Here is a 57,671-nt window from a genome sequence, read left to right on the forward strand (position 1 = left end):
AACCGCTCGTACGGTTTGATGAGGGAGGACTGGGAAACCAGTCCCCCACTCTACATAAAACTTATAAATGTATGATTATATTGAACTTAGAATTGACATACAAAAAATGGATAAAATAATCGGACTTTAAGAAACAGGGATGGAGTTAGAGTGATTATTAATTTTATTTTCGGCTTTGCTATTCCATGGATATTCGGTAGTTGGCTTTATATAAAGGATTGAAAATTAGTTCTGCATATATTCCCAGTAAGTTCAATGTTGTCATTAGCTTTCTATTTACTTGGTTTTTATTTTTTTTGGGACTTCAAACCAATCTTTTCGAGAGTTCAAACGATTTCAGCTCTTCCATTGAACTTAGGGCTATTTCCGGTATTAGGGTGTTTTATGATTCATTATATCAAGAATACAAAACTGAACGCCTTTATGTTAATCTTCATTTTTTCTACGATCATAACACTCTCAGAATGGATTGGAGTTGAAATTGGCAGGGTTATTTAATTTAATGGTTGGAACATTATTTTTACATTCTTTTCCTATTCAACCTCTTTACTCCTTACCTATTGGTATTATATAAAAATACAAAACGTCTAAAAATGCAGCGAAAGAGGGACGGCGATTTTTTGGTATTAGAGACTTTATTGAACATTCCTGTAGGGACTAAGATTTGGTCTTTGCTAAAAAAGGAGCGCCTCGGTATGATGGGGGTGTGCACAGGGTCAAGCCCTAAAAACCGATCAAGGAGGCGCTCTTACTATGAAGTTTAAACAAACTCATGGTCAAAATCAACGAATAGAAAGAATTATTACTTCCCATCTAGTCATTGGAATCGACATGGCGAAAGAAAGACATGTAGCTCAAGCGACTAACTTTCGTGGCATCGTCCTTAGCAATCGACATCTTACCTTCACGAATGAACAAGAAGGATTTGAAAAATTAGATAGGTGGATGAAAGGATTACAACAAAAACACCGTCTGAATGACCTCATCATCGGTATGGAACCGACCGGACATTACTGGTTTAACCTAGCGAACTGGCTTAAGGAGAAGGGAATCACCGTTGTCCTAGTGAATCCCGCAACAACCAAACGAAACAAGGAGAATCGCGACAATTCTCCTTCCAAGAGTGACCCCAAAGACGCACTCGTAATCGCAGATGTCGTCAGTCGTGGTTATTACTCGGAATATACGCGTCAAGGACATGTGTTTCAAAGACTTAAAACTATTATGAGTGATCGGGAGTTTTGGGTTGCAAATAGTGTTCGATTACAGAATCGGATTATTCGTTGGTTGGATATTCGGTTCCCAGAGTATCCTTCCGTGTTTAAAGAATGGACTTCCCAACGATCCATGGCCACGTTAAAGGAGTTCCCAACACCACAGGATGTTCAGGAGTTAACAGTGGATGAAGTAATTCAGCGTTGGAAAAAGCATATGAAGCGACCCGGTGGTTCAAGTGGCATTCAACGTGCATCAAACCTCATCCATGAAGCGAAACAAAGTGTTGGAGACACAAGAGCACTTGTGGAAGCAAAACAAGATCTACAACGGTTGTTAGAGCAATATGAACGCATCTTAGAAATGCTAAAAAAGATAGAAGAAGATATACTACTCTTACTTGGCGAGATCCCAATGGTTGAGCAGATTAGGTCCATCAAGGGTCTTGGCCCCATCACAACCGCAGCGATTTTGGCTAGTGCCGGCGATCTTAAACAGTATACTCACGGACGCCAATTACTTCGTAAGGCAGGATTAAACTTGGCTGAAAGTACATCTGGAAAAACTAAAGGTCAGATCGTTCTCTCTAAACGTGGAGATGCTACTCTAAGATCCTATGTATGAACAGGCTGCATAAGTAAGCCTAAGATTTATAGTTACTAGGTTCAAGATGAAATAAAAATAGGCTTTGCGTTCTCCTAGTTCACCTTCCCTTTGGTCAGGTTCACTGATATGAACGCGGCTGTCAAGAGGCCCCTTTCGAGGGTGTCAACTAACCCGTTTTTTTTTCTTTTTCATGTTGCTTTATATGGAGTGGCGGGCGTGATACACTGCTGTGATGGTGGATGTGAACATAGATATCCTGTTTCACATATTAATTACGCCCGCAGAGGCTCCATGTCAAGCAACATGAAGGGACTGAAGACACGGCACGAAGGCAAAAAAACTCTTCGACGGTGAGCATACTGATATACGTGGGTTCTCACATTTTATCTCTCCGTCTGGGGAGCTGCCACGAACTACGGGCGCGCGTTTGGTCAAATTGCCTAGCGCAAGTGAACCTCGTGGATTCTCCTTTCCGGATTTTCTCTTTTGCCTTCGAGCCCTATTTTCAACCCTTATCATGTTTCTTTTGAACAAAAAGACAAGTAATAAATTTTTAATAAAATAACAATTTCTCTTATGATGCCAATTCAACTTCGCGCGCTACAGCCCAAATAAAACCGGCCAGCTCTCGAGCTACTGCAGTTACAACCTTCCCACCATTCTTTCCACGCCCCATAAGACGACTATACTTATCATGTAAACGATTTTGTGCTTTCCAAGAGATGGTTTGAAGTTGTGGAGGCTTTCCTTCCAATCTACGACGAAGTTCTCCCTTGATAGCAGGCTTATAACGGTAACTCCAAGAAGCTTCAATTAATACGCGACGAACATGAGAATTTCCGGTTTTCGTGATTGCCCCTTGGTGACGAGTTTCTCCGCTTGAACTTTCATTTGGTACCAACCCTGTATAAGCCATAAATTGTCTTGCACTACCAAATCGAGTGAAGGCCCCTATTTCAGCTACTAGACTGGTAGCTGTAAGTTCAGCTACCCCGCGTAAAGTTTGCAGTGCTTGAATCATGGGTGCGTGAACACTGTCGGTTGCTTGAGTATGAATCTCTGCTTCCAGTCGTTTTAAGCGTTGTTCAATTTCATCTAAATGGTGCAAGTACTCTTGAAACACCAGGCTCATGGAGGAGTACTTAAATTTAAGACCATTAAGCCATTCACGATACTTGACCGTCCATTTTTTTACGCCTGCTGGAGGATTTAAGTCGTGTCGTAAGAGAAATTTAGTCAATCGATGTCATGCTCGAAGCTGATCTTCTTTCGCATCTTCACGAGCACGGACTAAATCACGAAGTGCCTCGTCTTCTTTTGTAGGAACATAGATTGATGTTAGTTCTCCTGCACGAAATAGCTGGGCTAAACGCATGGAATCACGACGATCAGTCTTTACACGCTCTCCTGGTTTTTGCGGGATAAGGGAAGGAGCAACAACCATACATTCGATATTCAAAGTTAATAGCTGCCGATACAGACCATAGCCAGTAGGTCCAGCTTCATAACAAACTCGAAGTTGCTCTGGTTCTCCTAACTTCGCCATTAATTTCTTGACAGACTCCGGAGTATTCGGGATCATTCCCCAGTAACGAGGTGCTTCACGTATTCCAAGGGGGATGATACCTTCAGAAGGGCAGAACGCTTTTTCATCAAATCTGTTTTCTCAGACAGCATTTTTTCTGAATCATCATGTAATTTTCCATAGCATTATGATTTAGCTGTTTGATTGTCTACATAAACATAAAGAAAATAGAGCAAAGATACAGACACTATGAACAATCTTTGAATAGAGTGTATTAAAAAAAAGGGAGATATGATAACTATGGCACTTCTACGAAATTTTCCTGAAAGTTTATTAGTTGAGCATGCAAGGTGGCATAGGAATATGCATACGGATTTGCGTACTGGCGATGGAGTAGAGTTTTTGAGATTTCATAGGTATTATATGAATAGAGCTTTAAGCTGGTATAGGACCCAAGGTCTAAACCCGCGTATGGTAAGACCCTGGTCATCCATCCCTTCTCAAATAAAAAGGCATCCCCGTTGGAATAGAAGACTTCAAGATGCAGAAAACCGGATTATTAACGATCCGGGATCCTTCCGCTCATCGGATGAATTGGGGCTTTTTATCCAAACCTCAAATCTTCATCGTGCCGTTCATTTGTTAGGTTCTTCCGTTTTTGATGAACCCGAGTTTGCTGAAATTGGATTATCGCCGCGTAGCACATATTTCTATAATTGGCACGGATTAATCGATAATTGGTGGAGACAGTTATGAACAATTTACAGGGTACCGCTAAAAAGGTACCCTTTTGGGCGCTTATGTTCGCTTCGGGGGTAGATACCCCTTAAGGTATGGGTCGTACCCCAGTCGAAGAGCTTTTTCAAAGGTATCGGCGAAGGTACGATTATGTTTTAACCGATGAGAGTCAAGATACCTCCTTAGTTCAATATGCTATCATCGAAAAATTAGTTCGAGAACATGGGAACCTATGTGTGGTTGCCGATGACGACCAGTCGATCTATAGTTGGAGAGGTGCGGAACCGTCTTACTTGCTTATTAATAAAATTAAAAAAGTGGTCGGGTTTCTTGCTATTGGTGGGTTCATTTTATTGGGGGTTAACACGATCTATTATTCCTTTAGCGAACGGCTTTTAGTTCAAATATCCCCATTTGGTACGATTCATTTAGCAGGTGATGAAAACAAGATCAATCACGTATTCGTTTCTGATCGGCGAAGCGATTACTGGAACTATGCCATTCTTACGGATAAAAAAGAAGAAATAGAAGCATTATTTAACGATCTAGAGTGGACATGGAATACAAATTTAAAATCGGTTCCGAAAGATGAGGGAACGGAGATCTATAGCGTAATAAACAACAAAAGACGGTTCTTCTTACCTAAATAAGAGAATCGTCTTTTTAATTTCCATAATACGTATTAACGTACGTTTTTTGCGTTTTGTCGACGCTACCCCTTGAAGCTCTTTTAAAGTAGGGTTCCTTTTGAATCTCGGATAAGCTCTGCGTTCTATAGATGCCAATCTAACCTACTCCTTGTATAAGGATTACTGCTTTTTAATATAATGTGGGTCTGGAGATATTCAGGATCTTACAAACATCATCAATTGAATGATTTGAATCATTTAATAAGGAAGTAGCCATTGCTACTTTTTTATCATCCATCACCTTAGGACTTCCACCTTTTCGGGCAACTTTTTGAAGGTCTAAATTCTGATCCTGTGTAGAAAAACGAGCATATCCAACTAACATATAACCACTCCAATTCCCCGAAACTATACCTTGATTGTCTCATAACTCTTAAAATATATCAGTATTGATATTTTGATTTTGATATAAGTTTTGTTATATAAATTGGGGTTCAATTATAGTTTTTTGGTGTAGTACAATCCCATATCAAAAACGACCGTTTAAGAGATAACTAGCTAATACGAACGGGAATTTAGTTTAATAACCTGTGGCAATTTTTCATTGGATATGGATCGAACCATATCTGCTCCAAAAGTTCTAATCTAAATTAATATATTGATATTAAATGTAACCACTATTACAATATGAGATAATGTAACCAATATTACTTTTGTGAGGAGGAATAAAAATGGATGAACCTTTACTGAGAAAAACAGAGTCCCAGGTTCAAACCAATGCCGCAACTTATTCACTTTCAGAAATGATCTTATATTTTTTAAAGTTAGGAACCATTGGCTTTGGGGGACCTGTTGCTTTAACGGGTTACATGTATCGTGATCTTGTTGAAAAGCGAGGATGGATTTCAGAGGAAGATTACAAAGATGGTCTAGCGTTAGCTCAACTTGCCCCAGGTCCCTTAGCTGCTCAATTAGCGATTTATCTTGGATATGTACACTACCGTATTCTTGGTGCCACTCTTGTTGCTATTTCCTTTGTTTTACCTTCTTTTATTATGGTAGTGATTACAGGCTGGGCATATGTCCACTATGGCGGATTGACCTGGATGCAAGCTGTGTTTTATGCTGTGGGTGCTAGCGTGATTGGCATTATTGCGTTTAGTGCTTACAAATTGACCACGAAAACGATTGGAAAGGATAAACTGCTGTGGGGGATTTATTTAGTTGCAGCGGCTATCACGGTGATTACAGAATCCGAGAGTGTTATTCTTTTTATTGGAGCAGGGATTCTATATTGGTTAGTTAAAGCTCCTCCTAAGAAGCTATTTGGAAGAAATACAATGAACAGTTTTATACCGTTCCCTTTTTTCTCTTTAGCAAGTGTAGGGATGCTGACATCTTCATCATCAGGAACACTGTGGAATATTTTCATTTTCTTTGCAAAAGCAGGAGCCTTTGTGTTCGGTAGTGGTTTGGCGATCGTCCCTTTCCTATACGGTGGGGTAGTAAAAGAATATGAATGGCTTAATGTACAACAATTTTTGGATGCGGTAGCGGTTGCGATGATTACACCAGGTCCTGTCGTCATAACTACTGGGTTCATTGGTTACTTAGTAGCAGGATTTTCAGGAGCAAGTATAGCCGCATTCGCAACATTTTTACCTTGTTATTTATTAACCATTATCCCTGCTCCTTTCTTTAAAAAGTACGGTAAATTACCAGGCATTAATGCTTTTGTCAATGGTGTAACGGCTGCTGCGATTGGAGCCATTACAGGAGCCGTTATCGTTCTGGGGCAACGTTCGATTATCGACATCCCAACAGCTTTGTTTGCCGTTATTACATTGGGGTTATTATGGAAGAGTAAAAAGGTTTCAGAACCGATGATTGTCCTTGGAGCAGCCATTATTGGATTAATTGTCTATCCTATGATGCATTAAAGAAGGCGGTGGATTCGTGCAGAATTGGTTACATTTGTTGTATAAACTTCCACGGAACCCAAGTAAAGTTCGTGTATATGTGTGGCGAAAACTAAAACGGTTGGGTGCCGTTCTCCTACACGAATCCGTATGGTGCCTTCCTTCCACATTAAAGACACGAGAACAGTTCCAATGGTTAGTGGTAGAAATTCAGGAACTTGGTGGAGAAGCTTCGCTTTGGGAAACCCGTCTTGTCATAGGAGGACAAGACGAAATGATTATTCAACAGTTTATACAGCAGGTGGATAAAGAGTATAAAGAAATACTTGAAGAGTTGAAGAAGGAAGAATCTGACCTTGTTCTATTATCAAAGAAATATCAGCAGATTAAAATCCAAGATTATTTTCAATCTGAATTAGGGAAACAGGTTCTTGAAGAACTGCAAGCGGCTAGAGGAGGGATAAAAGAATGAAGTGGGTGACATGGGAAAAGGTAGGGGTAGATCGAATGGCGTGTGCTTGGTTAATTAGAAAATGGATTGATTCAGATGCAGAATTCTTGTTTGTACCTGTGGGTCAGAAACCACTCCCAGAAGGTGCTGAACCTTTTGATATTCCTGGTGTGCGCCTGACTCATCGAAGAGGGCACTGTACTTTCCACACCATGTTACGAGAATTTAAAATCGAAGACCCTATTTTAGAACGAATCGCTCGAATTGTGGATGAAGCGGATACGGTACAGGAGGTTATTTTGGAACCAGTAGCTCCAGGTCTCGATTATATTTGTGATGGCATTCGATTAACTAGCCCTGATGATTTAACTGCATTAGAGAGAGGAAGTTTGATTTTTGAAGCTGTATACGCTCAACTGTCCGCAGAACAGAATGAATAAAAGCTTAGCAGCGATTGTTCATGATTTTTTGTTAATGATTTCGAGAATAAAGAGTGATTAAGACAAAGCTGAGTTCCTTAGCGTAGGAAACTCGGCTTTTTGACTTAGCACGTACGTCCGTATGCTGGTGAGACCCCAATATATAATGAAGGAAAAAAACTTAGAATACAATGTGAGCAACAAGGCCAGTAGAAAAAACAGCATAATAAATAAATAAACTTTAAAAAATGGCTAAAAGGATGGTATTACTGAAGAATATAACGGTCTTAGTCATTTTATTAATTTTCTTAGGTTTAGGCTATACAATATTTCAGCAATCAAGGATCATTTCTGAAACTGAAGCTAAAGAAATCGCTTTAGACTATGCACGTAAACACACAAATCATGATTTTATGCCCCTCAAGAGCATCAAACAATTTCATGTCCGGATCCGCTTCAGTACCGAAGTGAGACAAGCGGCGACCAAGAAATGGACACGCCATCTGAAGAACCGGAAGGAACTGATTCTTCAACAGGTACGACAGGGTCATAATTGAAATGAATGGAATACCTTTCCTCCAAGATACAAGCCCATCATGGTCTCACCGTGGTGGGTTTTCCATTCATAACGCAATAACGAGCCGTTATATTCATTTGAGACACTGATCATATATGAACAAAGTATGGTATTTCTAAGGAGGGAATAAACATGTTGTTATATGATATAACTCTTTTTAACAAAAAAGTGGGTTCAATAGACGATATCGAATGGTTGATTTATAGAAAGGAAACGATCAAAAACGCAATAATCGAAGATGTTAGCTGGGAAGTACGTATGATTTTATATAAGCAGGTTCAGTTAATCAATGAAAGAGTTAATGAGTTGGAAGAGGCTATTTCTTAGGAAAAGGTAAGGTGGAAAGAAACAAGCCTGCAATCACATGGCTTGTTTTTGGTTTACAGCCAGCCCCTTCGTCAGTCATGCTTTTCGTGGGATTTCTTCAGTCTTTTAGAACCCCTCGTTCTAACCGGAACGAATCATGATGTAGGAAATCAAATTCCTATTGGATAGAGGAATTTTTTTGTTCATGTAAAATAATGTATGACAGGCAGCAATCAGGACTAGAGACAAACGGAAGTCCGTGAAAAGGAGAACAAGCGATCATTTATCAGGAAACTAGGATTTTTTGAGCGTTAAATCTGGCAAAAGGTGGTTGGACTAATTGATCGTATACGAGAAAGAAAAAGCATTTATATTCATTGCACAGCATGACCATGCTCAAGTGTCCGGTGCTCTTATGTCGTTTTGGAGTGACGAGTGGCTGGTTGGAAACGAGCGCAAACCAGATTTGATTTATGCAGCTTACCAGCACGACAGAGGCTGGATGGATCTCGATAGCTGGCCTTTATGGAACGATGCGGACCATCGGCCTTATTCCTTTCTTGATTTCCCTGCCAAAATTCGTTTTCTTTATTATGCCAAAGGTCTGGACGAAGTCCAACGAGCCAATGAATATGCAGCGTTACTGTGCAGTTTGCTCTATACAACTCTGGCTAATAGGTTCATCAATGACGACTCGAAAAAGTTTATTCAACAGGAATATGAGAGGCAAACAAGACTTCAAAAGAGGTTGAGCGTTCAAGAGGAGCAGCTTCAGCTGCATCTTAAGGCGCTTGTACTTTGTGATGAGCTATCGTTGTTTGTCTGCATGCAGCAGCCCGGTACGCCAAGACAACGGTACGAATGGTTTGCCGACGGCTTCCGGTTTTCGTTTCCAGGTTCCGTTCATACTCGGCTGTATGCAGATTGGAGAGATGAGGAGCATGTACAATTGTTTCCGTTCCCCTTCGATGGCCATGTCCAAACGGTAGTCCCTTATAAAGAAGTGAACAAGGCTGATATCGCAAAATATGGAATTGCAAAAGCATATCATAATGAGCAGATGAAGCAATTCGCGATAAAATTCATAAAATGACCACCGTAGGAATTTCCTGGAATTTTTAGCGACGCAGCTTTTTTTCCTTTATGCAACGCAACTTAGTAAGGCATATTGATATCCATCCAAACCATTTTCATATCCCCAATGGAAATGGTGCGGAAATGAACGAAGAAGCTGTCCGGTATGATCAAGTATTGCGGCAAGCGGGGCCATTCGATCTCCAGATTCTAGGAATCGGTACAAATGGACATTTTGGATTTAATGAACCGGATCAGAAGCTGATTGGCGTACGCATGTAGTGAATTTGACCACCGAAACGAGAGTGGACAATTCAAAAGATTTTGAAAAGCAAGAAGAGGTACCTACCCATGCAATCACGATGGGTGTAAGGGATATCATGCGTTCCAAAAAAATCTTGTTAATGGCCTTAGGGAGAGAAAAAGCCGAAATAGTCAAAATGGCCTTCGAAGGAGACATTACCACATGGTGTCCTGGATCCCTGCTTCAATTGCATCCGGATATCCATGTACTTTTAGATAAAGAAGCAGCTAGTTTATTAACGCGTTGATAAATGAACCTTAACGATCTTGAAATTGTGGAACAAACATAAAAAAGCGAATCACTCCGATTGCGGAGTTCATTCGCTTTTTTGTTATTTTAGTTTCCATTTACCATAAACTTTATTCGATATTCTTTTGGACCTAGTCCCATTGATTTTTTGAACACTCGGCTAAAATAGTTTTGATCCTGATATCCTACTTCCAAAGAGATGATTTTAATATTTTTTGTTCATCTTTCATCAGCTCGATCGGTTAAAAAAATAAAACTCCTATTTATAGGAGTCAAACAAAGGTAAATCCAAATCCCTCTTATCTTTAAGAGGTATCGTCATGGATATTACACGGTACTTATCAAGGTACGGTTTAATGTTAATATTCATCAAATCGAATAAAAATCGTTTTCCAGTTTCTCTATGTTCAATAACAACCATCTTACTTTTATCCATGAACATCACCTCAACAAAAACATATGCCAGGACCTTGTACTAAATGTCAACAAAAGATGTTTTAGGATTTTAGATAAAAAAAGAAACCTTCTCAGAAGGAAGGTTTGTGGAAGGAGTTGCTGAAGCGAAGGCCTACAGCTGATTTCAATATATGTCGATTTGACTAATATTAGTTCAATAAAAAAATAAGAATTCAACATTTTAAGTCAAATAAAACCGCTATAATCTAGCGGTTGAATGAAACACCGTAAAAATCCGAGAGTAACTTTAATTGATCTAATGTAGGGAGTCTCTCTCCACTTTCCAGATAACCATAAGAATGGATGTTAAATCCGATTTTGATACAAAGATCAATTTGCGATAGACAATATTCTTCTCTGAGTGCTTTCAATGCTTCGTGGAACAAAGCGCACCTCCATTTCCTTATTCTATTTAGTATATTCATTAAGGATAAATTTTATTCGAATCTTTAAATTTAAAAAAACCGCTTATCTAGCGGTTCTAATAATCTCATGACTTTTAATTTTTACAAACTGACCTATGTGGGTTCTAACTATAAGGTGATCTTCGTACACGTCTTGAACGGTAGCAGGCGCGTATTTCCTTTAACAAAGGAGCTTACCTCACTTTGCGGCACCAAGTCGAGACAAAAGTCCCGAATTTTAAAAAATACTCCCATATACCTCTGATTTTGTCACGAGTTAGATTGTCAAACGTAAAAAATAGCCCTCAAGGCCTTACCGTTGACTCTATGGGCTATTTTTAATTAGAGAACATCCTCTAAAACGATAAAGGCAGCATGATAGTGAAAGTGTACGTGACTCAATTCAACAATAGGGTTCTTTTTCAGTAATTGATAGGAAATCATGTAAGACACCTCGATTTACTGTGAAGTTCGTGGTCCCTCGGAGGAGGGGGATGGACCTAGGGCGGAAGTATGTAACCATGATAGCGGTTTCCATCCTGTCCTGATGGCAAGGATATCATCCATTGTACTGTCCTGCAAGGGTGACAATTCCTTTCGGGGTTTGTAAAAAAGAGATTAGAAAGGAGGCGAGTGCCACCTTTCTAATCCAAACGTTTTTAAAGGTTAGAATCCGATGTACTCTCGAGCTTCCTCGGGATTGGCAAATAATATCACTTTGTCATCTAAATTAACCATGCGTCCATAGTGGGTGGACATCTCTACCTGAAATAGATAAGCATCAAAATCCCGTCCGAGAGCTTCGCTAATTTCCTGCATATCAAATTCCAATCTTCCAATCCCATCGATACGGATCATAGCCGGATACTCGGTTATGGTCACTCCGGGTTTTTCCCGCATAATATCGGAAATAACCCGTGCCTCTACACTATCGCTAAGCGTGATCCCGCATTTATTATTAAATCCTTTTTCTAATTCTAGTTTATTTCCTTTTTCGCTCATAGTTTTACCCCCTTAGGTAAAGTTAAGTTGAGGTGTGTCATAATCGAATAGAAACGCTCTTTGGCTCGCTGAGAAGCTACAGGGTAGCTTACGACTTTCACCCGTGGCTGTGACCAAATGGGCTGAAGCTGGTTGGCGGCATGGATACACATAGGAACATATTTTTGCAGCCATCCTTCAATCACCTTCTTGTTCGATTCGCCATGCACGGCATCATTCAAGAAGACCCCGAACATTTCTGCTGTGTATTCCAAGTTCCGTTCAAAATCCGCTTCGGCCGTGGATACAAGGGTTGGCGTGACAAAATCACCATGAGAGGCAGCGGATTGCATTAGGAAACCGCTTCGGAACAATTCACCCACTAACGGTTCATAAATTAAGTTGATCGCAAAGATTTGCTCTGCCCAGTCGGTCGAAGCGGTGAAGGTTTCTACCACTTCGCGCATGCCTTGCCAGATGGGATTGTTGAGCCAATTCTCTTTGCCGGCGGCTTCGTTCAGTTGGATCATCCCGGCAATTTCACCCAGATAAATCGCAAGATCCTGAGCATAACGGAGTTTGTCCGCGGAATTGATGAGGATCGAGTTATTGATCATCTGACTCATGCCATCCCGTTGAGCCGTTTGAAAGATCATGCCCAGACCATATTCGGAATGCTTAACAGCTCCTAGATGATCCTGCAGAATTTTTACCCATGTGGGGTCTAAGTTTTGGAATGAATTTTCGGCTTTCGCATTTTGTATCGTGAGAGCGACCTGCTTTTCTATTGCCGATTCACGAATGTAGTGATTCCGCTCCCATTCTCCGTTAGGATCCCGATAAGCGTGCCAATCGGAGCTTTTGATTTGGGTCCATTTCTCTGAATAAGCAGGTGTACCGTCCGCAAAGGAAACGATCCATCCTTGTAGGAGGTACCGGTTGGGATCCGGCTGAACATCAACCGTCACGTCTTCATAAAGCGTAGCTCGTCTTCCCTGTGGTTGATAATAGTTGTATTTGCGGCTGTTACTGCCAGCAAACTTTTTCGAACCCGCTTCAGCCGATTTGTCTACGATTTCATTCATACATTTTACCTCCAGTTCAAATTTAAGTTTAATTGGATGCCGGGACAAATTTGTCAAAGAAGATACGGTCCGTGGTGACCCCTTTATCCCGGAGAATCATAATTGAGGCGTCAATCATCGGCCCAGGGCCACACAAAAAGGCTTCTAAGTCTCTTCGTGCCGCGTTCACGTCAAGATGGCGCTCAATCACATCGGTAATTAATCCCGTTTCACCGTCCCAATGATCATCCGGATGGGGTTCGGATAAGGCGGGTATGAATTGAAATTTGTCTAGACGCTCAGATAACGCCGCGAACTGATCCAGGTAAAACAAGTCTCGTTTGGAACGGGCCCCGTAGAAGAAAGTCACCTTGCGCTTGACCTTTTTCTCCGCCATGTCATTCAAGATCGACCAAAGAGGAGCCATGCCGGATCCGCCACCGATCAGAACGATATCGCCTGTATTTTCTTCCCGGCGGATGCAATTCCCAAAGGGTCCGCGAACCTGTAATTCGTCCCCTGGTTTCAACTGTTCGTCCAATAGAGTAGAGAATTTGCCGCCTTTGAAAATCTTCATCATGAACTCTAAACGATCGGATTGACTCGGTGTATTGGACATGGAATAGGAACGATAAAAGTCTCCATTGGGAGCATACAGATCCACAAATTGTCCGGAGTGGAACTTGATTTCTTCTGGTTCGATTAATTTTAAAGACATCTTTCGAATATCATGGGTCAGGCTTTCAATGCTTTCGATCGCCGCACGGAAGTTTTTGACCGGTACGGAAACCTTCAAGGCATCCTCATCATATTGCATTAATTCAACGGTCAGATCACTGTAAGGAACCGTTTTACAAAGTAATACGTAACCCTCTTCCTTTTCATGATCCGGCAGGGCGAAGGTGGAATAGCGCTCCATGTCAGCATCCCCATCCACGAGAAGGGATTTACAAGTGGAGCATTGCCCTTCCTTACAACCATGCATTAGAGCGATTCCTTGTCGGAACGCAGCTTCTAATACGGTTTCCCCTTCGTCAACCTCCATTTCAACCCCAACGGGCTCTAGTTTCACTTTATAGCTCATACTTTGTTTCCTCCCCAAGATGAGTTATGGTATCACTCAGCCTTGAACATACTTCATCAAGGCTGAGAAGTAGAATCGGTGGTTTGTTTATTTCCAGGAAAATCCTGCTTTGTAGGAGGCAATACTTTTCTTGCGCTCAGCAGGGGACATGGCACGTAAATCTAGGAGTGGACTGCGTAACTCGTACCCTTTGAGCTGATCAATGTTCCACATCTTATCATCTTCGAAGTGAAGGTGAGGCTGTGGAACCAAGGTTTTTCCATCGGAGCGAACGAACCCAAGGTCTTTGACCACGTCTGATAAATCCATACCATGATAGATTTCTTCCCAGTTTCGGCGTCCACTGAATTGACCCATGGCAGGAGTCGGTCTGCCTTTGTAGGTATCTTGGAAGGCCACTTTGTGTGTCCAGCAGCATTGCTCAGAGCAATAGGTGTGAAGTTCTCCGTTCACCTCGTCTACCACCAGATCTTCACGGATGACCACAGGAACTAAGCAACTCCAACAGCGATGCGGATAGACATATCCGGTGTCGGCCCAAAGGTATGGCGTACTGCCTGCCTTAGACAAGTCGCGATAATGTTCCCAACCTTTACCGAATTCGTTATACCAACCCGGATACTTGGATTCGAACCATTCAAAGTCATATTCATCAAGTGGGTCGATCCGCCAGAAGTTCACCGGCCAAGCGGTGGCAAAGAACTGGGCGACTTTGTGAACATAATGCTTCTTGGTCACTCGATCCCAAGCGGCTTCTACGTCGTCATGGTGAATCTTTAGGCCATATTTTTCGAGCGGGAGTAAGTAGCTGCGATAGTAATCTTCATAAATCCATTTATGCCAGAGTTCAGCGTAGGACTCTTTGCTTTTGCGGCGGTCCTTTGTGCCGTATTCAATAATGGTACCTACCGCAGCGTCCACAATGGCATGATTTTGCCAGAAGGCATAACGGATATCGCGCTCCAACAGATCATGGTTATCTGGATCACCCAGGACCATCATCAACGTTCCATATCCATTGTTGATATGACGGGACTCATCCGATTGTACAGATAGGAAAATGGTAGGTAGGGCATAGTCACCGTTGGCCGCCGCCTCGGAAGGCATCGCTACAAATAGAGTATTTGTGAATGCGGTTTCAGCAATGATTTGCAAATAGATATTGGCAGCGGTGATGGTGTCACCTGTAATGAATCCTTCGCCAAATTGGCGTCCAATCGTTGTCGCATAGCATTTTCCGAATGCTTTTTGGGTAATGTCAAAGCCGGCAGGATCAATGTAGTTTTCCATATACCATTTCTTCAAGTTCATCTGAATCGTGGAGTGTCGGAATTCATCAATCATCTGCATCGTATAGCCGTTTTTCAACTCATCATTCGGTACGACATTGGTTAATAAAGCCATGGAACGAGACGCGGAAATTTCGGGAAAAGGAATAATGGCTAAGAACAGCTTCATCCATTCAATCCATCTCGGCTGAGCATTTCGGAACATGTTTCCGCGAAGGGCAGCATCCATGGCTCCATATACCCGGTTGTCCTTTTCTTCTTCCATCGCAAAATAGGAACGTAAAACTTGTTTCATCGTATCCTTCGGTGCTTTGGAAAATTTGTAGTCGGTCGGATACTTGATTGCTTCCTTGGCATAACTGGGGAGCCAGGCTAAATCTTTGACCCTTTTATGAGCCTCGGCGTTGCTCATATTCGGCTGAGCATTGATTTTTGATAGCTTGGTAGCCATTACAAAATCCCTCCTACTTTTAGATATGGTTCATTGCTTTAATAAGGCTTAGGTTAACTCCGTCACCTCGATTCTTTCTAATGCAAGGATGATGCCAACTCTAAATTGACATGAAAATAAATAAATAATCAATTCATTTATTTGAAAATTCCGATGCTCCTATTAAGGAAGGGATAGGGAGGAAGGGGGAGAATCACGCATAAAAATGCCATTTTCTTTTGGTATCTGGTAGGTGTGAGACACTGTCGCAGAAAGTGTGACAGGGTTTGTCGTGTATTACGACGATGTTGCAAACTTCAACAGCAGCTTGATGCAGGAGAAGGCGGTCTTAACAATCCAAATGGGTATGGGACTTACTAGGGTTACCTTATATTAATAGGAACCTTCTACCGAAAATAGCGAATGAACCCCACCCTTTCATAGTTTGGCACGGGACTTGCAGCAGTGATAAGTGAGTTCGATCATTACCTGATTACGAGAATGCAAGGAGGGCTTTGCAGTGAGTAAAAAAGTACTCATTATTACAGGGGATGCTGCAGAGGCGCAAGAGGTCTTGTACCCGCTTCACCGGTTAAAGGAAGAAGAGTATACGGTCCATATCGTAAAAAATTATTAAAGGAGCTGGTCATTATGTTTAAAGCAAGCAATGGAGAAGAAATCTATGTTATTGACTCCCATATTGCCCTATGGGACGGAAGTGTAGAGAATCAGCGAAATCAGCATGGAGCCGAATTTATCAACTGTTTTTACGATTACCATAAAAACTTAAGCCCCAAGGAGAATTTATGGGACTACAATAAGTTTCTGAAGTACAGCGCGGAGGATTTAATTCAAGATGTCTTCGTTAAGGGACATGTTGACATGGCTATTTTTCAGCCCGTGTTCCTGACCGATTTTTATAAAAATGGGTTTGGGGATGTGGAGGAGAATGCCAAATTAATCGAGAAATATCCGAACCGCCTGATCGGCAATGGGACCTTCGATCCGCGAGATGGAGAAAGAGGGTTGGAGTACCTGGAGTATTTAGCCGAAACCCACAAGATTCAAGGGGTGAAATTATATACGGCAGAATGGCGCGGAGACTCTAAGGGATACAAGCTCTATGATCCATGGACTCAAAAATATTTGGAAAAATGTGAACAGTTAGGAATTAAGAATATTCATGTGCACAAAGGCCCTACGATTCTTCCGTTGAATCGAGATGCATTTGATGTAGCCGATATTGATGATGCAGCCACCAGTTTTCCTGGATTGAATTTCATCGTGGAACATTGCGGTCTGCCTCGCTTAGAGGATTTCTGCTGGATTGCTACCCAAGAGAAGAATGTGTATGCGGGCCTTTCCGTGGTCATGCCATTCATCCATACACGGCCTCGTTACTTTGCAGAGATCATCAGTGAACTACTGTACTGGTTGGATGAGAATCGCATTCTATTCGGCAGTGATTACGCCATTTGGGAACCAAACTGGCTGATTGAGAAATTCATGGCGTTTGAATTTCCTGAAGATATCGCCCAAGAGACAGGAACCCAATTAACCCTTTCTGTAAAAAAGAAGATCTTAGGTGAAAATGCAGCACGCTTATATGGCATTGATATCGAGGCACAAAAGGCAAAGCTGCGTGGAGATAAAATTGTCATTAAGTAAAAAAGGGGGGAGCGAGATGGGAAAAAAAAACGAGGTGATGGAGAAACTGGCCATCGTTTACGATCCGGAGCTCGATCAATCGGTTACGGAGATGGGTTTCATTGAAGAGGTGAACATAGAGAACGAAACCGTGACGATCTATTTCCGCTTACCTACGTATTGGTGCTCACCTAATTTTGCCTATATTATGGCAGAGGACATGAGGGATCGAGTGCAAGAATTGCCATGGGTGTCGGAAGTGGTCATCACGTTGAAAGATCATTGTGCGGCAGATGAGGTCAACACTGGGGTAACGAAGGGGAAGTCCTTTAGCGAAGTGTTCTCTCATTTAGCTGGCGGCGATTTGGAACAGTTACGCGAGAAGTTCCGGATCAAGACATTCATGTCCCGACAGGAGCGTTTGCTGCGAAATCTTTTGGATGCAGGAATGGATTCCGCCTCGATCGTGGCGTTGACGATTCGGCAACTCCAGGTCCTTGCAATGAAAGGGAATGACGATATCGCCTTAGTGGATCGCTATCTCGCTAGTCGTACTCCGTTGGGGTTTGATAACGCTCCAGATCAATTAGCCTTTATTCAGTCTACGGGAGAGAACATTGATCCCAACCAGTTCTCCGCGTACTTATTGGATGCGCGCCGGACACGCATGAGTATGGAGTTTAATGCTCATTATTGCCGAGGACTCTTGGAAACACGATACGCATTAGAAAAGACAACCGAATTGGAGGTATCTTAAGCTATGAAAGCAGCCTTTCTATATGAATATAATAAACCACTACGTCTTCAAAACACGGAAGATCCCAGCATCACCGATCCGACTGATGTTATTGTCAAAATCGGAGGAGCGGGCGTCTGTCACACCGATTTGCATCTCATTGAAGGAATGTGGGCAGAAGCTTTAGGACAAGAGTTGCCGTATATTATCGGTCATGAAAATGCCGGTTGGGTCCATGCCGTAGGATCTGCGGTTACCCAATTTAAAGTAGGCGATCCTGTCATTGTTCATCCGGTCATGAGCTGCGGTAAGTGCTTAAGCTGTCGATCTGGGGAAGATATGCACTGCCCCACGCTGAAATTCCCGGGACTCACGGTCAATGGAGGATATGCCGAATACTTAAAGACATCCGAGCGAGCTTTAATCCCGCTGCCAGCGGGAGTGAATCCGGCCGATGTGGCTCCTTTTGCCGACGCCGGCATCACCGCTTATCGGGCCGTGAAAAAAGCGGCTCCATTGGCTAAACCGGGAACCAAAGCTTTAATGATCGGGATGGGGGGGTTAGGTCATATCGGCATTCAAGTCATGCGGGAACTGGGGAATGCGGAGATTATTACCCTTGATCGCAATGACGGAAGGCTCAATATGTCCTTGGAGCTGGGAGCTACCCATGCCGTACGGGCGGACCATGGAGCGATTTCCCAAGTTCGCAGATTGACGAATGAGAATGGCGCGGACATTATCGTGGATTTTGTCGGCACCGATCAGACGCACGCGGATAGTATGAAAATGCTGCGTAAGGGTGGCCATTACTTTGTAGTCGGGTATGGCGGCACGATTAACGTTCCGTCATTAGACCTCATTAATAATGAATTCAGCATTATAGGCAGCCTGGTGGGTAATTACAGCGAGCTCTACGAGTTGATGGTTCTGCACGCAGAAGGCAAGGTGTCGCTCCACTCCAGCAAGTACTCCCTCGTTGAGGCCAATGACGTACTTCAGCTGCTTCATGATGGAAAGATTAACGGACGAGCTGTTTTGGTTCCCTAAAGTTGGTGGACAATATGGCGTCGGGGAATACCTTGACGCCTTTTTTATCCAAGAAGGGAGAATCAAGAATAAAACAAACCTCGAGGGGGGCTATTATGCCAAAGCTGATCAAATTACATGAAGAGGCACGTACCGCATTGGAAAAAGGAGTCGATAAACTGGCCACGATTGTGAAGGCTACTTTGGGACCAAAAGGTCGGAATGTCATTATTGATAGACCCTTTGCGATGCCTATGGTATCGAATGACGGGGTATTTATTGCCAGCGAAATCGAGTTGGAGGACCCTTTTGAAAATATGGGGGCGATGCTGGTCAAGGAAGTAGCCAGCAATACCAATGACATCGCTGGGGATGGGACAACCACCGCGACGGTGTTAGCTCAAGCCATGGTGAAGCAAGGACTGGCCTACGTCCGGGATGGCGCGAATCCGGTCATCGTCAAGAAGGGACTGGATCAGGCCGTTAAGCTCGTGGTCAATGTCTTGAAGGAGTCTGCAGTCCCTTTGGAAGATCATCAATTAATTGCCGAGGTGGCTTCCATTTCTTCGAAAGATAAGGATATTGGGAATTTGATTGCCGATGCCTTTAAAAGAGTAGGAAGAGACGGCGTGATTACGGTCGAAGAATCCAAACTCCCTGTCACTACTTTGGAGATCGTGGAAGGCATGCAGTTTGAACGTGGCTATATTTCTCACCATATGGTTACCAATTATGACAAGATGGAAGCTGTTTTGGATGATCCTTACATATTAATAACGGATCAAAGAATTGAATCCATTCATCAAATCCTTCCTTTAATGAATCAATTAATGAGCGTGAATCGTCCCCTCTTGATCATTGCCGAAGATGTAGGGAATGAGGTTCTGGGAACGCTTAACCTGAATCGACAGAAAGGAACGTTACAAACGGTGGCGGTTCGGGCGCCGGAATTTGGATACAACCGAAAATATATGTTAGAAGATATCGCGGTCATGACCGGGGGTCGGGTCATTTCCGAATCGATGGGTAAAAAGGTAGAACAAGTCACGATGGAGGATTTAGGAAGGGCTCGGCAGGTGATGGTCAATAAAGATCAGACCGCTATTCTTGAGGGACACGGGAACGGAGAGCAGATAAGAGGGAGAAGGGAACAAATTCGCCTACAGCTTGAGGATACGGTTCAAGAGTGGGAGCAAGAAAAGCTGCAAGAGCGTTTATCCAAACTATCCGGGGGAATTGCCGTCATTCTTGCCGGTGGGACAACGGCCGTGGAACGACGGGAAAGGTTATTGCGCATTGAAGATGCCTTGAATGCCACGAGAGCGGCGGTCGAAGAAGGGATTGTAGCTGGAGGTGGAACCGCTTTGTTACAAGCGTTGCCCAGCGTAGAAGATTTCGTAATGACCTTAGATGGGGATGAGCTTCTTGGTGGCCGCGTCGTCATGAATTCGTTAGCCTACCCCTTACAAACGATTGCCGAAAACTGCGGCTTAGATGGTGCGAGAGTCATTGAAAAAGTAACGAATTTGCCTGTGGGACATGGGTTGAATGCCTTAACGGGAGAATATGTGGATTTAGTTGCAGATGGAATTATTGATCCCGTCAAAGTGACCTGCTCCGCGATTCAAAACGCTGCTTCGATCGCCTCCCTGATCATTACGACGGAGTCCTTAATCACAGATAAGCCGGAAATCGGAGTTGATTCGACCAGTGGTCCTTGCCGAGGGGGCGGTGCGGAATTATTAGAGTAGAAGAAAAGAGAGGAGTAAGAGTTAATGGGGATAGGGGAAAGGAACCATCGGGGATGCTCCATGATCGGCTTAGCTGTCAGAAGTAAAGGGATCCGTGCCGATACGAAGGAGGATGAGATCCTTAAAGCCAAGGTGCCGCCTCCTACCAAAACTCGACCTGCGTGTCCGTTGATGGCGATGATCATGACAAGGTAGGAAGATTCACGTTTGGGTTCTAGAGAGTGTTGTAGCTCGTCATGCCTACATCCTCTCTGGGTCATCCCACCTTCTTTTAATCACGGATTCTGCTTATAGCTTTCAATTGTCTGGAAAGATTCTCAAACCAAGCCTGATCTCGACTATCCAGTGCGATATCGATCAGTTGTTTCAGCTGTTCCATTCGCAGAAGTTGATCTGTATGATTCGATCTCGTTTGATATTTATATTGGAGATATTTGATAAAGGAAGGGTTTTGATCCATATAATGAGTGGTATTATATCGTTTGAAGATCAGCTTTAATTCTTCTCGTTGAAATTTGACCACCATCTCATCTTCTTGCATTCTGACTTTCACATGGCCATAAATATCGATGGAAAAAACGGTGCCCATTTGGCTATTATAGTTGCTGTCCTCGTTGCAAACGATGACTTCATCCCCATACTGTAAATGATTCATTTTATCACCTGCCTGGAAATTGTTACCTACCATTATTATTATTATATCTAAGCAAAAGAAATAAACATATGTACTAGAACAGATTATTTTTACAAAAAAAAAAGAAGTACTAATGATTAGTACTTCTGTAAAGGGTTTTTACCTAGTTTACGGTAAATCGTACTGCGATGAATCCCAAGTTTTCTTGCTGTTTCGGTTACATTTCCGTTTAGATCTTTGAGTACCTTCAGGATCATTTGCAACTCATGATCCTTGAGAGACGATTTTTCGGTAGGTTGATGTTGGGTCACCGTGAAATGACTGGATTGAACATCCTTTTCTGAAAACTCTTTCCTTTTCCCGTTTTCCACTATCTCAGGTGGCAGGTTCCTAACGGTTATTTTGTCGCCGACGACTTTGGTTACCATCCGGTAAGCGAAATTTCGCAATTCACGGACATTGCCTGGCCAGTGGTAGGCTTCCAGAATAGGCAAGGCCTCCGGATCCACTGTGAGCGGGGATCGTCCAATATCCATACGGGCACGGTGGAGATGGTGATCCAATAACAGACCGATATCGGTTGGTCTCTCTCGTAGGGAAGGGACCCGAAGGGAAAGAATGTTTAACCGATAGTATAGATCGCGACGAAATTTACCATTCTCAATCGCAGTCAAAAGGTCTTGGTTTGTCGCTGCAATGACCCGTACGTTTAAGCGGATGGATTTACGGCCGCCTAACCGAACCACCTCTCCTTCTTCGAGTACCCTTAACAGAAACGTCTGTAAATCCAACGGCATTTCCCCGATTTCGTCCAAAAAAATGGTACCTCCATGGGCCTGTTGAAACTTACCTGCTCGTCCCCCCTTAGCACCTCCCGTAAACGCTCCTTCCTCGTATCCAAAAAATTCACTTGCGGCAAGTTCTTTCGGTATAGCGCCACAATTCACAGCAACGAAAGGTCCGGAAGCTCGGCTACTTGCAGAATGAATCGATTGGGCCAATAATTCTTTTCCGGTACCGCTTTCCCCTTCAATTAATACAGGCAGATCCGTTTTAGCTGCCAAACGAGCTTCTTCCATCACGGACTGGAACTCAGGAGAATGTCCAATCATGGTAGCAAAGGAATGTTTCGTGGTTGGGTTCGTATCGGTCGGTATCGCCAAACTGGCTCGAGCCGTCCTATTCGGTGGAGAAACGTGTACAATCGCTCCGATGGGTTGATTTTCATGATAATAAGGGACAAGCTCAAAATACCAAGTCCCATTTTTCCCTTTTGATTCCCAAGTTTGTTTGGTTTTTGGGGGAAAGGAGAGATCGGGGCAACCTACTAATCGGTTATTCTTATCCATCCACCCCTCTTGATATAATAGGGAGGACGCTTGAAGCACTTTCCATCCCCGATCAAGGCAAACCATGGGAATGTTAGGTTTCCGTATACTTTCTTCCTTATAATGTTCCATTATTTTAAACTGTTCAAACTGTAGGTGACGATAGAGCTTTTCTTCAATGGCATAGGCAGTAGAAACCACAACGGATAGGGAGTGTGGATGAAAATGACTCCATGGTCCTGTTAGGTCAACAACGGCAATAATTTCTTGAGTTGCTGGGTTACGAATGGGAGCAGCCGAACAGGCCCATTTATGCACGTCTTGGCAGAAATGTTCACCAGCAAATACTTGGATGGGTTTACCCGTGATTAAAGCGGTTCCAATCGCATTCGTACCTGCATGCTGTTCTAACCAGGAGGCACCAGGTAGAAAGTTCATTTCTTGGGCTTGGGTTCGGATGGACACATCGCCATCTAGGGAAAGGATCTCACCGTTCGAATTACTGAAAACAACCATGTGACCTGAATCAATGGCTACATCCTTTAGTTTATTAATTAAAGGGTTTACATCAACAGTGGTAGGAACGGAGTGTTGGGATAAGTAATCTTCTAATACGAAGTTAGGTTTAATTATAGGTGCTTTGCTTTCTATAGGGTGTACTCCTTGAGTCAGGCAGCGTTGCCAGGATTCAAGCATTAAAGGTCGAATCTCCGGTTTTGGATGTTTTCCAGTAATGAATTGCTCCCAAGCGTCTAGTAATTTCGTTTTTTCGATAATAGGTGAAGAAGTTGTATCAAAAGATATGAATGAATTCTTCATCAGAAGACATTTCCTCCCTGCAATCCGATAGATAGTATTACATGACAATGGGTCAATGATGGTTGAAGAAACAACCCTGGGTGGACAACCATAAATAACAACAAGTGGCATCTTTACAGTGAAACTATGAAATGGACGAATGAATTGTAAACGGTTCCAAACTATTATTAAAAATTTTAAATTATATAAAATTATCGAATTATATAATATTATACACAATTAACCATGAGTTTACATTATTTTTTAATATAACTTTCTATTTTTTAGATCGAGACAAACTTCTACGGCAGATTATCCAATCTTTCGATAACATTTCGAATCTCGTCAAACCATGTACGGTCTCCCAAGTCTACAGCTAATAGTTGCAATTGAAGGAGATGGGCTCGATACAAGGACTTGTAAAAATGATAACCTAACCACGGACCGAACTCATGATGGGGGAGCTCTAATTTTTTCTCGTTATCAAAGATAACAAAGTAGGTTTGGTCCTGTATATGTACGGTCATGAGCATTCCATAAAGAGGGCTGTCGGGATTGATGATCCGTACCATGTCTCCATGTCGAAATAACTGATGTATTCTCATAGTTCCTCCATTCATCGAATACATAACCTAAAGACTTTATCCCTTAGTAGGTTCTATTTTCTTTGAAATGAATTTCGGATTTATAAAAGTCGAAAATTAAGCGATCCAATTCACAAGACATTCTGTAAACATGAGGATCACGGATATTTTCAGCTCCTTTAAGATTTAACTCTTGTCTTAACATCTCAATGCTATTGGATAAATCTTTTACGCTTGTATCGGTGTACACTTCTTTTGCTCCCCCCATCTTTTGTTTATTCATTTATTAATGCAAGATTTATACCATGACTACGATTGCAAATTAATTTAATAAAATACGCTATTAATCCCCGTTACTAACGATTACGGTCCTAAAAAATCATCTGCTTGATAGGGCATAGAACAATAACGGAATGCGACAGTGTCGCGTCACGCGACTCATGTTGCAAAAATCTACATACTCTGATTTCAATATTCTTAAACATTTCGATGTTTTTAGGGAAGAGTTAGCTAAAGGGGTTCAAGATCGGGATGAAACTAGAGTTGGCATGATAATTGCAAATAATAAAATTATAAACTAATCAGAAAAGTGGTGCTTAAATGGAAACGGTGGAAAATTTATGGGCGCAATTACCGAAGGAAAAACGTGAAAAAGCGGCTAGCATCATAACGGAGTTTAGTACCATGGCGGTGTCATGGAATGATGAAGAAAGAGATAAAACCTTTCATATTTTTTCGAATTGGATTTCGTCTGCTCAAGAAGAGTTCAAAATCAAACCTCATCAATTAATCGTCATTGCGAAAATGCTTCAAGAAACAGCTTTTGCTGATCTGATTGAATGGTTACCCGAGAATTTTGAAGAATGGGAGGATAAGGATGAACTGATGACTTTATTTTTCTTTGGATCCAATGGATTGGAGCGATATAAAGAAGCTAAGAAAAAAGTCCAGGCCCAATGAGGAATAAAAAGTGGTTTGTCAGCTAAGGAAAAGGGGAGTGACACTTTATGTATTTTATTATGTATAATCAAAAGGAGGAAAGAATTTTTGAAGATTTTGACCAGGTAACCAACTGTCTTGTACAAGGATGGAAACTATATGGTTTCGCGGATAGTGAAAAACAAGCTGATTTCTTACTTAATGAGTGTGGGAATTGCTAGCATTTGGAGAATATTTGATATAGCTAAAGTTAATATCAACTCAACTAGCAGGCTCAATTTATGACGACCATTTCTTCAGAATAAATTTAAACAGCTTTCATTTTCTAACCGAAAACGGAGAATCTCCGTTCACCTTTGACTATGGAACCGACCGAGTAATGTGAAGGAATAGCTAAATCAAATAATCCCCATGTAGTCAAGGTGGGGATTATTTGACGTTTATAATACGCAATGGACTCGTTTCGTCCAGGATGGAGGACAAGGAAATGAGCGTTCCTAAAGATAGACTTTACCAATTAATTGATGCCCTACCAGAGGCTGAGACGGACACAGCAGCAAGTTATCTTGAATTTCTCTTGAATCAGTCCAAAAATCAGCAGCGAGAAGAGTTAAAGCGGTCCCTTGAAGCTGCCCCTTATGATGATCAACCAGTAACGGATGAAGATGCCAAGGATATTGCAGATGCTCGTAAAGAGATTGAAAACGGAGAAACTTTCACTTTAGATGAAGTGAGAAGGAAGCTTGGGCTATGTGGATTGGGAGTTAAATCAAACAGAGAACATTTAAGCATAAGAGAAGGTACGAGACTCATTTTAACATAAAAACATGATACGATTTAATTATAGTAGTCCAAGGTAAATTACAATTGATAAAAAATATAATGGAAGAAAGGGGCGTTAAATCGTCTCTTTTTTATTTATATTCGATAGGGTGCTATAATAAGAGCATGAGTTCTGCAAGGTTTGAACGAAAGGGTACATGGGGTATGAAAGCAAGGGAAGATTTCTTTGTTCGTAAAAGGAATGAAATAGGTGTTTCTTTAAATGAAGTTCAGTTAAAAGCCGTTCGTCAAACGGAAGGACCCTTGCTATTATTGGCAACTCCTGGGTCGGGGAAAACAACAACCATTATCATGCGGATCGGCTATCTTATTGAAGAAAAGGGAGTAAATCCTTCTCGAATGAAGGCCGTTACATTTAGTCGCGCCTCTGCGACAGATATGAAGGAGCGATTCAAGCGTTTCTTTCCGGGCCTTCCGCCGGTCGATTTTTCAACCATACATAGCTTTGCCTTTGAAGTCGTACGAGAGCATTTTCGTGAAAAGAAGATCAATTTTCAGATTATTGAGGGCGAGCTGGATCTGGAAGAACAGGGAACAATTGGTTCGGACAAACTGCTCCTACACAAGAAGCTGATCTTACGGAAGCAATTCCAATCCATCGTGGGTGAAAATATCACGGATGACCAAATGGATGAACTGACGACGTATATTAGCTTTATCAAGAATAAAATGATTCCTTCAGAAAAGTGGTCCCGGGTGAAAGTGGATGTTCCAGAAGCCGAACGGATTCTGCGGGAGTATGAGACATTTAAGAAGTCGGGTTCGAACAAGCTGTTGCTTGATTACGATGATATGCTGACGATAGGAAATGAGGTTTTAGGACGAGACCCGGAGTTACTTCAAAGGTATCGGCGAAGGTACGATTATGTTTTAACCGATGAGAGTCAAGATACCTCCTTAGTTCAATATGCTATCATCGAAAAATTAGTTCGAGAACATGGGAACCTATGTGTGGTTGCCGATGACGACCAGTCGATCTATAGTTGGAGAGGTGCGGAACCGTCTTACTTGCTTAACTTTAAGAAGGTGTATTCAAACGCCGTCATCTTGTTCATGGAGCAGAACTATCGTTCTTCCCAGAACATCGTAGAGGTAGCCAACCAATTCATTCAACGGAACAAAAACCGGTATGAAAAGAAGATGGTTACCAGGAACCCTCCAAATAAGCCGGTCCAAATTAAAAGTTTTGCTGATTATCCGTATCAGGCTAAATACTTGGTACAAGAAATTCAAAAGATCGAAAATCTCTCAGAAGTTGCGGTTTTGTATCGAAACCATTCCTCTTCCATCCCTTTAATTAATGTATTTGATAGAGCAGGAATCCCTTTCTACATGAAGGATGCGGATAATCGCTTTTTTTCTCATTGGGTGGTGGAAGATATCCTGAACTTCATGCGGATGTCTTATACGGATAAGCGACCGGATATTTTGGAGAAAATCCATATGAAATTTAATGGATATATTACGAAGCAGCAGATGGCAGCGCTAAAAGAAATCCATAATAATGAATCGGTATTTGATAACATGCTGAAGTACGTCTCATTGCAGGATTATCAAGTGAAGCCATTGACCGAGTGCAAGGAGACCTTTCAGCAAATGAGAGGGATGCCTCCCCTTCATGCGATCCACGTCATTCGAAAACGATTAGGCTACGAGAAGGCACTGGAAAAGATGTGTGAGCGTTTGGGATTCCGAAAGGAATTTTTATTTGGGATCTTGAACACGCTGGAGGAGATTGCAGATACACTCGAGACCATGGAGGATTTTGCCAAACGTCTGAAGCATTTGGAATCGGTTCTAAAGACCTCAAAATCCAAAAAGGGTCAAAATGTTGTGACCTTCTCTACCTTTCATAATGCAAAGGGTCTGGAGTTTGAGAGAGTCTATATGATTGATCTGATTGATGGGATTATCCCATCCTCGGAGGATTTTAAAGATGATTTGATTCAGAGCAGTAAATTATTAATGGAGGAAGCCACTCGTCTGTTTTATGTCGGTATGACAAGAGCGAAAAAGCACTTGGAACTGATCGTATATAAAGAAAGAGATGGGGAAAAGGTGAATGAGTCCATCTTTGTTTTGGATGTCAGAAATATTGTGAATCCTCCACAACCATTCCGAAAAAGGAATTGAAAAAGACCATGGAGCAAGGTGAGTCTGCCATAGCGATTCCGTATAATCCAAATGCTATTAGAGATAAAGCGGATTTAATCATTGGGAGGGTCGTAAAGCATCGTGTTTTTGGACATGGAACAATCGTTAGAGCCAACGAGGAACAAATTTTTGTTGGTTTCGAAAACAGTGTTAAAACCCTTTCTATTCCCACTTGTTTAGAGATGGGACTACTAGAGCCAGGAGAAAAGGATGAGTAGCAGGAATCGGTTCTAACGAAATATGGGTCTAGAAAGGGATAGGAGTATCTAGTTCGATAAAGTGAGCGGTTATGCAATGTTATCATGCTTTGGTCATGTGAGGAGATGCGATACAATACAAACAAATTGGAAACCTTCTACCGTGACCTAGGAACTTCTACTTATTAATTGAGTGGAGATTATGCCCGATTCAGTCGGTGAGCACAGCGACCTTTTTGTTTCTTCGATAACACATATAGGGATGCTACGGCATCTTTTTTTTGTTGCTGCAATTGTATATCCACAATTTGGATATACAATGTAATTAACCAGTTGGCTTGTTTAAACAGAAAGGATGATTGGCAATGAAGACTTCTCTCAAAGAAAAGGCAGTGATGTTTTTGCAACTGGTGGCGTCGGGGAAAGTGCGCGAAGCATACCGGAGGTACATAGGTCAGGATTTCCGCCACCATAATCCTTTTTTCCGTGGTGACGCTGATTCTCTTATGCTTGCGATGAAGAGAACGCCGTTAAGAATCCTCACAAGATCCTTGAGGTCAAACGTGCCCTCGAAGAGGGTGATATGGTTGTGGTTCACTCTCATGTAAAGCAAAAGCAAGAGGACCTTGGAGGAGCTGTGGTCCATATCTTCCGCTTCCATAACGAACTCATCGTCGAATTCTGGGATGTGGGTCAGCCCATACCGGAGAATTCTCCCAATGAGAATGGCATGTTCTGATGTGGGCCAAGAAATTTTAGATTTATAGAAAATCTAAGAAAAAGTAAGAGGTTGGCGTCTCATACAGCGGAACTTTAGGCGAATTGTACCGTATAAAATGGAAAGATAAGGAAGGTTGGAGGAGGAGGAAGGGATGAAAGCAATCGTATACGAGCGGTACGGACCGCCGAATGTACTTCAGCTGCGGGAGGTCGCCAAGCCGGTACCGAAGGACGACGAGATATTAATTAAGGTCTATGCTGCAACCGCCGCAGCGGGAGATTGGCGCTTACGCAAGGCAGATCCTTTCCTTGTGCGGCTGTTCAACGGTTTTTGGAGACCGAGACGAATTAAGATTCTCGGATTTGAACTGGCGGGCGTGGTAGAATCGACGGGCAGCAGCGTTACTCGATTCAAGCCGGGGGATGCTGTTTATGGCGCCTGTGGATTCGACTTTGGCGCATATGCCGAATACAAATGCCTAAACGAGAACGGCGCTATCGCGCTCAAGCCCGCGAACATGACGTTCGAGGAGGCGGCCGCGGTTCCGGTCGGAGCCTATACTGCCTTGCAATTTCTCCGGAAGGGCAACATCCAGTCCGGCAGGCGCGTGCTTGTCTACGGCGCTTCCGGTAGCGTCGGGACGTATGCAGTGCAGCTCGCCAAGCATTTTGAAGCGGAAGTGACCGGAGTATGCAGTACGTCGAATGTGGAGTTGGTGAGATCGCTGGGCGCCGACCGAGTTATCGACTATACGAAAGAGAAGTTTTCGGATGATGGGCCGGCCTGCGATATCATTTTCGATACGGTTGGAAAAAGTCCATTCAATGCTTGCGTCAAGCGTCTGACACCGCAAGGCTTCTACCTACGAGCAGTCCATATGAGCCCTATGCCTATCGTTCGCGGGTTATGGATCAGCTTGACTAGCAACAAGAAGGTGATCGGCGGAACAATGAAGGAAAGCGCGGAAGACTTGACGCATCTTAAGGAGTTGATCGAGGCCGGTAAGCTGCGTTCGGTCATCGATCGCCGTTATCCTCTGGAGCAAGCTGCGGAGGCCCACCGCTATGTAGAGCAGGGCCATAAAAAAGGTAACGTGGTTTTAACCGTTCGACCAGGCTGATATGATGCGATAGGAATGCATTCAGCTATATAATACGAGTAACCAATAGTGTAGTGAAGTTATAGGTGTCTATAGGTGATGCCTTTTTCTTCTTTACTTATTATGTTTGTTGCTGAAGTTACGGAGATCAATAGTGGAGGAGTGGCTGCAACGGCTACTCCTCCTGTTGATGCCAAACTATCGCGCATGATCAATTGATCATTTAATTACTTTCCATTTTTTCTACGAACCGTTATTGTTTCTCCGGCAATCCCCCAGTTATCCGTATTAACCTCATCGATTACCACAACCGTTGTATTCGGGTTTTTGCCAAGCACATCCACTAGCAATTGTGTTGCTCCTTTAATAAGTAATGCTTTTTTTTCTGGAGTTACATTTTCATTTGTAATTTTGATATTTACATATGGCATAACCATTACTCCTTTTCATTTTTATATATTTTATTGTAATTTGTCGGGGTGCTTTCTTATATTGGGATTCTTCTCAAATTGAATTCCTGTTAAAAGCAAACATGCGCCAACGAATACTACAATTCCTGCTCCGATTAAAGCAGAATTAAAATAATGAGTGCTTGATGATAAAATCCCGGCAATGGTTGGTCCTATCATTTGTCCAATCGCATAAATAGCTGTAAGATAGCCAATGATCCGACTGCTATTTGATGGACTCATTTGGCGTGCTAATGTTGTGGCAAGTGTCGTGATCCCCATAAACGTGGCTCCAAATAATAATGCACTAATGACTAGACCAGTTTGGGACATAAAAAAGACAGGAATCGCAATACCAAGGGATTGTAAAGTCATGGCAAGCACTAAAGATTTAATGAATCCCCATTTTTTAGCTACCGATGACCAGATGATACAGGATGGAGCAGCGGAAAGCCCCACGATCATCCAAACGAAGGTAGCATCCCCACTAAAATTTGGGGTCTTTTCCGCAATGGATACGATAAAGGTACCTGTGACGATGTACCCTAATCCCTCCAATCCGTATGCTGCAATGAGCCAAGGAAGCCATTTGTCTGGAGGTACCTGTGTAAAGATTTTTGGTTTGATCTTCCGATTAAGTATGACGGGGGAATCTTTGAGCCACATCCATACAAAGATAGTAAGGACTCCACTTATGCCAGCCAAACCTACCCAAGAGCCTTCCCACTTAAATGAACGATGTAAAATCGGAATGATCAACCCCGTTAAAAAGATTCCAAGTCCTACCCCTCCGTAGAAAAAGCCTGACCAATTTGTCTTGTCTTTAGCCGAGAGTTGATCTAACACTATGCTTGAAGCGAGGACAAACACGAAAGCGCTGGTAAGTCCAGACAAAAAACGAAGGACAAACCAAAGTACATAAGAGTCAGCTAAACCCATGCATACCGTAGTAAAAATACTGCCAATCAGACTTAATCTCAGAGCAATCGTTCGGTGCTGCTTCAAAGAAATAACGCCTGCTAACATAGCTCCAAGCAAATATCCTGCGTAATTACTTGTGGCAAGGTAACCAGCAACTTCATTTGAAAAAGAGAGATCATTTTGCATAAGTGGAAGAATCGGAGTATAAGCAAACCTTCCAATCCCCATAGCAATGATTAAAGAAAATATCCCTCCTATTAATAGTTTGGTCAAACCCTCATCTCCCTTGAAAAATTGCTTATCTGTATTATATCTCTGTTTAGCTATATGATATAATACGAAAAACAGATAATTGCCATCTGTTATAGAGATGGCAAATACGATGTACACAAAGGGGAGATCCTTATGGATTTGCACGCTTTAAAGGTTTTTCAGTTGGTTGCACAGATGGGGAGTATTTCGAGCGCGGCACGAGAGCTGAATTTCGCCCAATCCAATATCACAACTAAAATTCAACAATTGGAAAATCATCTTCAAACCACTCTGTTTTATAGAAATAATCGTGGCACTACCTTAACACCTAAAGGAAAGATGTTATTGATATACACGGAAAAAATCTTTCAACTAATAGAAGAAACGAGTAAAGTGATGAAAGATGATGAGACCCCAAAAGGACCCTTGATTATCGGCTCTATGGAGACCACTGCTGCCGTTCGCTTACCTTCACTACTTTCAAAATATCATCACAATTATCCCGACGTAGACCTCACTTTAATAACAGGACCAACGGAACAACATATTCAAGGAGTTCTTCAGTACAATCTAGATGGAGCATTTGTGGCAGGACCCGTTGATCATCCAGAACTGATTCAGAAGAAATTAGTAGAAGAGGAATTGGTGCTTATTACAGATAGGCTGCATCCGCCCATGTCATCTATAAAAGAGATTCAGACTCGAACTCTGCTTGTTTTTCGTACGGGGTGCTCTTATAGAGCCAAACTGGAGCAATGGTTGCACCAAGAGGGGATTACTCCAAATAAAATTATGGAGTTTGGTACACTCGAAGCCATTCTCGGCTGTGTATCTGCGGGGCTAGGCATAAGTATGCTCCCTCATGCTGTCATTAAAAAATATGTTCAGGCTGGGTCCCTTAGATATCATTCCATTCCGAATTCATATGGAAAAGTCGAAACGGTATTCATCCACCGAAAAGATACGTTTATGCCTACATCATTAATAAAATTCATAGATATGTTAAGTTCTTAACTAACCGGGGATCGTTAGCACAAGATAATTGTAAAATCTAGATAAAAGTGTTAAAATGATATTAATTTTAATCGAACGGAGGGGTTTACCTATGGCATCCATAAGATTCCGGTTTACTACTTTGTGCTGCTAATTAATTTCATAGCGCTCAAAGGCTCTGCCTGTGTGCAGAGTAATCGGGATTGGTCTGCCTATTATTAAGGTAACCCTATTTAGTCATACGCTAAAAGAGGGAGGGACAAATCTGCCCTCTTTTTTTGTATGTCTCCACAAATATTGAATCTCATATGTGATATAGGAACCGCTATTTCTCTCATGATGGATGGGGTTTTTTAACATTGTTTTTCTATGCTGGGAGGCCCGTTAGGGATTGGTATGTTTTACTCCATCTTTCGTTAGAAAATGTGGGTTCATTCCTATTCATGATGTGGAGGACCAATAGTCCAGCAAGATAAGACCCCTTGTTTTGGTTATACTAAACAAAGAGGTTTTCTCCGCTTTTTTGATGTCCTCTTCCGATTACTGGTAAACACAGGCAGATAGTCTGTGTTTTTTATATTTGTCTCTGAATTTACGGGAGTGATGGAGATCATCCCTAACATCTTCATCAACCAATCCATGAGGAATAGAAAAGGTCGTGAATAAGATGAATTCGGTAAACCATCCTGCAAAGGAAAATTGGAAAAAGAATATTCTTCTCTTTTTGAGCAGTCAGACGATATCTCTATTTGGTTCGTCCTTAGTTCAATATGCGATGATGTGGCACATTACGCTTACGACGAAGTCGGGTGTGATGATGACCCTGTTTATCCTTTGTGGCTTTCTCCCTACCTTCATTTTATCGCCCATTGCAGGGGTATGGGCGGATCGCTATAACCGAAAAATGCTGATTATTTTATCCGATGCCCTGATTGCGATAGCTACAGTAATACTAGCCATTGTATTTATGATGGGATATGATGCGATTTGGCTGTTCTTTGTCATGGCTGCTATTCGCGCGATTGGCACAGGCATTCAAACCCCAGCGGTCGGGGCCATTTTGCCGCAAATCGTGCCAGAGGATCAGCTTACGAAAGTTAATGGAACATACGGAAGTCTTCAGGCGCTCAATATGTTCGTGGCACCTATGGTTAGCGCGGCTCTTTTGACCACGTCGTCTATTGAAGTGATCTTCCTTATCGATGTTGTTACTGCAGTGATTGCTATCCTAACGTTATTTGTATTTTTGAATATTCCGGTGCATGGGAAGGCATCTGAAAAACAAGCCACTAGCTATTTCACCGATTTTAAACAAGGCTTGATATACGTTAAAAATCACGAATTTCTGAAGAGATTCTTTCTGTTTTTTGCCTTTTTCTTTGTCTTGCTGGCCCCTGCTGCCTTCTTGACGCCACTGCAAGTCACGCGAAGCTTCGGTGATGAGGTTTGGCGGTTAACAGCGATCGAAATCACATTTTCGCTAGGCATGATGGCAGGGGGAGGAATCATTGCTTCTTGGGGAGGCTTTCCAAACAAAGTTCATACGATGACATTCGCCAGTCTTATCATGGGAGTTTGTACGTTGGGACTCGGTATCGTTCCTGTCTTTTGGGTTTATTTAATTTTCATGGCTGTATTCGGAGTTGCGATGCCCATTTTTAATACGCCAACGACAGTGTTATTGCAGGAGAAAGTAGAAGAAAATTATTTAGGTAGAGTATTTGGTGTATTTGGGATGATTTCAACGTCGATGATGCCGGTTGGAATGCTCATTTTCGGCCCTATCGCGGATGTGATCAGAATCGAATGGCTACTAATAGGAACGGGGTTACTCATTTTCATACTTGCTGTTTTCTTAGGACGAAACAAAGTATTAATTGAAACGGGAGAGCCAGTGTTGGAGAAAACATCCAATTCATGATTGTTTGATTGCTTCATTAGCTGAAATATGAAAGTCAAGGCCACCGTTTTGAGCGAAAAGCGAACGCAATGTGTTTAATAAAGCGAGAAATGAAGCATTCATTCAAATCATGCTTAATGGCGGTTTACGAATTGAAGAAGTTTCTGAACTCCAGTACGGTTCCATTGAACAAGGGGAATTAGTGATTAGGGAGGATGGGAAAGAAAAACGGCGAGTACCCATCGTATCCGATTTACAAGTGAAACTGTTAGAGTGGCTCTGCTGATCAAGCAATGTATCTTGCCAAAGAACAAGGAAAGTATAACTTCCAATTTTTCTCTTCTTAAGTATCGGGATTCTATAGCTTAAAAACCATACTAAAAACGACCGACAAATATGCTTCTGTCGGTCGTTTCCTCTTCAAATCTGTTCATACAACTTTCCCTGTAGTCGCTTATTTTCTTCTTTTAACCGCTCCCTCAGCACTTCCATCAGGGTATCCTCCTTCCATTCGTTGGACATATTCCGTTTAACGGCTTTTGGAGACTTCACATGCATTTGTTGGCTTCTAAGTGTTTCAATCCTATCTCTGAACCTTTAGTTAAATAACAAATGATAAGATTTCATTTAAGATAAAATTTTGCATAGTCCAAGTTCTAAGAGAAAACACGTAAACGAATATGTAGTTGATGAATTATACATCAGGACTTTTAAAGAGATAATTCTTTAGAAATTGGTTTCTTATTAGACTTTACCGATGTTTCTTGAACAATAATCACAGCACCAATAACTAGAACCATACCAAAGTATTGCCACAGATTTAATTTTTCCTGAAAACCGAGAAAACCCACTAGGGATGCAACTACGGGTTCGATTGTAGCGATGATAGATGCTCGACTTGATTCTACCGTGTGTAATCCTTTGGTATAAAAAATGAAGGGTAGCACGGTTGAAAGAAAGCCAAGCCCAATGATATAAATCCATACTTTAATACCTGAAAATAACGGTATGATGTGCCACAGTCCGCTGAAAGGAGTAATGGCAATGGCTGCGAACAAAAACGTATAAACAGTAACCGTTAGGGAGCTATATTTTCTAAGTGCCATTTTCCCGAATATGCTGTAAAGAGCATAAAAAAGACCAGAACCAAGTCCAAGAACAAGCCCAAATAATGAGATGGTTTCATTCGCATTTGGTAGTATGCCAATTACTAATGAGCAACCGATAAATGTTGTAATTAAAGCCAAAACCTTTCGAGTCGTTAGGGATTCTTTAAAAATGAGTCTCGAAAAAATAGCCACAAATGTTGGTGCGGTATAAAGAAGAATGGATGCAATGGAAATAGATGTTTCTTTAATCGCATGAAACAAGCATAAATTAAAAAGGACAATACTGAAAATTCCAGTTCCAATAAAATATTTGCTATCAGATGCTTTGATTTTTAACAGTTGACGATTCTTGAAAATAACATAAAATAGCAAAAATAAAGTGCTGGTTAAAGCACGAATGGCAACAACCTGTGTTGGTGTAAATCCCATTTCATAAAGGTATTTTACAAATAAAGGGATTATGCCCCATAATGATGCCGCCGTAGCAATTAATAGTAATGCTAATTTATTATTTATTGTTCTCTACCTCCCCTCCTATAATTGATTATACTATATACTAACGGATTTGTTTTGGCGAACGCTGGTAGTGTTAACCCATAAAAGAGGAGGAAATATGAAAAGGTTAAAAAACAATGGTAATAAATTCATTTTCTTTTTTATTATCTTGATATCATTCATCTATATTAATAACAGTTCTCTGCTTACTGAAAGTAGAGATGAAGATCCATTCTTGTTAGCTCATCGAGGAATGTCACAAACATTTCACATGGAAGGCATTACGGCCGATACGTGTACAGCAAAGAGGATTTATGAACCAGAGCATCCTTTTTTAGAAAACACCATAGCTTCAATGGAAGCAGCATTTAAAGCCGGAGCGGATATAGTAGAATTGGATATTCACCCAACCACAGATGGCAAGTTTGCCGTTTTCCATGATTGGACACTGGAGTGCAGAACCAACGGTAAAGGAGTTACCAGGGAGCATACAATGGAAGAACTGAAGCAATTGGATATTGGTTATGGTTATACGGCTGATAATGGAAAAACATACCCTTTTCGCGGCAAAGGAGTAGGACTTATGCCATCTCTTGAAGAGGTTTTAACCCATTTTCCGGAGCAGTCCTTTTTAATCCACATGAAAAGCAATGACCCAAAAGAAGGAGAACAACTCGCTGAATTTCTTGCGAAATTACCAAAAAATCGTTTAGGTCAGTTTACTGTATATGGGGGAGATGAACCCATTATTACTTTAAAAGAAGGTTTACCAGAAATTCGAGTGATGTCAAAATTAACCATGAAAAATTGCTTAATTCCTTACATTGCCGTAGGGTGGACAGGATATGTTCCAGCATCTTGCGAAAATACACAATTACATATCCCTGAAAGCATTGCTCCGTGGTTGTGGGGGTTTCCAAGTAAATTTCTAAATCGCATGGCGGATTCCAATACACGAGTAATACTTGTTGCAGGCGGCGGTGGATTTTCAGAGGGGTTTGATAAAAAAGAAGATTTAGAACGCGTCCCCATCAATTATTTTGGAGGGATTTGGACAAATCGTATTGTTATGATTGCTCCTATTTTAAAAGAATAAACTGGGGATTCTATTGCTTAAGAAGCTGCCAGGGTGTCTTCTTTTGATTTTACTGAAGTGAAGGGCATACATTGAATACATAAGGTATCAAATATGATCAATTTAAAAAAATCATGGTGGGTGAAATGATGTCTAATACCATAAGACTCAGAAGAATAATTTTAGACTTAGCCGTTACTTTAGATGGATTTATTGAAGGGCAAAAAGGAGAAATTGATTGGTGCATCATGGACTCTGAAATGGGGTTCACCCATTTCTTGAATCAAATTGATACGATTTTATATGGAAGAAAGAGCTACGATTTATGGGGACAATATACTCCTGGAACGGAAGAATCGGATACCGAAAAAGAAATGTGGAAATTGGTTCATAGCAAAGAAAAATATGTGTTTTCCAGAACGCAAAAAAGGACGGATCATGGTGCCATTTTTATCAATGATCATCTTCTTGAAGAAGTAAAAAAATTGAAGAATAAGCCTGGTAAAGACATCTGGCTATATGGCGGAGCAAGTCTTATTACAACTTTTATAAATTTAGGACTTGTTGATGAATTAAGATTATCTGTTCACCCTGTTATTTTGGGAAGTGGAAAACCTTTATTTATTGACATAAAACAGAGATTAAATCTAAAGCTGGTTCATACAAGAACTTTTTCCTCTGGCGTTGTTCAACTATGCTATCATCTTGATGAAAGTAATAAAATTTAAAAAGCATCTTGTTCAACCGATTTGCGTCCTGCATCTTGACGCTGTTCCTTAATAAAAATCACTCCAATCAAGCCAATGATGGAGAAGATGACTGGAGTGATGAAACCGTAGTAGTATCCATCACCTATACTGCCTAAAGTACTCTGAAAATGATCCAATACATTTCCAAAAATACTGGGCAGCAATACAGCGCTTAGAAATCCACCCGTATTGGCAAACCCAGAGACCATGCCAGATTCTACTATAGGGAAAGATTGACGAACGAGAGCAAAGGTTAAGGCACTTGCCCCATATCCAAAGCCAATGATAAAGAAAAGCATAATGAGCATGAACAATGGCGGATTCCCATGAAATAAAAGGAAGGAAGACCAACTCAATAAAATCGTAATATGAACAACAACATAAGGGCGTTTAATGGTTTCTAACCTACTTGAAATCCAACCCGTTAGAGGAGCACCCATAAGTGCCCCGATAAGACCAATCATAATGAGCTGACTCGCGTCTGAACGTGTCATTCCATACACATCCATCCCATAGGGAACGGCCCACGAACTGATAAATCCTACATAAGCGCCTACAACCCCAAAGTGACAAAAGAATAAAGCCCATGCCTGCGGATTCGAAAATATTCTTTGTAGTAAGACCAACGTTTTTTCGCGTTGCAGCTCATTATTTACAGATGCCGATTCGTTAAGATGGAGTTGTTTTGGCTTTTTTAAGAGTACAAAATAAAGGAGAATGCTACATAGACATAGTAGTATTCCTGCTGAAAAAAATGCTGCCCTCCAACCAAGTAGGACAATCCATGCAGAGAAAGGGACTGTCGCCAAAAGGAACCCAAGACTTCCTGTCATTCCCGCCAGACCAATTAATCGAACAAATTCCTTTACATTAAACCATTGGCTCAAGATTAACACCATATTGACCCAGATGGTCGCATCCCCGGTCCCCGTCAGTATTCTGGCAAAGAACAGGACAAGTTCATGTGTACCAAGACTATAAATGATGGTACCTAAACCTGTAAGTGCTGCACCTATAATGAGAAAAAGATTGGGACCAAAACGATCAGCCAAAATACCCATCGGAATTTGTAAACCCGTGTAGACGAAAAATTGTATACTCGTCAGTAACCCAATCGTTGATGCTGTTACATGAAAATCCCTCATCACTTGGTCTGTAATCAATCCCGGAGCGGTTCGTTGGCTCGCCATTAATAAATAAGTCAACATGACAGAAGCAAATACAACCCATCTATATCTGCTGTTTTGTTTGTCCAAATATCCCCACTCCTGATCGCTTTTATCCTTATATATATGGATTCCTGTAACGGTACAAACCAGTTTTTTCATGGAAACAAAATGAAGATGATTTGGGATGTTAAAATTCGTCGCATTAAATCACCATCTAAGAAGGTTAAATTAAGACTGGATACCTTGAACAATGAGCTCGATTTGTTCCTTAGCTCCTAATGCACTAATCCCCTGTGATAACAAATAACATATTCAATATCATAATATAGGAATTTAACTATGATATAAGTGAATTCCTAAAATTGATGAAGTAAACAATTATCCTGCTGTCCATGTGATTGCAGGATTTTTTTCTACCTTGTCTTATTTATGTGAGCAATACCTAAACGACTATATCCAGACATTGCACACCAGTACAATACAACCGCCAGTCGTGTCGAACGAGCCAAACGACACGCCATTGAGATGTGCTGGACACGTGGAAGCAAGGAAATCCAATACTCTATTTTTCCAGCCTACCAGCATAATGCACATAAGCCGACCAATTCGGAATTCATTTTTACACTAGCTTTTCATGTAAGCCAACATCTAATGGACCAAGAAAATCAATAGGTTTGATAAACTCAGTACATGGTCTTCAACGGAAAAAGGAAAGGTAATTCATTATAACGAGTTCCGTTACGGGGCTCAAAATTACAATTTACAAGTCATTTCGAGCGTCGATTCGCATATGAAATCACGCTTTTCTTTTTGTTGTTTTACTTGGCAAAAATATGACCATGTATCGAGACTTTTACCGAAAAACAACAACGGATGGAAATAACGAAAAAATAACTGAAGTTCTATTTGGGAGTATCAATAACAGTGACATCCAAACGGTTGAAGTATCTAAGGATGGAAACCGATTTACCCTAACAGGCAGGTATTATTTTAAAGTAGGGGATTATAGAATTGTCAGGGGATTAAATAACAGGGGAAAAGTGATTGACCGACAGGGTGGATAAAATATAAATATTCAGATAAATGTTTCTGGGTATTCTTATAAAACGAACAGAGATAGATAGCAGGGGACGGGATCGCGGCATCCCTCCCCTGCGTTTTTTGCTAAGCTAAAGGGAGTTTAGTGACATAAACGGTTTTAATTTTATTGTAATTTCGAACCTAAAACCATTTATTTTTCGTATTATTTATATAACTTAACTTAAAGCGTGGGGAATCTTATGAAAAATATTAAGTTTGGGTTGTTAACCACTGTTTTCATTTTTATTTTTCTGGTTGTTCTATCGTATATCTTCACTTCAACATTAGATAAAGAGTTTATCTCCAAATGGGGAATAGGTATTGGGATTTTAATGATTATTTCAATTCTGCCTTTACATCGTTTTTTGTTTTTTGGCAGTCTTCCATCTGCACCTAATTGGGTTCCAACGGATGAATCAAAAATTTACCGTAGAATTATCAAGGATTATGAGGATGAGAAAGGAAAGGTCGAACATCCGTATAGATGGGTTCTGGTTATCTCTGGAATGCTGATTATATTGATTTCAATAATTATGACAAGAATTTAAAGAAAACAATGGCTATTACCGCTCAACTATCGTGGATCCATAGTTCAAATACAGTTGCTTAAAGGCTTTAGGTGGTGGGTGAAATTTTGTTAATTGGAATCGGAAGTACAATACTTGGTCTAATATCGTTTTATTTTTCAAGGTTTTTGTGGAAGAAAGGTAATCCAGAAGAAGCACACGAACACTTAATAAATGCATTAATTGACGCTATTTTCAATTCATTGCGATTAACTGCATGGTTCCTCCCTTCCTTCGAGAGTTATCGAAGTTGGGCTATATTATTGTGGGTCGCGGGGGTGCTGTTGTTGTTATATGGGATTCCTTTAATAATACTGAGTTTTCCTTCTTGAACTAACGGAGATCAAGAGCGTCATTGTGCTTTCATCCTTTTTTATTTAGTCAAGTAAGTAACAGGTAGTATAGTCTAACTGATTTTATGGTTTTTTACGGTAAACGGTAAACTTTATATTTAGGAGAGTGATGAAAAGATGAGGAGACGGGGAACTGGTATTGCATTTATAGCTATATCTGCTTTTTTGATTTCAACTAAATATATAAGTGCTGCTATTTTTGGTTCGGGAGTTGCTAGTTGGAATGAGCAATTGTTTAACGCAATGCTAAATGATGTTGGAAATACACTTAGTAATTTCAGTTTATGGACGTTAATTATAGGAAGTATATATAGCTCGGGCAGAATTTGACGAATTAAAAATTAAGAACAAGTTGGATGAATAAATATTTATTCTAACGGAGATCGTTTGTTGAGGAACTAGTTGGCTAGATTAACATGGGTTTTGAATTTTTGGGGGTTTAAGAGTAGAATACCTTTTATAACAGAAATCTCATCTTCTAGAATGGAGAAAAAGGAGAAATGTATAGCGGTAGTGAGCAAAATGGACAACGTAAAATACGGAAAGGACAGGAATGAAGATGATCAGTAAAAAGCCGGTGAAGTTGGATGACCTAGTGGGAGAAATTGAAATACAAATAAATGGTACGTTTACATACATCAACACCCAAACAGGAGAGGTGATCACATTATCGGAAGAAGAGATCCGTGCGGTAGAACATGAGAAGCCAATCGAGAACTTTCCTGATTGGCAAAAAGAGAATATTGAAAAAGCAATAGAAATATTAGAGGATGAGGACGGGATCTACCTCGATTTCACATTAAGGAACGAGTACCATGAGTATGAAATTATGGAAGAATTTATTGGGACAGTTATTGAAGAAGAGATTCGAGAAGCCTTGTATGAAGCCATTCAAGGAAGAGGGGCATTTCGAAGATTTAAAGATGGGATCATAGAGCATGGTGTCGAAAAAGAATGGTATGAATACAAGGATAAGAAGATAAAGGAATTAGTCATTGAATGGTGTAAAGAGCATGACATTTCATTAGAGGAATGAAGATCTATCCTTCGATCCTTGCATCATGATCTGGATAATCAATTGAATCAGAAAGCCATCAATTCCCTCTAAATGCCAGTAGATGAAATGGGAGCGACGGAATCAACGCCATCGCTCCTTTTTTGGTTTCCTTTCTGAACAAACGGGCAGCATTCCTTAATTAGTGGTTACACAAAAAATACCAATTGAGTTGATATGATCCATAATTTGGATAGTATAATGGAATTAGGTTTGTTATATGAAGAGTTCATACTAAAACCTGCTTCACACAAACGGACCGAAAGGTCTACTCACTTCGGATTAAAAAGCTAGTTAGATTAATTTCACTATGGACAACCCTTATACAGAAAGGATGAATTGTAATGAAGACTTCTCACAAAGAGAAGGCGGTGTCGTTTTTGCAACAGGTTGTGTCGGGGAAAGTGCGCGAAGCATACCAGAGCTTCAATAGGTCCTGATTTCCGCCACCACAATCCCTATTTCCGTGGTGATGCTGATTCGCTTATGCTCGCGATGGAAGAGAACGCGGCCAAGAATCCTCACAAGATTCTTGAGGTAAAACGTTCCATCGAAGAGGGAGATATCGTTGCGGTTCACTCCCATGTCAAGCAAAATCAAGAGGATCTTGGAGGGGCAGTGGTCCATATCTTCCGCTTCCATAACGATCTCATCGTAGAATTTGGGGATTTGGGTCAGCCTATACCGGAGAATTCTCCCAATGAGAATGGCATGTTCTAATGCGGGATAAGAACTTATGGTGCTCAACAGGAGGATTTACGATTGTTCCATGTGGGTTAAATGCACTTCTTTAGCACGGCATTATCTTAAATCTCGTATCGGATAAGGTTGTTTCACGTTTAGATTTAAGAACTAGAGGTATCTATATGAAGTGTATTCGCTAGGATTTTGGTCAGATTTTGAAAATAAAGGGAGGAATAACTATGACAAATACAAATCAAAGAATCGTTCCGCATTTATGGTATGACAAGGAGGCAAAAGAAGCAGCCGAGTTTTACGCTTCCATTTTCCCGGACTCAAAAATTACGAATGTAACAACACTCCACAACACACCATCAGGCGACAGCGATGTGGTCTCTTTTGAGTTATGGGGGGAGAAGTTCATGGCAATCAGCGCAGGGCCTTTGTTCAAGTTCAATCCGTCGGTGTCTTTCATAGTTAATTTTGACCCATCGCGAGAAAAAAACGCGAGAGAAAAAATAAATGAGGTTTGGAATAAATTGTCCGAAGGTGGCACAGCGTTAATGCCGCTTGATAAGTATCCGTTCAGTGAGAGGTATGGCTGGATTCAGGATAAGTATGGTTTGTCGTGGCAGTTAATCCTTACCAATCCAGAAGGTGAAGAGCGGCCTACGATCGTGCCGTCGCTTTTGTTTGTCGGCGATAAATGCGGCAAAGGGGAAGAGGCGATTCATTTTTATCTCTCAGTATTTAAGAACTCAAAGCAGGGACTTATTGCCCGCTACCCTGATGGTATGGAACCTGACAAAAAAGGAACAATAATGTTCTCTGATTTCATGCTTGAAAATCAGTGGTTTGCAGCAATGGACAGCGCGCGGGAGCATAAATTCTGTTTCAACGAGGCAATCTCATTTATTGTGTACTGCGACACACAAGAAGAGATTGATTACTACTGGGAAAAGCTGTCTGCGGTTCCTGAAGCCGAGCAATGCGGCTGGCTGAAAGATATGTACGGTGTATCTTGGCAGATTGTGCCAAGAGAGATGGACGAGATGATGAGCAAGGGCACACCGGAGCAAATTACTTGCTTAACTCAGGCATTTCTTAAAATGAAGAAATTTGATCTTGCGGAATTAGAGAAAGCCTTCAATGAATAATGAGAGTATAGCCCCCAACTTGATCGGTTAAATAACGGCTGCTTGCGCAAGCAGCCGTCTTTTTTTTATGATTGGGGTAGTTTTTGTGGAGTTAGCTGTTTTACCTGTTTAATTATACTATATATTAGATTGTGTTTTTTAGTAAGGGTATACATCGATGGATGTAACTGCCATTTTTTATTAACCGAAACGATTAAAAAGGCCTTGTAATGATGGGGTACATCAAAATATGCGCGAGTTAGGCCGAGATATGTAGCAATTATGCGTGACCGCTAAGATGATAATTTGTTCCTGTTGGTTATTGAACGATTGGTCAGGATAGTTTTAAGAAACGTAATATCAAATATTGCAACTTATTGGGGTAATATGATAGAAAAACGGCCTCTTTTAAAGAGACTCTCAGCAAGTATTTTAATTATTGGATTCCTTAAAAAAATGGTTACTGCCATGATTATACTTATCCATAAGCATCCCGCTTTTACCTACCTGCAATAGCGCCACGCTTTCTTGAATATGTATAATCCAAAGAAAAGAAAAGCTAGGAAGCCGATCTGTAACTTCAGGTAGCATTCCGATGGATACAGAATTACTTAGTGAATACAAATCAGGTCCCAAAAAGGAAGCTGCTTTATATCTCTGTGTAGATTATTGGAACAGTTCGTTTAATTTCACTCATTGCATACCTTCAAACTTAAACGTTACGACACCAATTAAACAATGAGCCAAGAGAAGCGCCGATCACTAATCGTTTATAAAGTTTGAACATACTCACTCCTCCTTCTTTATATTGGTAGTCTTTTTAATAGACGGATGAATCCAGGCAATGTTGCGTATTTTACATATGGTAGTTCATGTCAACGGGGTCATACTCCCAGGAGATCGGCCGTTCTTCCCCGGCTACCGTAAAAATAAAAACCTAAAATGAAAAAAATCAACCAGAAAAAACTGGCTGACCTCATAATACGAGGGGGATCGAATGTTGAGGCAGTGTGTTATCGCTGCTCCCTTTTCTTATTAAAGTATTGGGGGAGGTTAGTTTAATAAGAGCTTGATATCTCATATTAATACAAGGTGTTTTGGGGGAAATAAACAGATTAAATGGAAAAAAGTTGGTTTTAACCATATTCATTGTGGGCTAAAAGGTATTTTTTTAAAAATTGAACTCTTCCTAATTTAATTATAGCATATAAAAAATGGTAAATATAGACTATTTATTCTCATCTACTACTGCTAAAATGCAATAGAACTTTAATGAGATTTGTTGGAGGGATAAATATGTCAAGATCTGTTACACAAACTTCAAATCGTATTACAAGTAAAAGAAGGTGCACTCGCAACAGTCTTGTTAACAATGTCCTTTTCTTCCATGGATAAAACAGTAATATCTACTGCAATGCCTACCATTATTGGTGATTTACATGGATTTAATTTATATGCTTGGGTTTTTACTTCCTATATGATGGCAGCCGCAATTACTGTTCCTAATTACGGTAAATTATCCGATGTATTTGGTCGTAAACCGTTCTATTTATTTGGTCTGATTATGTGAAAAACGAGTGAAGCGTAGTAATATACAATTCATAGAAAACGAAATCATTCATCTTCGGCAGATGATCGGTGAATGGGTCGAGCAAAAAGAGCTGCGAGGCGTGTGCGAAAAAGGAATTGTAATGGTTAGGAGAGATATAGAATGAGTTCTTTGATTCTCGGTTTTCAGGAAATGGAAAAAACACAGCTTTTGCTCGTTGGCGGAAAAGGGTTAAATTTAGGGGAATTATCAAAAATTCAAGGAATACAAGTACCAGAAGGATTTTGTGTTACAACAGTGGGATATCAAAAAGCCATCGAACAAAACGAAACGTTTCAAGCATTGTTGGATCAACTAACACTGCTAAAAGTAGAGGATCGAGATCAAATTGGTGAAATCAGCAGGAAGATTCGAGAAATCATTATGGAAGTAGAAATTCCTTCCGATGTTGTGAAAGCAGTTGCTCACTATCTCTCCCAGTTTGGCGATGAACATGCTTATGCAGTGCGTTCTAGTGCGACTGCTGAAGATTTACCACATGCCTCTTTTGCTGGTCAACATGACACCTATTTAAATATTATCGGAAAAGAAGCAATCTTGCAGCATATCAGCAAATGTTGGGCTTCCTTATTTACGGATCGTGCGGTAATCTACCGAATGCAAAACAGATTTGACCACAGCCAAGTTTACTTATCCGTTATTGTTCAAAGGATGGTTTTCCCACAGGCTTCAGGGATTTTATTTACCGCTGATCCGATTACTTCTAACCGAAAGCTGCTATCAATCGATGCCAGTTTTGGACTTGGAGAAGCACTGGTCTCTGGCTTGGTATCTGCCGATTGTTATAAAGTACAGGAAGAGGAAATCGTCGATAAGATGATAGCAACCAAAAAATTGGCTATCTATGGACGAAAAGAAGGCGGAACAGAGACACAGCAGATCGATCCTGATCAGCAAAAGACTCAAACCCTTACTGAACAACAAATTTTACAACTAGCACGCATAGGAAGACAGATCGAAGCTTATTTTGGTTGCCCACAAGATATCGAATGGTGTTTGGTTGATGATACATTTTATATGGTCCAGAGTCGGCCCATCACTAAATTATACCCCATCCCTGAAGCGAATGATCAAGAAAATCACGTCTATGTATCTGTCGGTCACCAACAAATGATGACCGACCCCATGAAACCATTGGGATTGTCTTTTTTCCTGTTAACGACTAATGCACCCATGCGAAAAGCTGGTGGAAGGTTGTTTGTGGATGTCACACATATGCTGGCTTCGCCTGTCAGCAGAAAAACGATAATAGATACCTTGGGAAAATCCGATCCGCTCATAAAAGACGCACTTATGACCATAATAGAGCGAGGAGATTTTATAAAATCGTTACCAAATGATAAAAAAGAACAGAGTCCCGGTAACAATAAAGGTGTGTCGTCTGCGGGTTTTCAAGCACAAATCGAAAACGATCCGACAATCGTTTCTGATTTGATTAAGAGTAGTCAAACATCGATAGAAGAGTTAAAGCATAACATCCAAACGAAATCAGGACCGGATTTATTTGATTTTATTCTAGAAGATATCCAGCAATTAAAGAAGATTTTATTTGATCCACAAAACTTGGGTGTGATTACGGCTGCTATAGATGCTTCATCATGGATCAATGAAAAAATGAACAAGTGGTTGGGTGAAAAAAACATAGCAGACACGCTTTCTCAATCTGTGCCAAACAATATTACTTCGGAAATGGGGCTGGCGCTATTGGATGTCGCCGATGTGATTCGCCCTTATCCGGAAGTAATTGCTTATTTACAACATGTAAAAGATGATAACTTTTTGGATGAACTGGTTAAGTTTGATGGTGGACAGGAAACCCAAGACGCGATCTATGCTTATCTTATCAAATACGGAATGCGATGTGTCGGAGAAATCGATATTACTAAAACCCGTTGGAGCGAAAAACCAACGACACTTGTCCCCATGATTCTTAGTAATATCAAAAACTTTGAACCTAATGCCAGCAATCGGAAATTTGAGCAAGGGCGACAGGAAGCTTTAAAAAAAGAACAAGAGTTATTAGATCGATTGAAGCAATTACCAGATGGTGAACAAAAAGCCAAAGAAACAAAACGAATGATCGACCTAATCCGGAATTTCATCGGTTATCGTGAATATCCAAAATACGGCATGATTAATCGCTACTTCGTTTATAAGCAGGCTTTACTGAAAGAATCCGAACAACTCGTACAAGCCAACGTTATTCATGAAAAAGAAGATATATACTATCTCACTTTTGAAGAACTTCGCGAAGTCGTACGCACAAATAAACTGGATTACCAGATCATCAGCAAACGAAAAGACGAGTACAAATTATATGAAAAACTAACTCCCCCACGTGTCATCACGTCTGATGGTGAAATCATTGCAGGTGAGTACAAACGAGAAAATCTCCCAGCCGAAGCTATTGTAGGTCTGCCTGTTTCTTCCGGAGTTATAGAGGGACGAGCACGTGTCATCTTAAACATGGAAGATGCTGATCTAGAAGATGGAGATATATTAGTCACCTCCTTTACTGACCCTAGCTGGACACCATTGTTTGTATCAATAAAAGGCCTAGTCACCGAAGTTGGTGGACTGATGACCCATGGAGCAGTTATCGCACGTGAATATGGCTTACCAGCAATTGTCGGAGTGGAAAATGCTACTAAACTGATAAAAGATGGGCAACGAATTCGCGTGCATGGAACAGAAGGGTATATAGAAATACTATAATTCATTACCTTTAAATCATAAAAGAAGAGCATTCGAATTAGGAGAATCATTGACATCATGGTGCTTTGCGGTCTATGGTAAGAACCCTGTCACTAGGACATATAAGGGGGCAGTAACTGAAGATCGATATTAATGTCTGTTAAGATTATCTTGAAATCGAGTCTTCTGTTAAAGGGCGCGATTGTTGAATAATTAAATCCCAATTTCTCATTTATATCACTGAAAGATTGGGATTTTTAATAGTGGAATATCCTTAACGTTGTAAATCCGCGTTTTGCTAAAGGTACCCCTTAATGGATGAAAAGCTTCCGAACGGTATACTTCATCTATTTGGCCCTCAGATGAAATCGCGGAAATTTGGAAAAAACCGTCGGTTCTTCGTATCGCAAGTAAGCTATGCGGTTTCCGTCCGGCGACCAGCTCATAGGGGTGGCAAAGCAATCGGAGACCGCAAGCGTGCTTTTTTGTAGACCGGTCCGATTATCGGTTTGGATGAGAGAATAATACTTGTTTTGGGGCGCTGTAGGTGATAAAGGAAGAATCGGGCGACCATTCCGGAAAGTAGTTTTTAGCCTGCGGTCCGCCTTCCAGGGAATATGTTTTGCCTGTGGCCAGATTAACGGTCGAGATGATGGATATGCTGACCCCGGGTGAAGTGTAGAGTGCGAAGCTGCCGTCGGGTGAAAGCCTGACGTTATGAAGCATGCCCTTCTTTTTGGGTCAGTTGCCGTTTGTTCCATCAGCATTTATTTTATAGAGTTGGCTGATCCCTGCTGGGTCTGGGGCGGCAAAAAAAGCTCTCTCCCTGAAGGAAACCATTGGGCATTGAAAGCTCCTTCTTGCAAGATCGAGCTGCTGGAATGGGATATGATATCGTAAATCCCAATGCGTCCGTTTTTTACATAACACAGGAACCGGCTGTCCGCCGACCAATAAGGAACCGAATATTCCTCTCCCAATCCTCGAGTGAGCGGATAGTTAAGAGCCGTCATAGGTCGGTTAAGCCAAATATCGAAGGTTCCTCCGCGATCCGACGTATAAGCGATGGCTCCAGCGCCGTCAAGTCGTATCATCTCAAAATGCTGTATAAGCAAATCCTCCCCCATAAACCTTCTTTACACTTCCTTCCTGTTTATTCGGGATAAAGTCATAGGCGCTAGTACCAATGGTTTATTATCATAGTGAAGGAAAGAATACATATAAATTTAAAGATTATAGCCCAGATCAGAGAACTGGCAAAGGAGTGGGGGAATGGTTCGGGCGTTAGGGTTTGGTGATGCATTTGAATTTGCCAAAGATCTGATTTAGCCTCATTTCAGCGCGTTCCAAGTAGGAAGGTATGCCGCACAAATGGTGGAGGAAACTGCTGAATGAATTTCCGACTAATCCCCTCTCAATACCGCTTAAACCCTTCCCCCAGTATTTCATTCGCCTCAGTCACAATAACACACGCACCCGGGTCGGTTTCTTGAACTAGATTTTTTAAGTGATTAATCAAGCCGCTCTTTTTCCGTAAATCCGCCGTACCCCGGTATGCGGGTAACTCCCCGATCCATATCATATGGAAAAGATGTTGAAGTAATAGATGAAGAGGGTGTCAAAAAGTCAACTTTTGAGACACCCTCCTGGAGTTCTTCACTACTTTAACTTTCCAGCCCCCGCTTTTGCTTTCACCAAGGCTGGTACGCTTTGAGTGGGGTCAATCCGATCGCATAGTTCAGGGACCCATCCCACATTTTCATCAAACTTCTTGGCGGGGTCACTTGTTGCTTCGTTGTGGGCTGCGACAAGATCGACCTTATGATGTTCACTGGCGCCATTAATCAGGGTACCGTCTTCGTAGATGGATGTTCCTTTCCAATTCTTAAGAATCTTGGACGGATCGACGTCATACCCGAAATCAAAATAATTATTTTCTGCATAAATCTTGGATTCAATGCCTACCCCTAAGGCGTATTCGAACTTATATTCGGACTCATTGTTGAACTCATAGTAGTTGTTAAAGACGTGGACTTCACCGAAACGAACGCGCGGAAGGCGCTGACTCAAATTTTTATAATGATTGTGGTGAAAGGTCACCTTTAATTTTCCGCGGTCATCCTTTCTACTGTCGCTCGAACCCACGATGGTCACTTTATCATGGTCTTCAAACACATTGTAAGACGCTGTGACATAGCTTGCTCCATTTTTAACATCCAACAATCCATCGTGCTGTTGATACTCACGACCGTAATATTTACCGGAAGCGCTGTCAGGATATTCGCCGTCACTGAACGTGTTATGATCGATCCAAATATGGTGAGCATCGTTCAGGATAGATACATTATCATATTCGGAGTTCCAATTTCCTTCCGCTCCGTCTGTCGGATCCCATTGGGGGAAATAATCGATGGGTGCTTCGAATTCGATATTTCGGATAATCACGTTGGATTCGTTATCGATCAGTAAGCCTCCACCAATGATCCGAGCGTCATCACCTTGACCGATAATACTGGTGTTGGAACCGATCTTAACCATGATTTGTTGGGATTGTTTTTGCTGTGCTGCGGCACGGGCTGCCTCCTGGGGCCCAAAAACCTCATCTTTCATTCCCCATACCTTCGGGTCGTATGCAGCTAGATATTGCTCAAAGTCATACCCGGTTCCTTCGCTGTACTCTTCAGCTGTCAATTCTTGATTATTTTCGTCCACATTCATCAGGATTGTGCCTTTGATATAAATGATTTTAGGCGTGTCATTGTCTTCCGTTTTTGCTTTGTCTCCTTTTAAGGCTTGAATCAATTCGCTTCGATTCGTCACCGTGTAGACATGATTGGAATCAGCAGCAGCACCTCCCGTCGTTCCCTCCAAGTTCGCGGTCTTGGCAGCCGCCCAGCCATCTTTGGGACCCAGTACCTCACGGCCTAGTTCATTTGAGGCAGCATAGGTTGAAGAAAAGGTGACAGCCATCAGGGATGTAGCAAGAAGTGTGGTCCAAATTTTTTTCATTGATTTCACCTCGTTGTTTTTTAAACCGCTTACAGGGATTCGGTAAGAGGTTAGATGGTTCAGTTCCTAAGTTTAGAGTAAATGCTCAAAAATGATAATTTAATATTTTTAGAATATTGTTTGAAATATTAAGTTCTTGTTTAAAGATTTAGAAATGATAAAAAAACAAAACATTTTTCTTAATATTTTATATGTTTTATCAATATCAAATTCTGTATAATCTGAAACTGAAACCCAATGAAAGAGGTGAAAAATTATGAAAAGGAATAGGGTCAGGAAAAGGATGTTTATTTCTTCACTTACCCTTGTTACCCTAATGTCCGTGTCCCAGTGGCCGGCAGATAGGGGAATTCATGCGGCAGGTGCAGAAAGCACCATCATCTATGAAGCGGAGCAAGCGGTCTTGAGCGGTGCGATTGTCGATACGAAGCATACCGGATTCTCCGGCACTGGTTTTGTTGACTACTATCCGAATACAGCAGGAGGATCTATTGAATGGACGGTTGAGGTGCCGACAGCGGGTGAATACACGTTAGCGTTTCGTTATGCAAACGGAGGCGTGGAGGATCGGCCTGTTACCATTTCCATTAATGGTACGGTCTTACAAGAACTGGCTTTGGAATCGACCGTGGAGTGGACGAACTGGCAAACAACGTATGTAAAAGTAGCCTTACAGGCTGGCCAAAATGTGATTCGAGCCACGGCATCGGGAATGACGGGCGGGGCCAACATCGACTACCTAGGGGTAGGCCAGCCAAGTGACGAACAGAACCAGCCTCCTGTCGAGAGTGAGGTAGAGGTAACGGATTTAAATCATTTGATAAATGGATTACTGAAGAAGAAATTGCAAACGCTCGGTGTCCTCGCCAAGGAAGGACAAGCTTCTGAAACGAGTAGGAACTTTCCAGTCAAAGATGTAAAGATCGAACATGTACATTTAGTAGGAAAGAATCTTGTTGCCGTGACCTTGGACAGCAAGTTTGAGTCCTTCGATTTCCGTGACATTGCTTTAGATCACAGGGCAACCGGGCAGCTAAAGGTTCAAAGAGCCGCGGTAGGAACGAATCCCCAAGGGAACACGGTTCTGATGCTTGAAACTTTTGATCCATTTCATCAAGAAAAATTCATCAACGAGGACAAAATCTATGCTGCGGTGACTCAAACCAACTCTACTGACGTCTTAGGCAGCAAGCTGAAGGAAGGGGATCAAAAGAAGTTAAAGGATTTAACCGAAGAAATCAAAGCCATACCGAATAAATTAACGGTTTCCAAAGATGGTCTAGGCGATTTTGCAACCGTTCAAGGGGCAATTGATGCCGTTCCTCTGGATAATACGGAACGGGTTGAAATTTTGATCCATGACGGTGTCTATAAGGAAGTTGTGACCATCCCCAGAAGCAAGCCCTTTATCGACCTGCGGGGTGAAAGCGCTAACGGAACGATTATTACCTATGATAACTATTCCGGAAAGGAAAAACCGACAGGCGGAACGTACGGAACAAGTGGAAGCGCAAGCGTCTACTTATACGCGGATGACATTACAGCCGAAAATATTACCTTTGAAAATTCCTTCGATGAAAGCAGTGTGAACGTGAACAACAAACAAGCGGTTGCCGTTTATACCCGAGGAGATCGCATGACTTTTAAGAATGTCCGGTTTATCGGCAATCAAGATACGTTATACACCAACGGAGGAAGCCAGTACTTTTATCAGTGTTACATTGAGGGGGATGTAGACTTTATTTTCGGCGGGGCAAGGGCTGTTTTTGAGGATTGCGATATCGTCTCTCTTGACAGGGGCTCCTCTACCAATAACGGATATGTGACCGCTGCAAGCACATTAATTACCGAGCCGTATGGATATTTGTTTATTAATAGCCGACTGCTCAGTAATGCACCGGACGGTACGGTCCATTTAGGAAGACCGTGGCATCCGGGCGGGAATCCTGACGCGATCGCCAGTGTGGTATTTATAAAGTGTTATCTTGGAGCCCACATCAACCCGCAAGGTTGGACAGACATGTCCGGATTCCTCGCTTCCGATGCCAGGTTTTACGAATACCAAAACTATGGTCCTGGCGCCGTCATCAATGAATCCAGAAGGCAGCTGACGGACGAGGAAGCCCAAGCGTATACGATTGAGAATGTATTAAAGGGATGGAATCCGAAGGAATAGGAAGGAAGGGGACATAGGATGAAAACGTGGAAGAATAAATGGAAAAAGTTGTGTATAGCGGTGTTGTCTACGAGTTTTATTTTGGGAGGCAGCGGGGCCCTAGTTTCGGATGTGCAAGCGAACAGCAGTAACGGAACCGCAAGAAATAGTGTAACTGTTTATCTAGCGGGGGATTCAACCGTTTCCAACTACGAAAGCCATCTTGCTCCTCGCGCAGGATGGGGTCAAGTGTTCGATGAGATGTTTGACGATAAGATAATTGTCAAGAATGAGGCCGTATCCGGGAGGAGTTCCAAGAGCTTTATTGATGAAGGGCGATTAGCGCCAATTCTTGATCAGATCGAAAAGGGAGATTATCTTTTTATCCAATTCGGGCATAATGACGAGAAAATAGAGGATCCAACCCGATACACGGAGCCTTATACCACGTATAAAAGTCATCTGAAGCAGTATATTGATGGGGCTCGGGAGAAGGGTGCCATTCCTGTTCTGATCACGCCAGTGGAACGAAGACGCTTTACAGCCGAAGGTTTAGCGAGAGATTCACACGGCGAGTACCCTGAAGCCATGAAAGAGCTTGGTCTGGAGGAAAATGTACCGGTCATTGATTTGACAGCTAAAAGCAAGGCATTGTTCAACGAGCTTGGACCCGAGGGAACCAAAAAAGTATTTTTGTGGCTGGATCCCGGTGTAAACCCGAATTATCCCAACGGAGTTCAGGACAATACACACTTCCAGGAGGAAGGAGCTAAGCAGATTGCCCGTTTAGTCATCGAAGGGATTGACGAATCAAAGCTGTATCTTCGCAATCACTTAGCTGAGAATTTGCTAGAATCCCGTTAATCATCAAAGTGTAAACCTAAAAAAGGCAAGTAAAAGCGACCCTATAGAATGGGGTCGCTTTCGCTTTTTTATACGTCCACTTTGATGAAGGCGATTGATATTATATGGGTACGAACGAATTGGTAAACTTAAAGTACTTTAAGGAGCCCTTCTGTATGATTATAAATGTGTAGTTGTGGCAAATGTGGTGTTGATGGCGGTTATGTTATGAAGGATAAAGTATTGGTTTATGGAGCTGGCGGCGTGCAAGGCGGTGCAGTGGCAATCAATGGTACATTTAGCCGAAAAGCTGGAACAATTGAAACTACCCTTTTAACTTTTATAACCGGCTCGATGTTTCTAGCCATTTTAATTCTTTTCTTTGGACAAGGAAATGTGCTAGGAATACTAGAAGCACCTAAATGGCAATTAAGTGCTGCGTTTTTGGGCACTCTATATGGACTTCTAACTATTGCGGCTGTCCCAAAAATTGGAGTCATTGCAACCAATACATCAGGAATTGTTGGTCAGCTTGTCATTGGCATTCTTATTGATAATTTCGGTTGGTTTAATAGTTTAGTAATACCTTTAGACTTAAAACGTTCTTTTGCATTACTATTTATGTTTATTGCCCTTTACTTTATCTATAAAGGAAATAAGCGCTCAAGTGAAGAAGCTCATGCACAACACATTTAAATAATTTAAAACGCTGCAAACCATAAATGTAAAGGTTGCAGCGTTTTTTTGTTAGAGCAGGAACCTCATTCCTCTCATAGTAAATAACACACAACAACTCAATAACCATAAATGTTGTTTTTTTGTTGACATGAACATTATCCTAATGTTAGGATAAATTTATCCTAATGTTAGGATAAATAATATCAGGAAATATAATCTTAGGATATGTAATCTTAGGATATATAATATTTCATAAAAACAAAGGAGGGATACAAATGGAGATTAAAATCATTAAACCGCAGGACCAAGCAAAAGGAGAATTTGATGGAGGAAAAATAAAAGAACAAAAACCCATTGGTTTTTCTGGCGAGGGTTCCCTCATTAATCGTCTCGGTCCTTTATTTTACTGGGCATGGGCACAATCCGAAGGAGAAGGTGGTATTGGCTTTCACCCTCATCAGGGTTTTGAGATATTAAGCTATAACATTAAGGGTAAAGGTCACCACCAAGATACTCTTGGTACTAATAGCGAAGTAGGTACTGGTGGTGTTCAAGTGATGCAAACTGGCTCAGGTGTATACCATGCCGAATCTCTTCTTGAGCCGTCAGAAATGTTTCAAATTTGGTTCGAGCCGTATTTAAATGAAGCCATAAAGCGCCCACCAACTTACTCAATATACGCGCATGAAGATTTTCCAATCACTTCCGAAAATGGTGTAATGGTTAAGACGATATTAGGTGAACATTCACCGATCAATATCGTTACAGATGCCAAAATGTTTGATGTTCAAATAGCAGATGGTGCAATCTATAAGTATGCTCTTTCACCTAATCGGACACTAGCCGGTTTAGCTATTAGAGGTGACGGTGGTGAGATTGAGGAACTGGAAGTTTCATTTGAGAATAAAGATTTCGTTATTATTCAGTCAGAGAAAGTTGAAACCATTACAATTCAGTCTAAAGGTGAAGAACTTCGGATGATGCTAATAGAGATTCCAACACAAGTTGATTATCCGTTGTATCGAAAGCCAAGATAACATTTATAGATAATTCATCCCTTGGAAGAAGGTCGATTTTATGTATCAAGGAGATAAACAAAGCCAACTTGATTTAAGACTATTTCGTGTTTGGATGAAAGCTTCCAAAGCTCTTTTAGATAATATTCGTAAGGATATTGACCGTTATGAAATTAATCCTGAGCATTTTATGATTCTTGAACTTCTATATAGCAAAGGACCACATCCTGTACAAAAAATTAGTGAAACTCTTTCTATTCCAAGTGGAAGTATCACTTACGTTGTAGATAAATTGGAAAAAAGGGGTTTTGTAGAAAGACAACCAAGTCCAACGGACCGAAGAGCATCAAATGTAGTTCTTACTGAGAAAGGTGAAGCACTATTTGATGAGATTTTTCCAAAACACGTTGAAACAATCTCCAAAAATCTCTCGTTTATCAGCAACGAAGAAAAAGAACAGTTAATTGATTTATTAAAAAGAATTGGATTAGGTGCGCAAAATTTACAATAACAAATACAACATAAGAGGAGAAATACTGATATGGGTTATTCGTATTATTCAAGGATTACTTGTGGTTGGTTTTATCGCTTTTGGTATGATGAAGTTGACAGGAAATGCAATGCAAATTCAAACATTTAAAAGCCTTGGTTATTCATTAGGAATGATGCGTTTTGTAGGTGCCTGTGAAGTATTAGGAGCAATCGGACTTTTATTGGGGTTACTTGCTTCTGGAGGACTCGTATTACTCATGGCTGGCGCTGCGTTTTCACATTTAAAGGCTGGTCAAGGAATAGGATTAGCTATGCCTGCCGTAATCTTTCTTATTTTAAGTTTGTTTGTTTTTACTGGAAAACGAACAGGTAAGCAGTTAGATATCTAATTGTTTTTTGACCAAAATAACAACATCGTTGGAGATGTTCAAGCCTTCCTGAATGCTGTTGCACATAAACGTGTAGTTACCGATGATGAATGAGTTAAAAAAGGGATGCAATAAGAAAAATGCCTGACCTACTGGTCGGGCATTTTTTAATGGTTTTATTCCACAAAACTCCCTCTACTTGAATAAGGATTCTCGAAAAAGGGTAACAGTTTCTTGATTTGGTTAGCCTTGTTTGAGAGGTTATATTCACCAGAGGATAGTATAATTAAAAAAAGATAAAACCGATTCAAGGAAGGTCGGTAGTACGTTTTCATCGAAACGCTTTTTACTAGGTTTTATAGTAACCTTTGCGCTGCTGACATGGTGGACATTCCAATGGATTCCTTATGATTATCCTTCTTACCCTGTTTGGGTAGTCTGGTACATGTTTGTATTTGGGCATTATTTCAACGGCAGGTGGATTTCTACTTTGGAATCGCGGATTACAAATGCTGAACGCCTCAAACGGGGGGGCTGTTTTTCTTCTTTCAACCCGTGGTTGGTACATTACTTGGATAGCTTATTCTAGAAGAGAACATAGGCGTAACGTTTTGGATTGGCTCCATCTTAATTCTCATTGGCGTT

General features: G+C 41.3%; 58 protein-coding genes and 6 pseudogenes (1 of these 64 running past the window's edge). 42 read left to right on the forward strand and 22 right to left on the reverse strand.

The features are described from left to right. Positions 1-753: 753 nt before the first annotated feature. Positions 754-1,839: an IS110 family RNA-guided transposase gene (locus tag ABLT31_RS28555; RefSeq protein ID WP_367758148.1), complete on the forward strand. Its 1,086-nt coding sequence runs from the start codon at positions 754-756 to the stop codon at positions 1,837-1,839. Between the two features lie 556 nt (positions 1,840-2,395). Here the strand turns inward: ABLT31_RS28555 and ABLT31_RS28560 are convergent. After that, positions 2,396-3,061 carry an IS110 family RNA-guided transposase gene (locus tag ABLT31_RS28560; protein WP_367758149.1) on the reverse strand — a complete coding sequence of 222 codons (666 nt, stop codon included), beginning with the start codon at positions 3,059-3,061 and terminating at the stop codon, positions 2,396-2,398. Positions 3,062-3,067: 6 nt separating this feature from the next. Then, positions 3,068-3,403, reverse strand: a complete 336-nt coding sequence (locus tag ABLT31_RS28565; protein ID WP_367758150.1) for an IS110 family transposase — start codon at positions 3,401-3,403, stop codon at positions 3,068-3,070. A gap of 366 nt (positions 3,404-3,769) precedes the next feature. On the opposite strand from ABLT31_RS28565, the gene ABLT31_RS28570 reads away from it, so the two are divergent. Both ABLT31_RS28570 and ABLT31_RS39055 read left to right on the forward strand, forming a co-directional pair. Continuing rightward, on the forward strand, positions 3,770-4,102 hold the full coding sequence (locus tag ABLT31_RS28570) for a hypothetical protein (protein ID WP_367758151.1): 333 nt from the start codon (positions 3,770-3,772) through the stop codon (positions 4,100-4,102). A gap of 101 nt (positions 4,103-4,203) precedes the next feature. Further along, positions 4,204-4,383: pseudogene (locus ABLT31_RS39055) on the forward strand (UvrD-helicase domain-containing protein); the annotation flags it as partial. Positions 4,384-4,903: 520 nt separating this feature from the next. On the opposite strand, the gene ABLT31_RS28580 reads toward ABLT31_RS39055, so the two are convergent. Next, a complete protein-coding gene (locus ABLT31_RS28580; protein WP_367758153.1) occupies positions 4,904-5,098 on the reverse strand; it encodes a hypothetical protein in 195 nt (64 codons plus the stop codon). Between the two features lie 346 nt (positions 5,099-5,444). Here ABLT31_RS28580 and ABLT31_RS28585 point away from each other — a divergent pair, with 346 nt between their 5' ends. The 8 genes and pseudogenes from ABLT31_RS28585 (at position 5,445) to ABLT31_RS28620 (ending at position 10,010) form a co-directional block, all read left to right on the forward strand. After that, on the forward strand, positions 5,445-6,653 hold the full coding sequence (locus ABLT31_RS28585; RefSeq protein ID WP_367758154.1) for a chromate transporter: 1,209 nt from the start codon (positions 5,445-5,447) through the stop codon (positions 6,651-6,653). A 16-nt stretch (positions 6,654-6,669) separates the two neighbouring features. Next, entirely contained in the window at positions 6,670-7,104 is a 435-nt protein-coding gene (locus ABLT31_RS28590; protein WP_367758155.1) for a Chromate resistance protein ChrB, read from the forward strand. After that, complete coding sequence (locus ABLT31_RS28595; protein ID WP_367758156.1) at positions 7,101-7,523, forward strand: chromate resistance protein ChrB domain-containing protein; 423 nt, start codon at positions 7,101-7,103, stop codon at positions 7,521-7,523. The genes ABLT31_RS28590 and ABLT31_RS28595 overlap by 4 nt, the downstream gene beginning before the upstream one ends. A gap of 227 nt (positions 7,524-7,750) precedes the next feature. Further along, the gene (locus ABLT31_RS28600; protein ID WP_367758157.1) at positions 7,751-8,059 is read left to right on the forward strand and encodes a hypothetical protein; all 309 of its coding nucleotides are present in this window, start codon (positions 7,751-7,753) and stop codon (positions 8,057-8,059) included. Between the two features lie 152 nt (positions 8,060-8,211). Next, a complete protein-coding gene (locus tag ABLT31_RS28605) occupies positions 8,212-8,406 on the forward strand; it encodes a hypothetical protein (protein WP_367758158.1) in 195 nt (64 codons plus the stop codon). A 319-nt stretch (positions 8,407-8,725) separates the two neighbouring features. Next, positions 8,726-9,478, forward strand: coding sequence for a DUF3891 family protein (locus ABLT31_RS28610; protein ID WP_367758159.1), 753 nt, complete (start codon positions 8,726-8,728; stop codon positions 9,476-9,478). Positions 9,479-9,525: 47 nt separating this feature from the next. Next, positions 9,526-9,741, forward strand: a pseudogene (locus ABLT31_RS28615) (6-phosphogluconolactonase); the annotation flags it as partial. Beyond that, positions 9,741-10,010, forward strand: a complete 270-nt coding sequence (locus tag ABLT31_RS28620) for a sugar phosphate isomerase family (RefSeq protein WP_367758160.1) — start codon at positions 9,741-9,743, stop codon at positions 10,008-10,010. The pseudogene ABLT31_RS28615 and the gene ABLT31_RS28620, both read left to right, overlap by 1 nt. An 89-nt stretch (positions 10,011-10,099) precedes the next feature. Here ABLT31_RS28620 and ABLT31_RS28625 read toward each other — a convergent pair whose 3' ends face one another. The 6 genes from ABLT31_RS28625 to ABLT31_RS28650 all read right to left on the reverse strand — a co-directional run bounded on the left by ABLT31_RS28625 (position 10,100) and on the right by ABLT31_RS28650 (position 15,741). Continuing rightward, positions 10,100-10,222, reverse strand: a complete 123-nt coding sequence (locus tag ABLT31_RS28625) for an AraC family transcriptional regulator (protein WP_462976545.1) — start codon at positions 10,220-10,222, stop codon at positions 10,100-10,102. A 452-nt stretch (positions 10,223-10,674) separates the two neighbouring features. After that, positions 10,675-10,893, reverse strand: coding sequence for a helix-turn-helix transcriptional regulator (locus ABLT31_RS28630; protein WP_367758161.1), 219 nt, complete (start codon positions 10,891-10,893; stop codon positions 10,675-10,677). 645 nt (positions 10,894-11,538) lie between these two features. Beyond that, entirely contained in the window at positions 11,539-11,874 is a 336-nt protein-coding gene (locus tag ABLT31_RS28635; RefSeq protein ID WP_367758162.1) for an MmoB/DmpM family protein, read from the reverse strand. Beyond that, positions 11,871-12,938: an aromatic/alkene monooxygenase hydroxylase subunit beta gene (locus ABLT31_RS28640; protein WP_367758163.1), complete on the reverse strand. Its 1,068-nt coding sequence runs from the start codon at positions 12,936-12,938 to the stop codon at positions 11,871-11,873. Before ABLT31_RS28640 ends, ABLT31_RS28635 begins: the two co-directional genes overlap by 4 nt. A gap of 28 nt (positions 12,939-12,966) precedes the next feature. Further along, positions 12,967-14,001, reverse strand: coding sequence for an NADH:ubiquinone reductase (Na(+)-transporting) subunit F (locus ABLT31_RS28645; RefSeq protein WP_367758164.1), 1,035 nt, complete (start codon positions 13,999-14,001; stop codon positions 12,967-12,969). An 87-nt stretch (positions 14,002-14,088) separates the two neighbouring features. Further along, a complete protein-coding gene (locus ABLT31_RS28650; RefSeq protein WP_367758165.1) occupies positions 14,089-15,741 on the reverse strand; it encodes an aromatic/alkene/methane monooxygenase hydroxylase/oxygenase subunit alpha in 1,653 nt (550 codons plus the stop codon). Positions 15,742-16,371: 630 nt separating this feature from the next. Between ABLT31_RS28650 and ABLT31_RS28660 the strand changes: the two genes are divergently transcribed. From ABLT31_RS28660 to ABLT31_RS28680, 5 genes are all read left to right on the forward strand, one after another. Beyond that, positions 16,372-17,388, forward strand: coding sequence for an amidohydrolase family protein (locus tag ABLT31_RS28660; RefSeq protein WP_367758166.1), 1,017 nt, complete (start codon positions 16,372-16,374; stop codon positions 17,386-17,388). A gap of 16 nt (positions 17,389-17,404) precedes the next feature. Next, positions 17,405-18,124, forward strand: a complete 720-nt coding sequence (locus ABLT31_RS28665) for an iron-sulfur cluster assembly protein (RefSeq protein WP_367758167.1) — start codon at positions 17,405-17,407, stop codon at positions 18,122-18,124. A gap of 3 nt (positions 18,125-18,127) precedes the next feature. Continuing rightward, complete coding sequence (locus ABLT31_RS28670) at positions 18,128-19,153, forward strand: NAD(P)-dependent alcohol dehydrogenase (RefSeq protein WP_367758168.1); 1,026 nt, start codon at positions 18,128-18,130, stop codon at positions 19,151-19,153. A gap of 95 nt (positions 19,154-19,248) precedes the next feature. Beyond that, positions 19,249-20,883, forward strand: a complete 1,635-nt coding sequence (groL, locus tag ABLT31_RS28675) for a chaperonin GroEL (RefSeq protein ID WP_367758169.1) — start codon at positions 19,249-19,251, stop codon at positions 20,881-20,883. A gap of 24 nt (positions 20,884-20,907) precedes the next feature. Next, a complete protein-coding gene (locus tag ABLT31_RS28680) occupies positions 20,908-21,078 on the forward strand; it encodes a hypothetical protein (RefSeq protein ID WP_367758170.1) in 171 nt (56 codons plus the stop codon). A gap of 76 nt (positions 21,079-21,154) precedes the next feature. Here ABLT31_RS28680 and ABLT31_RS28685 read toward each other — a convergent pair whose 3' ends face one another. The 4 genes from ABLT31_RS28685 to ABLT31_RS28700 all read right to left on the reverse strand — a co-directional run bounded on the left by ABLT31_RS28685 (position 21,155) and on the right by ABLT31_RS28700 (position 24,510). Then, entirely contained in the window at positions 21,155-21,538 is a 384-nt protein-coding gene (locus ABLT31_RS28685) for an IDEAL domain-containing protein (RefSeq protein ID WP_367758171.1), read from the reverse strand. Positions 21,539-21,654: 116 nt separating this feature from the next. Next, on the reverse strand, positions 21,655-23,664 hold the full coding sequence (locus ABLT31_RS28690; protein ID WP_367758172.1) for a sigma-54-dependent Fis family transcriptional regulator: 2,010 nt from the start codon (positions 23,662-23,664) through the stop codon (positions 21,655-21,657). Between the two features lie 281 nt (positions 23,665-23,945). Beyond that, on the reverse strand, positions 23,946-24,248 hold the full coding sequence (locus ABLT31_RS28695; RefSeq protein WP_367758173.1) for a hypothetical protein: 303 nt from the start codon (positions 24,246-24,248) through the stop codon (positions 23,946-23,948). A 43-nt stretch (positions 24,249-24,291) separates the two neighbouring features. Beyond that, complete coding sequence (locus tag ABLT31_RS28700) at positions 24,292-24,510, reverse strand: aspartyl-phosphate phosphatase Spo0E family protein (RefSeq protein ID WP_367758174.1); 219 nt, start codon at positions 24,508-24,510, stop codon at positions 24,292-24,294. A 317-nt stretch (positions 24,511-24,827) separates the two neighbouring features. On the opposite strand from ABLT31_RS28700, the gene ABLT31_RS28705 reads away from it, so the two are divergent. From ABLT31_RS28705 to ABLT31_RS28725, 5 genes and pseudogenes are all read left to right on the forward strand, one after another. Then, positions 24,828-25,187: a hypothetical protein gene (locus ABLT31_RS28705; protein WP_367758175.1), complete on the forward strand. Its 360-nt coding sequence runs from the start codon at positions 24,828-24,830 to the stop codon at positions 25,185-25,187. 412 nt (positions 25,188-25,599) lie between these two features. After that, positions 25,600-25,989, forward strand: a complete 390-nt coding sequence (locus tag ABLT31_RS28710; RefSeq protein WP_367758176.1) for a hypothetical protein — start codon at positions 25,600-25,602, stop codon at positions 25,987-25,989. A gap of 164 nt (positions 25,990-26,153) precedes the next feature. Next, a pseudogene (locus ABLT31_RS28715) lies at positions 26,154-28,381 on the forward strand (ATP-dependent helicase). 344 nt (positions 28,382-28,725) lie between these two features. Further along, positions 28,726-29,099: pseudogene (locus ABLT31_RS28720) on the forward strand (nuclear transport factor 2 family protein). Between the two features lie 133 nt (positions 29,100-29,232). Continuing rightward, on the forward strand, positions 29,233-30,201 hold the full coding sequence (locus ABLT31_RS28725; RefSeq protein ID WP_367758177.1) for an NAD(P)-dependent alcohol dehydrogenase: 969 nt from the start codon (positions 29,233-29,235) through the stop codon (positions 30,199-30,201). Positions 30,202-30,407: 206 nt separating this feature from the next. Here ABLT31_RS28725 and ABLT31_RS28730 read toward each other — a convergent pair whose 3' ends face one another. Next, on the reverse strand, positions 30,408-30,611 hold the full coding sequence (locus ABLT31_RS28730; RefSeq protein ID WP_367758178.1) for a tautomerase family protein: 204 nt from the start codon (positions 30,609-30,611) through the stop codon (positions 30,408-30,410). A gap of 30 nt (positions 30,612-30,641) precedes the next feature. After that, the gene (locus ABLT31_RS28735; RefSeq protein ID WP_367758179.1) at positions 30,642-31,823 is read right to left on the reverse strand and encodes a YbfB/YjiJ family MFS transporter; all 1,182 of its coding nucleotides are present in this window, start codon (positions 31,821-31,823) and stop codon (positions 30,642-30,644) included. 132 nt (positions 31,824-31,955) lie between these two features. Here ABLT31_RS28735 and ABLT31_RS28740 point away from each other — a divergent pair, with 132 nt between their 5' ends. The 3 genes from ABLT31_RS28740 (at position 31,956) to ABLT31_RS28750 (ending at position 34,981) form a co-directional block, all read left to right on the forward strand. Next, on the forward strand, positions 31,956-32,816 hold the full coding sequence (locus tag ABLT31_RS28740; protein WP_367758180.1) for a LysR family transcriptional regulator: 861 nt from the start codon (positions 31,956-31,958) through the stop codon (positions 32,814-32,816). Between the two features lie 646 nt (positions 32,817-33,462). Next, positions 33,463-34,716, forward strand: coding sequence for an MFS transporter (locus tag ABLT31_RS28745; protein ID WP_367758224.1), 1,254 nt, complete (start codon positions 33,463-33,465; stop codon positions 34,714-34,716). A gap of 70 nt (positions 34,717-34,786) precedes the next feature. After that, entirely contained in the window at positions 34,787-34,981 is a 195-nt protein-coding gene (locus tag ABLT31_RS28750) for a tyrosine-type recombinase/integrase (protein WP_367758181.1), read from the forward strand. Positions 34,982-35,115: 134 nt separating this feature from the next. Here the strand turns inward: ABLT31_RS28750 and ABLT31_RS28755 are convergent, their stop codons facing one another. Then, positions 35,116-35,247: a hypothetical protein gene (locus ABLT31_RS28755; protein WP_367758182.1), complete on the reverse strand. Its 132-nt coding sequence runs from the start codon at positions 35,245-35,247 to the stop codon at positions 35,116-35,118. Positions 35,248-35,405: 158 nt separating this feature from the next. Then, positions 35,406-36,320 (reverse strand): DMT family transporter, encoded by a 915-nt coding sequence (locus ABLT31_RS28760; RefSeq protein ID WP_367758226.1) that lies wholly within the window; start codon positions 36,318-36,320, stop codon positions 35,406-35,408. Between the two features lie 97 nt (positions 36,321-36,417). Here ABLT31_RS28760 and ABLT31_RS28765 point away from each other — a divergent pair, with 97 nt between their 5' ends. Both ABLT31_RS28765 and ABLT31_RS28770 read left to right on the forward strand, forming a co-directional pair. Next, a complete protein-coding gene (locus tag ABLT31_RS28765; protein ID WP_367758183.1) occupies positions 36,418-37,395 on the forward strand; it encodes a glycerophosphodiester phosphodiesterase family protein in 978 nt (325 codons plus the stop codon). Between the two features lie 128 nt (positions 37,396-37,523). Further along, positions 37,524-38,102: a dihydrofolate reductase family protein gene (locus tag ABLT31_RS28770; protein WP_367758184.1), complete on the forward strand. Its 579-nt coding sequence runs from the start codon at positions 37,524-37,526 to the stop codon at positions 38,100-38,102. Here ABLT31_RS28770 and ABLT31_RS28775 read toward each other — a convergent pair. After that, positions 38,099-39,379, reverse strand: a complete 1,281-nt coding sequence (locus tag ABLT31_RS28775) for an MFS transporter (protein ID WP_367758228.1) — start codon at positions 39,377-39,379, stop codon at positions 38,099-38,101. The genes ABLT31_RS28770 and ABLT31_RS28775 overlap by 4 nt on opposite strands. A 351-nt stretch (positions 39,380-39,730) precedes the next feature. Here ABLT31_RS28775 and ABLT31_RS28780 point away from each other — a divergent pair, with 351 nt between their 5' ends. The 9 genes and pseudogenes from ABLT31_RS28780 to ppsA all read left to right on the forward strand — a co-directional run bounded on the left by ABLT31_RS28780 (position 39,731) and on the right by ppsA (position 48,486). Further along, a complete protein-coding gene (locus ABLT31_RS28780; RefSeq protein ID WP_367758230.1) occupies positions 39,731-39,964 on the forward strand; it encodes a sporulation initiation factor Spo0A C-terminal domain-containing protein in 234 nt (77 codons plus the stop codon). Positions 39,965-40,125: 161 nt separating this feature from the next. Continuing rightward, the gene (locus ABLT31_RS28785) at positions 40,126-40,356 is read left to right on the forward strand and encodes a hypothetical protein (protein WP_367758185.1); all 231 of its coding nucleotides are present in this window, start codon (positions 40,126-40,128) and stop codon (positions 40,354-40,356) included. A 216-nt stretch (positions 40,357-40,572) separates the two neighbouring features. Further along, positions 40,573-40,920, forward strand: a complete 348-nt coding sequence (locus tag ABLT31_RS28790; protein WP_367758186.1) for a hypothetical protein — start codon at positions 40,573-40,575, stop codon at positions 40,918-40,920. A 924-nt stretch (positions 40,921-41,844) separates the two neighbouring features. Beyond that, complete coding sequence (locus tag ABLT31_RS28795) at positions 41,845-42,327, forward strand: UPF0158 family protein (protein ID WP_367758187.1); 483 nt, start codon at positions 41,845-41,847, stop codon at positions 42,325-42,327. A 362-nt stretch (positions 42,328-42,689) separates the two neighbouring features. Next, a pseudogene (locus ABLT31_RS28800) lies at positions 42,690-43,065 on the forward strand (nuclear transport factor 2 family protein). A gap of 203 nt (positions 43,066-43,268) precedes the next feature. Beyond that, on the forward strand, positions 43,269-44,183 hold the full coding sequence (locus ABLT31_RS28805) for a VOC family protein (RefSeq protein ID WP_367758188.1): 915 nt from the start codon (positions 43,269-43,271) through the stop codon (positions 44,181-44,183). 1,366 nt (positions 44,184-45,549) lie between these two features. Continuing rightward, positions 45,550-45,732, forward strand: a complete 183-nt coding sequence (locus ABLT31_RS28810; RefSeq protein ID WP_367758189.1) for an MFS transporter — start codon at positions 45,550-45,552, stop codon at positions 45,730-45,732. 7 nt (positions 45,733-45,739) lie between these two features. Then, the gene (locus ABLT31_RS28815) at positions 45,740-45,877 is read left to right on the forward strand and encodes a hypothetical protein (protein WP_367758190.1); all 138 of its coding nucleotides are present in this window, start codon (positions 45,740-45,742) and stop codon (positions 45,875-45,877) included. Continuing rightward, on the forward strand, positions 45,874-48,486 hold the full coding sequence (ppsA, locus tag ABLT31_RS28820; protein ID WP_367758191.1) for a phosphoenolpyruvate synthase: 2,613 nt from the start codon (positions 45,874-45,876) through the stop codon (positions 48,484-48,486). Before ABLT31_RS28815 ends, ppsA begins: the two co-directional genes overlap by 4 nt. Positions 48,487-48,812: 326 nt before the next feature. Here the strand turns inward: ppsA and ABLT31_RS28825 are convergent, their stop codons facing one another. From ABLT31_RS28825 to ABLT31_RS28840, 4 genes are all read right to left on the reverse strand, one after another. Next, on the reverse strand, positions 48,813-49,232 hold the full coding sequence (locus ABLT31_RS28825; protein WP_367758192.1) for a hypothetical protein: 420 nt from the start codon (positions 49,230-49,232) through the stop codon (positions 48,813-48,815). After that, positions 49,233-49,559, reverse strand: a complete 327-nt coding sequence (locus tag ABLT31_RS28830; RefSeq protein ID WP_367758193.1) for a TolB-like translocation protein — start codon at positions 49,557-49,559, stop codon at positions 49,233-49,235. 320 nt (positions 49,560-49,879) lie between these two features. Further along, positions 49,880-50,047, reverse strand: a complete 168-nt coding sequence (locus ABLT31_RS28835; RefSeq protein ID WP_367758194.1) for a DUF2179 domain-containing protein — start codon at positions 50,045-50,047, stop codon at positions 49,880-49,882. A 77-nt stretch (positions 50,048-50,124) separates the two neighbouring features. Continuing rightward, a complete protein-coding gene (locus ABLT31_RS28840) occupies positions 50,125-51,474 on the reverse strand; it encodes a pectate lyase family protein (RefSeq protein ID WP_367758195.1) in 1,350 nt (449 codons plus the stop codon). Between the two features lie 316 nt (positions 51,475-51,790). Here ABLT31_RS28840 and ABLT31_RS28845 point away from each other — a divergent pair, with 316 nt between their 5' ends. From ABLT31_RS28845 to ABLT31_RS28875, 7 genes and pseudogenes are all read left to right on the forward strand, one after another. Next, complete coding sequence (locus ABLT31_RS28845; protein WP_367758196.1) at positions 51,791-53,650, forward strand: pectinesterase family protein; 1,860 nt, start codon at positions 51,791-51,793, stop codon at positions 53,648-53,650. A gap of 18 nt (positions 53,651-53,668) precedes the next feature. Further along, complete coding sequence (locus ABLT31_RS28850; protein WP_367758197.1) at positions 53,669-54,493, forward strand: rhamnogalacturonan acetylesterase; 825 nt, start codon at positions 53,669-53,671, stop codon at positions 54,491-54,493. Between the two features lie 207 nt (positions 54,494-54,700). Beyond that, on the forward strand, positions 54,701-55,168 hold the full coding sequence (locus ABLT31_RS28855; RefSeq protein WP_367758198.1) for a DMT family transporter: 468 nt from the start codon (positions 54,701-54,703) through the stop codon (positions 55,166-55,168). A 257-nt stretch (positions 55,169-55,425) separates the two neighbouring features. Continuing rightward, positions 55,426-56,187, forward strand: a complete 762-nt coding sequence (locus ABLT31_RS28860; RefSeq protein ID WP_367758199.1) for a pirin family protein — start codon at positions 55,426-55,428, stop codon at positions 56,185-56,187. A 40-nt stretch (positions 56,188-56,227) separates the two neighbouring features. Next, complete coding sequence (locus ABLT31_RS28865; protein WP_367758200.1) at positions 56,228-56,677, forward strand: MarR family winged helix-turn-helix transcriptional regulator; 450 nt, start codon at positions 56,228-56,230, stop codon at positions 56,675-56,677. After that, on the forward strand, positions 56,658-57,047 hold the full coding sequence (locus ABLT31_RS28870) for a DoxX family protein (protein WP_367758201.1): 390 nt from the start codon (positions 56,658-56,660) through the stop codon (positions 57,045-57,047). The genes ABLT31_RS28865 and ABLT31_RS28870 overlap by 20 nt, the downstream gene beginning before the upstream one ends. A gap of 419 nt (positions 57,048-57,466) precedes the next feature. Next, a pseudogene (locus tag ABLT31_RS28875) lies at positions 57,467-57,671 on the forward strand (EamA family transporter); its annotated part runs 27 nt beyond the window's last position; the annotation flags it as partial.

Source organism: Ammoniphilus soli, assembly GCF_040813775.1.

What these genes read in the sequence shown, in the direction of transcription:
- ABLT31_RS28555 (WP_367758148.1), top strand. Translation starts at nt 754, where the DNA reads ATGAAGTTTAAACAAACTCATGGTCAAAATCAACGAATAGAAAGAATT.
- ABLT31_RS28565 (WP_367758150.1), bottom strand. Translation starts at nt 3,403, where the DNA reads ATGATCCCGAATACTCCGGAGTCTGTCAAGAAATTAATGGCGAAGTTA.
- ABLT31_RS28570 (WP_367758151.1), top strand. Translation starts at nt 3,770, where the DNA reads ATGAATAGAGCTTTAAGCTGGTATAGGACCCAAGGTCTAAACCCGCGT.
- ABLT31_RS28580 (WP_367758153.1), bottom strand. Translation starts at nt 5,098, where the DNA reads ATGTTAGTTGGATATGCTCGTTTTTCTACACAGGATCAGAATTTAGAC.
- ABLT31_RS28585 (WP_367758154.1), top strand. Translation starts at nt 5,445, where the DNA reads ATGGATGAACCTTTACTGAGAAAAACAGAGTCCCAGGTTCAAACCAAT.
- ABLT31_RS28595 (WP_367758156.1), top strand. Translation starts at nt 7,101, where the DNA reads ATGAAGTGGGTGACATGGGAAAAGGTAGGGGTAGATCGAATGGCGTGT.
- ABLT31_RS28600 (WP_367758157.1), top strand. Translation starts at nt 7,751, where the DNA reads ATGGCTAAAAGGATGGTATTACTGAAGAATATAACGGTCTTAGTCATT.
- ABLT31_RS28605 (WP_367758158.1), top strand. Translation starts at nt 8,212, where the DNA reads ATGTTGTTATATGATATAACTCTTTTTAACAAAAAAGTGGGTTCAATA.
- ABLT31_RS28630 (WP_367758161.1), bottom strand. Translation starts at nt 10,893, where the DNA reads ATGAATATACTAAATAGAATAAGGAAATGGAGGTGCGCTTTGTTCCAC.
- ABLT31_RS28635 (WP_367758162.1), bottom strand. Translation starts at nt 11,874, where the DNA reads ATGAGCGAAAAAGGAAATAAACTAGAATTAGAAAAAGGATTTAATAAT.
- ABLT31_RS28640 (WP_367758163.1), bottom strand. Translation starts at nt 12,938, where the DNA reads ATGAATGAAATCGTAGACAAATCGGCTGAAGCGGGTTCGAAAAAGTTT.
- ABLT31_RS28645 (WP_367758164.1), bottom strand. Translation starts at nt 14,001, where the DNA reads ATGAGCTATAAAGTGAAACTAGAGCCCGTTGGGGTTGAAATGGAGGTT.
- ABLT31_RS28650 (WP_367758165.1), bottom strand. Translation starts at nt 15,741, where the DNA reads ATGGCTACCAAGCTATCAAAAATCAATGCTCAGCCGAATATGAGCAAC.
- ABLT31_RS28660 (WP_367758166.1), top strand. Translation starts at nt 16,372, where the DNA reads ATGTTTAAAGCAAGCAATGGAGAAGAAATCTATGTTATTGACTCCCAT.
- ABLT31_RS28665 (WP_367758167.1), top strand. Translation starts at nt 17,405, where the DNA reads ATGGGAAAAAAAAACGAGGTGATGGAGAAACTGGCCATCGTTTACGAT.
- ABLT31_RS28670 (WP_367758168.1), top strand. Translation starts at nt 18,128, where the DNA reads ATGAAAGCAGCCTTTCTATATGAATATAATAAACCACTACGTCTTCAA.
- groL (WP_367758169.1), top strand. Translation starts at nt 19,249, where the DNA reads ATGCCAAAGCTGATCAAATTACATGAAGAGGCACGTACCGCATTGGAA.
- ABLT31_RS28680 (WP_367758170.1), top strand. Translation starts at nt 20,908, where the DNA reads ATGGGGATAGGGGAAAGGAACCATCGGGGATGCTCCATGATCGGCTTA.
- ABLT31_RS28685 (WP_367758171.1), bottom strand. Translation starts at nt 21,538, where the DNA reads ATGAATCATTTACAGTATGGGGATGAAGTCATCGTTTGCAACGAGGAC.
- ABLT31_RS28690 (WP_367758172.1), bottom strand. Translation starts at nt 23,664, where the DNA reads ATGAAGAATTCATTCATATCTTTTGATACAACTTCTTCACCTATTATC.
- ABLT31_RS28695 (WP_367758173.1), bottom strand. Translation starts at nt 24,248, where the DNA reads ATGAGAATACATCAGTTATTTCGACATGGAGACATGGTACGGATCATC.
- ABLT31_RS28700 (WP_367758174.1), bottom strand. Translation starts at nt 24,510, where the DNA reads ATGAATAAACAAAAGATGGGGGGAGCAAAAGAAGTGTACACCGATACA.
- ABLT31_RS28705 (WP_367758175.1), top strand. Translation starts at nt 24,828, where the DNA reads ATGGAAACGGTGGAAAATTTATGGGCGCAATTACCGAAGGAAAAACGT.
- ABLT31_RS28725 (WP_367758177.1), top strand. Translation starts at nt 29,233, where the DNA reads ATGAAAGCAATCGTATACGAGCGGTACGGACCGCCGAATGTACTTCAG.
- ABLT31_RS28730 (WP_367758178.1), bottom strand. Translation starts at nt 30,611, where the DNA reads ATGCCATATGTAAATATCAAAATTACAAATGAAAATGTAACTCCAGAA.
- ABLT31_RS28740 (WP_367758180.1), top strand. Translation starts at nt 31,956, where the DNA reads ATGGATTTGCACGCTTTAAAGGTTTTTCAGTTGGTTGCACAGATGGGG.
- ABLT31_RS28745 (WP_367758224.1), top strand. Translation starts at nt 33,463, where the DNA reads ATGAATTCGGTAAACCATCCTGCAAAGGAAAATTGGAAAAAGAATATT.
- ABLT31_RS28765 (WP_367758183.1), top strand. Translation starts at nt 36,418, where the DNA reads ATGAAAAGGTTAAAAAACAATGGTAATAAATTCATTTTCTTTTTTATT.
- ABLT31_RS28770 (WP_367758184.1), top strand. Translation starts at nt 37,524, where the DNA reads ATGTCTAATACCATAAGACTCAGAAGAATAATTTTAGACTTAGCCGTT.
- ABLT31_RS28785 (WP_367758185.1), top strand. Translation starts at nt 40,126, where the DNA reads ATGACCATGTATCGAGACTTTTACCGAAAAACAACAACGGATGGAAAT.
- ABLT31_RS28790 (WP_367758186.1), top strand. Translation starts at nt 40,573, where the DNA reads ATGAAAAATATTAAGTTTGGGTTGTTAACCACTGTTTTCATTTTTATT.
- ABLT31_RS28795 (WP_367758187.1), top strand. Translation starts at nt 41,845, where the DNA reads ATGAAGATGATCAGTAAAAAGCCGGTGAAGTTGGATGACCTAGTGGGA.
- ABLT31_RS28805 (WP_367758188.1), top strand. Translation starts at nt 43,269, where the DNA reads ATGACAAATACAAATCAAAGAATCGTTCCGCATTTATGGTATGACAAG.
- ABLT31_RS28810 (WP_367758189.1), top strand. Translation starts at nt 45,550, where the DNA reads ATGGATAAAACAGTAATATCTACTGCAATGCCTACCATTATTGGTGAT.
- ppsA (WP_367758191.1), top strand. Translation starts at nt 45,874, where the DNA reads ATGAGTTCTTTGATTCTCGGTTTTCAGGAAATGGAAAAAACACAGCTT.
- ABLT31_RS28825 (WP_367758192.1), bottom strand. Translation starts at nt 49,232, where the DNA reads ATGCTGATGGAACAAACGGCAACTGACCCAAAAAGAAGGGCATGCTTC.
- ABLT31_RS28830 (WP_367758193.1), bottom strand. Translation starts at nt 49,559, where the DNA reads ATGATACGACTTGACGGCGCTGGAGCCATCGCTTATACGTCGGATCGC.
- ABLT31_RS28835 (WP_367758194.1), bottom strand. Translation starts at nt 50,047, where the DNA reads ATGATATGGATCGGGGAGTTACCCGCATACCGGGGTACGGCGGATTTA.
- ABLT31_RS28840 (WP_367758195.1), bottom strand. Translation starts at nt 51,474, where the DNA reads ATGAAAAAAATTTGGACCACACTTCTTGCTACATCCCTGATGGCTGTC.
- ABLT31_RS28845 (WP_367758196.1), top strand. Translation starts at nt 51,791, where the DNA reads ATGTCCGTGTCCCAGTGGCCGGCAGATAGGGGAATTCATGCGGCAGGT.
- ABLT31_RS28850 (WP_367758197.1), top strand. Translation starts at nt 53,669, where the DNA reads ATGAAAACGTGGAAGAATAAATGGAAAAAGTTGTGTATAGCGGTGTTG.
- ABLT31_RS28855 (WP_367758198.1), top strand. Translation starts at nt 54,701, where the DNA reads ATGAAGGATAAAGTATTGGTTTATGGAGCTGGCGGCGTGCAAGGCGGT.
- ABLT31_RS28860 (WP_367758199.1), top strand. Translation starts at nt 55,426, where the DNA reads ATGGAGATTAAAATCATTAAACCGCAGGACCAAGCAAAAGGAGAATTT.
- ABLT31_RS28865 (WP_367758200.1), top strand. Translation starts at nt 56,228, where the DNA reads ATGTATCAAGGAGATAAACAAAGCCAACTTGATTTAAGACTATTTCGT.